Origin of the sequence: Chlorogloeopsis fritschii PCC 6912, assembly GCF_000317285.1 — a bacterium.
In the GTDB taxonomy this organism is placed as follows: Bacteria; Cyanobacteriota; Cyanobacteriia; order Cyanobacteriales; family Nostocaceae; genus Chlorogloeopsis; species Chlorogloeopsis fritschii.
The window spans coordinates 1-55,770 of record NZ_AJLN01000109.1 but is presented as its reverse complement, the minus strand read 5'-3'; the positions used below and the strand labels follow the sequence as shown (position 1 = coordinate 55,770).

The following is a 55,770-nucleotide window of genomic DNA, read 5'->3' as shown; positions in this document are numbered from 1 at the left end:
CGCGAAATCAATCTGTAGACTGATATCTCACTTGAAAAGAGAGGCTAGAAGCTAGGAGCTAAGGAACAGAGTTAGAAGACAAAGTACACACAACTATTTCGCCCTCAAGCTAAAGCTTGGGGCTACACAAGAAACGCTTACTAAATGCAAAACTTCAGCATCTTTATCCGGTTTTTGAACCTGATGAATCAGGTGGTTCTAATGCAACACTTTAGCCTTGTCACACAGGAGCGAACTTGGATGATTCCGCATGATTGAAGGAATTCTCGAAGGTTGCAACATGGAAGGAGCTAGTTTGAGAAATGCTGGTTTGGGTGATAGCACCATCGGTGACACCAACTTGCGGAATGCTAATCTCGAAGGATGTTCTGGAGAGATTTCTATGATTAATGTCGAGCTGACTGGGGCAGTTGGATTTCGTCCAAGTATTGTCTTTGCTGGATACAGAAAGCTGACTCTCCCTGACGGCAGATTCATTGCTGATTGGCAAACTGAGGAGATTTAATTAATTGGCAGTGCGATCGTCGCTCTGCTTATATGACAGCATATATGCTATCATAACATTATGGCGATTAAAATTGTGGTTGATACTGGCGTTTTTATTAGTGCGCTTATTGGCTCGAAGGGGCCGAGTAGAGAACTCATTCGACGTTGCTTGAAAGGCGAATATCAGCCTTTGATGGGAAACGCTTTATTTGCTGAGTATGAATCAGTTATTCAGCGAGAAGAAATTATCATCAAATGCCCTTTACCTAGTGCAGAAATTTCTACTTTACTTGCATCATTTATGAGTGTAAGTCAATGGATTTCCATCTATTATTTATGGCGACCTAATTTAAAAGACGAAGCTGACAACCACTTAATTGAATTGGCAGTAGCTGGTAATGCTCAAATTATTGCCACTAACAATGTCAAAGATTTCCAAAATGCAGAACTACTATTTCCTAAATTATTAATCTTAAAACCCGAAGAAATTATTAGGAGTTAAACAAGAATGGCTACTTTAACTATTCGTTTACCAGATGAAAAACACACTAGATTAAAAGAACTTGCTCAAGCTAGAGGAATAAGTGTTAATAAGCTCATTGAAGAACTTTCTACCATCGCTCTAGCAGAATTTGATGCATATACCAGATTTAAAGCAATGGCTGCAACTAGCAATCCAGAAGAAGGCTTAAAAATACTGGCCAAACTTGATGCTCTCACAGAATCAAAATAAGAGATTTTTCGGCGATAGCACGAAAAAGCTGCTATTTATCGCTTAGAAACGTGCCATAGATCGCCCTCTCTTTTAGCCTGGGTTGAGCAATGCAGACACAAAGCGACTTCGGTGGAGGATAACTCAACAACAGTGTTTAACCTTGCAGTCTTTTCAACTCTTGGATAAGAATTTGATAGCGTTTGCTTGCTTCTCTGGCTTGCTGCATTAGGCTTCTACTTTTTTCACGGTTGGTTTTGCTTGCTTGTGCCGCTTGTTGGCTATACTCGGCTGCTTGCCTGCCTAGTTCTTTAATACGAGTTTTTAAGTCTTCGATTGTTTTCATTCTTCCAATTCCGAAATCAAGATGTCTAGATTTTCTAGCTCTTCATAAATTTTATCGGCTCTGCTAGCAAGTAAGCTTGCATCGTCAAAATCATTGTTTTCTAGTGCTATATCTGCTGCTGCGTATAACTCTGCTGCTATTTGTTGTATTTGTGAATATGCCCGAAATAAGGCAATAAGTGTTTCTTGTTTCATGTCGGGAATACAGAAAGTCTACTTAACTTTAGTCAACTTCGTTGTAGCCAGAGCTGAAGCCTGGCAAGTTTCCCATTTCGTGCAGGATGTAGGCTAGAGATTGAGTGGGTTATTTTTAAATGTATTAGTTTATACAAAAAATAAATTATGAGACGAAAAATGACTGTTGCTGGATACAGAAAGCTGACTCTCCCTGACGGCAGATTCATTGCTGATTGGCAAACTGAGGAGATTTAATTAATTGGCAGTGCGATCGCTTGTTGGTAAGCCTTTGTAGCTTGTTGATGATAGCGTTCACTTTGATCGTGGAGTCTAAGCCAGCCCCAAGTATCAATTAGTAGCACCTTTAACACCACTAATCTTCAAAACATCACTAATAGTGGCACAGTAATTAGGTAATCCAAAGCTAGCGGGATTGATGACACTTTGATATGTAAAATGCCGATAGTTCATGCAAAATCTATCCCAAGCTGCCATGCGGATATTAAATACGGCAATTATTAAATTTGCTAATGATAAAGACAGGGGGATGCGAAAGTAAATTCTTTTGCCTAGATAAGCACAAACTTCTTCCACAGCTTGGTTCACTGTTAATTGTGCTTGTCCTAAAACCAATTTGCGTGGTGCATTTTCTTGGAATGGATTTTCAATTAAATATCGCACTACAGTAGCAATATCTCTGCCGTGAATAAAGTGAAAACTACCGTCTGCTTGCAAAAAGCGAATTATATTTATATATTTTGCGATTTCGGGAATGCCTGAAGTGGAGTGCGAATAGGGTTTATTACTGTCGCCACCCAAAACTAAAGTAGGGAAAACTTCAGTAACTTTAGGTGCGATCGCTAATTTTGATAACCGCATCAAACACTCATACTTGGAACTAATGTAATCTGTTCCGATTTCCCCTGCTTCTTTGAGTGGTTGACTGTTGTAGTCTAAAACGCTAGCGGTGGAAAAATAAATAACTTGTTCGCACCGATCCGGATCTAGATAACTGAGTAACTCTAATGTTTTAGTGACATTAATATCAAATGTAGCTGCACCACCCCAGGCAGTTGCCGTTAGCACAGCAGTATCTATTGTTTTCAACAAGTCGGCAAGCTGCCCAATTTCCTGCATATCACCTTGCAAGACAGTAATACCAGGACGTACTTGAGTGTCAACTTGTAATTTTTGAGGATTTCTAACCAGTAAATATAACTCGTGATTCGTTTCTTGAATCAAAGCTTCACTGATGTAGTGCCCGATACAGCCACTGGCACCAGTGACTAAAATGCGTTTTTGGCTCATAGGTAGTTAGTGGTTAGTGGTTGGTAGAAACGCCCACAGGCTGGAAGCCTGGGGCTAAACAAACAAAGCCCACCTGCGTGGGCTGAAATCTTTACAGGCTGCGGAGGCAGCCTTTGTTAGTATAGCGACACCCTTCTAGGGTGTTGGATTTTGGCTGCCTCCAGCATAGCTGCCGTCTTCCAACAACCAACAACTTATAACTCATCAAACAACTGCGGCATTCAGCCCTTTAGCAGTTTCAAAAAAGAAAGCCACATTTTCTTCTGGAGTTTCTGGGAGAACACCATGTCCGAGGTTGAGAATGTGTCCTCTGTTACCAGCTTTGCGAACTGTATCCAGAATGCGATCGCGAATAAATTCTTTGGAGCCGAATAGTACACCAGGATCGAGATTTCCTTGCACTTTGACGTGTTTGCCCAATCTTGCCCGTGCATCTGCCATATCGACTGTCCAGTCTATAGTAAGCACATCTGCACCGGATTGTGCCATTCTTTCTAGCAAGCCCGCGCTACCGCTAACTAATAAAATTAGGGGTGTATCGGGATGAGTTGCTTTGACTTGCTCAAACACCCGCTTTTGATAAGGTAAAGCAAAAATCTCATAATCTTGAGGACTCAACTGCCCCGCCCAAGAATCAAACATTTGTACAACTTGAGCGCCACAGTCAATTTGGTAGCGGACGTAGGTAGCGATCGCGTCTGCTAGTTTGGTTAACAGTTGATCCAGTATCGCTGGCTGCGAAAACGCCATATTTTTAATTACAGAATAGGTTTTGGAACCTTTTCCTTCTACGGCATAAGCGGCTAAAGTCCACGGCGCACCAACAAATCCCAATACCGTTGATTTGTTGCCCACTTCTTGGCGCAACGCCTGCAAAATGGTTTTGATAAACGGCAAAGACTCTTCTGGTTCAAAGGTACGCAGATTCTCAATTTGTTCCTGCGTGCGGATGGGAGAATAAATTATCGGCCCCTTGCCTTCAGCAATATCCATGTCAATGCCCAAACCAGGCAGTGGCGTAACGATGTCAGAAAATAAAATCACACCGTCTGGTTGAAAAGCTCTCCACGGCTGCAAGGAAACTTCAATCGCGACTTCCGGTATTTCTGAGCGTTCGCGAAAAGAAGGGTATTTCTCCCGTAAATCTCGATAAGCTTTCATATATCGTCCCGCTTGCCGCATCATCCATACAGGCGGACGATCTACAACTTCACCACGAGCTGCCCTCAGGAGTAGGGGATCGTTTGAGGAAATACCCATTTAACAATTCATCCTAAACTCTTTTTTATTTCATTGTTTAGCTTATCATTCCAGCTTTGCCCTTTTTCAGGCAGATGACGAAACTATGCGATCGCACTTGGCTATTGAGGATTGGGAAAGGGAGCTTAGACGCGCTGCTTCGGCTACTTACCCTCCGGGAAAACCTCTGGTGTAAAGAAGCCACTGCATCATACCTCTTGCTCTCACTCTATTTTCAAACAAAACGCCCCAAAAGTAAGTATTCCTATCAGTCTTTTTCAAACCGACTGCGTTCACTAATCACAATCATAGTGCTTTTAGAGTAATAAACAATTTAATATCTAACTATAAATAGTTGACATATAAAAATCTTGGTTCTCTATTCAAAACTCAAACAATTGAAATTTTAGATAGTATATATTTTATATATGTTTCTAGTAATTAAAAATATCACTTTGAATTTGTATTATAATATTAAAATAAATGTCTGTATTTTAAATACAGGTTTTATATTCACAATCATATCTTAAGTAATGCAATCATTTTCTATGTAAAACTTACTCTTAGCTAGCAATATAAAGCTACATCAAGCACAATCTAAAAATTAATTAGAAACCGATATAATCATCTTAGAGAAAATAAATTAATAATAAGCTTTTTACCAAATATGCACAGTATAGAAAATTTTTGAATTAAGTGTAAGTATTATCTAAATAATTTCATGTATAAATGATAATAGAGTAATGCCCATGAGTCAGCGTGCACTGCTATTAGTAAATTCTCAATCTCGTCAAGGGCAAAAGCGTCTACCAGAAGTGATAAGTTGTCTTGTGCAGCAAGGTTTCGAGATCATTGCAGCATCCACAAAAAAACCTGAAGATTTTTCAGAAGTGATTCGCAGATACCAACATCAAGTTGATTTGGTAATTATTGGTGGTGGGGATGGTAGCCTCAATGCGGCAGTAGACACATTGATAGAGACTAATTTACCGTTGGGAATCTTACCTTTAGGAACTGCCAATGATTTGGCAAGAACTTTAGGAATACCAAACTCCTTACCTGAAGCTAGCAAAGTGATAGCTCAGGGTGAGTTACGACACATCGACTTGGGATGGGTAAACGGCAAGCACTTTTTCAATGTTGCTAGTTTGGGACTGAGTGTAAAAATAACTCAGCGACTTACTAAAGAAGTTAAGCGTCGTTGGGGAGTATTTGCTTATGCTTTTACTGCTCTACAAGTAATTTTTGAATCTCGACCTTTTAGTGCAGAGATTCGTCTGAATAACAAATCGATACGCGTGAAAACAGTGCAAATTGCTGTTGGAAACGGTCGCTATTATGGTGGTGGTATGGCAGTAGCTCCCGATGCTACTATCGATGACCAAAGACTGGATTTATACAGTTTAGAGATTAAGCATTGGTGGGAAATTATTCTTTTGTTACCTGCAATGCGACAAGGGCGACACATTCATCAATCTAATGTCCGCGCCCTCCACGGTCAAGAAATTGAAGTTTACACCCGTAAGCCACGTCCTATTAATACCGATGGTGAAATTACAACTTACACGCCTGCCCATTTCCGCGTTATTCCTCAAGCTTTAGCTGTATTTGTCCCCATCAAATCAACAACAGTCAAAAAAGATGGAAACCCAGGGATTTCTGGTGATTATTTTTGAATATTCACTAAAACTTAGCTTGGAATAAATCGCAATCTGATATTTTAATAATCAAATTGAACTTATTTTAGTTATTAACACAGGATATTGTGACCACTAAAATCCCACCACGCCAAATTCATCTGAGATTTTCTCAAGATATCAAGTTACTGCTGCAACGTTTAGCCGATAAACCGTTGAGCATAGGAGATGTTTTGGCAGAAACCTCTGAGCGGGGCTTTAGCTTAGTGATTGCATTATTAGTTTTACCCTTTTTGTTTCCTATGCCACCAGGATTAACAGGCCCTTTTGGTGGCGCTTGCTTGTTACTATCAATGCAAATGATGTTAGGAAGGCGATCGCCTTGGCTACCCAAAAAAATTTCTAGGTATAAATTTCCTCGTACTTTTGCACAAGTTCTGCTGCAAAATCTGCAACGTGTTACCAAAATATTAGAAAAAATTACTCGGCCACGTTTAACGCGCATAGCTAATAATCGCTTTATTTGGCGTTTCAACGGCTTTTGTATTTCTTGGTTAGCAGTGTTGCTAATATCACCAGTTCCTCTTACCAATCCCATCCCTACCATCGGTATTTTACTGTTAGCTGTAGCAACAATAGAATCAGATGGTTTACTAATGTGTTTTGGTTACATCTTTACAATATTAACTACCTTAGTATTTACACTGATTGGTTATTTATTGTGGTATGCTCCTAATTTTTTACCAGCAATATTCCGATAAATTCAGTGTGAAATAACTCTTGCTAGTCTTAGCTTACAGCCTGGAATACAAGCAATATAATGCTTAATTTAAAATGAAGAATTTATTGTGGCTTCTGACTCCTGGCTCCTGTAGACGCGAAGCGGATAGAAGTAGGTACGGCTTCCCGGAGGGTATTCTGTTTGATAAAATTTTTACTTAGTAATTTGAAAACGTATAGAAAAAACCCCCAGCTAAAGACTGAGGGCAGCAATTAGGGTGCATCTACCATTTATGTATCCGCAATGCTGATTTCAGCATCCGGAAAAATTTAATTATGAATCAAAAATTTTCATCTCTACAAAGATAGAGAGTATTAAAATTTTTAATATGTTATAATAAAGCCCCCAGCCAGAGGCTGAAGGCTACAAATTCGGGTGTATCTACCATTTCTTTATCCTTGATTCTAAGCACTGTATCCGGATTAATTTATTCATTGTCATTCCCAATTTTTATGGGAATTTGTACTTATTCTCAGTAATAGAGACAAAATACGATTGGGAAAAATTGCTAATAGCTAATTGCTAATAGTCAGAAGGGTAATTACTTATTAGCAATTAGCTACTAATTTTGTTTATAAATTATTTTAGAATCGCAACATAGCAATATTTATTTCAAGAGTTAAGCTAAAAGTAACTTAGGTTACAATTTTAGGTGGGGTGGGTTATGGGCGATCGCACCATGACTTCGACGATTAGTCTCTCCCAAGAGTTACAGCAAGTCACCGCAGATTTACACCGGGTGAATGCTTGGGCAGGGCTACTACGCTTCAGTGTAATTGGTTTGATATTCCTCAGTTTAGTGACATTAGCTTGGTCAGTATCGAACACAATTTTGTTTGTGAGTCTAACAGCATTGGCTGGAGTTTTCTATGCTTTCTGGTTCATCTGTACCCATGATACGATTCATCGAACCTTGACAGGATGGACGTGGTTTGATTCTGTAATACCTCGGTTGATAACCTGGCCAATGTTTTGGCCTTACAGTCTCTATTCAGAAATACACCGCTTGCATCATGGCTGGAATGGAATTGATCTAAGAGATCCAGAACGAGTTCAGTGGACTTGGCAAGAGTACCAGCAAGCTCATCCTCTGTTGCAATGGTATGTGCAACATCAATGGATCTGCGATATTTTTTTACTGGGCGGATTTGGGATGATTTTTAAAACATTTATTCAAGCTCTACACTTCCAGAAGTTAGTGCCTCGTATACGCCGACAACTGCTGATTGATGTCACAGGTATGCTTCTGATCAACGGTGTTCTGCTGACTATAGTTATTTCTCAAGGAGAATTGCTACGCTACTTGTTATTTTGGTTAATTTTAGAACGCGTCATGGGAGCAATAGGACAGACACGCGATCACTTGGAACACTATGCTCTTTGGGGCAAGTTTACAAGTCATCAACTGACGCAGCTCTATGCTTGTCGCAATCTCAAGACTAGTTCCTTAGCTGGATGGTTGATGGGTGGTTTGAACTATCATGCCGTTCACCATGCTTTTCCGAATATTCCCTTTAACCGACTTCCAGAAGCATTTGAGCGAATTCAAGGCGTGTTGCAAAAGCATAATCTTCCTCTGATGCAAATGGAACCAGGTTACTTTAAGTCTGCTTACTGGTTGAGTTATCACCCCTCATTAATTGGTGAAGTTAACAAATCTGAGCTAACAAATCGTCATCATATGATTCCAGCTTGATGCGATCGCACTCAACACACCAGTTGTCTTCGCACTAAAGTCAGCAAATGGCACTATTTTGGTAGCAACGTAAATCAATAATCGCTAGACAATATGGTTTATCAAGAGCAAATTACGATTTCTACTAAAGGCCATGGTGATATGCACGATCTGACTGATAAAGTCAGTCAAATCATCAAAAAATCTGGTATCAAGGCTGGTATGGTGAATGTATTTAATGTTGGTAGTACAGCAGCAATTGGCACAATTGAATTTGAACCGGGATTACAAAAAGACTTGCCACAACTCCTCAACAAGTTGATTCCTCCCAGCCGGGAATACGGACACGAGCAAACTTGGCACGACGGTAACGGACATTCTCACTTGCAAGCTACCTGGTTAGGGCCAGAAATTACGGTTCCTATTCGTGATAGCAGGTTAATTTCGGGTACTTGGCAGCAAATTTTTCACTTAGAATGCGACATCAAACCCCGTCAACGCCAAATCGTAGTAACTGTATATGGGGATTAGGGACTAGGGAACAGGTGACAGGTGACAGGGAACGGGGGCAAGAACGTGAATCATGATTCCCCGTGTCCCCGCGTCACCTTGTCCCCGCATCTTCTTCCCGCTCCCCAATCCCCGATACCCAGCCCCTTTTACATTATTTAAATTTTTTCTCCATAACACTTGACTTCCGATTACTTATATAGTACATATGTACTGTGATAAATAAATTGACTTTGGCACCAGAAATTACCGCTCCCGATTTTGTAAATAGCACCTCTTTTGCCTACAGGAGAGCAACAGATGAAACTATCCAAGCTGGACTTGAGCAATGTAGTAGCGATCGCTCATACTCAAGGAAATTTACAGTTATTGCTAGATCTAGGTGGTAAAGAGCTAGAGTTTTTAGAGATTTCCTTGCCAGTAGAGACTTTTGAAGGACTGCAATATTTGAATGAAATAGTAGCTCAAGCAAAAGCTAAACCCCCATTCGCAGATTCAATTGCCGTGTTTCCGGTGAAATCACCGATGGTGAATGCACTTAGATATGAGGGCAGTAACAAAATTTTACAAGTTGAGTTTCCCAGTCAGACGGTATCTCAGTACACGGGAGTAGAGAAAAACACGTGTCAAGATTTACAGGAGACTGGTTCAGCTGGTAGATTTTTCAATAAAAAATTTAGAGGTAAATATCAGTATGACCGTATAGATGTTGACCATGACTGTTAATTACCTCTTGTAAGCGTTCCTGGTGCTCTGGCTAATTATTAATGGTGAACAGTCATTAGTAGTTAGCCTTTTCTTTATTTTTACTCAATTATTGCCCATTTGTGAATGCTACCAGCCAAGACATTCTGTGACCTGCTCGGTTAGTAAACGCCATGATGATAGTAAAAATCCCTTCAACGGCGATCGCTGTGCCCGACATCTTTGCTGGATTGAGATTAGCCATGATCCTTTGTGGCAGTGACAATATCCCAATATTGGTACCCACTTAACCAACGAAGCAAGGATCTTAGTACCGCAAAATTAATGCAATGTTTTGATGCTCGGATAGTGCTCCATCATCCACAATTGCAACTTTTCCTCCCTTAGCCAACACGACTTCGATAATTTCATCCACGGTATCATCCATGACCTCTATACCACCAGAGTGATCCACCAACTCCAGCCTGCCGTCTTCAGTAACGATCGCGGGCACATGATAGTTCTTTTCAATCAACAGCAATTTTCCCCGACCTTCCTGTGCCAATTGCCAGGCTTCAGTGATTGCAAAGACGACCTTGTTACCACAACTGGTAGCTCACAACAGCATCTCTGTGTGCAGATCTCTCACTCTACAAATTTCACCAGGCAATTGAGGGCTGCTTCCAGAGTGGTTTCATAGGTCAAGGCAGAAGTTGCAGATGATGGAGGAGGAGAGGATATCTCAGCCTTAGCCTGAGTTTGCTCCTTTCCTCAACAATTTGCTATCTACTGAACTTGCTGATTTATACTTGCGCGCCTACTTCTGCGCCAAAGTCTTCCCGCAGCTTTGCCTCTTGCTCGGTGGATAGGTTTGATTGAATTAATTCGCCTTTTTCTTCTTGGGCGAAAGCCGCTTCCACTTTGTCGAGCGTGACTTGACCTGTTAACAAAAATAGAGCAGATGTTCCTTCTGTTACTTTGCTTTGCAGATCTTTGATGAAACTGTCATTAATGCCGTAGTCAGTTAATCGACCTGAAATTGCGCCCGCTGTAGCACCCACTATTACCCCTAACAAAGGGGCAAAAAAAATCAGACCAAACAATAGTCCCCAGAATGCACCACCCAGTGCGCCTGCTCCCATAGTATTCATTGCTTGATAGGTTTTAGGACGCTGCCGTCCTCGTGGCCAAGATACAATTGCGGCATCCAGAACTTGAATTAATTGCTGTTTTTGCAAGTCTTCTAGCTTATTCAATGCATGATCTGCGCCATCAGCGGTATTGAATTTCCAAACGGTTAATGTTGACATCTTTAAAAATCCTCGTAATTTAATTTTCGTTTTCGGTGCTTTCTAACTAGCGAATCCGGCTACTCAGATTAGAAACTCTCCAGCAGACAACAGGCTTAGGTAGTTAGAACAGAGGAATTGAGTTCAATAGAGTGACTTTCCAACCGCCAAACTTACTCAGACAGGTTAGCTTTGTGCTCAATTGACAGAATTGATTTAGCAGACATGAATAATGCCCCCTTTGTTATTAAGAAGGGAACCTCTTTCATTTGAGTGAGTTTTTAAGCAGCTGCTTGAGTATTATTTCGACCTAAAAATAATCTTTTAAGTCTTATTTGTTACGGTTCTTCTAACACGTCTTTGGCGATCGCTAACGTAGATCTGTGCAGAAGTATAATCATGCTCATGTAGCTTTTATATGGCTTGCTTTAAAAAATTTATCGCCATCCCAACACGATTGATTTTGGATGAATCGTTACAGAATATGGCGGAATATAAAAGTTACTGAGATGATTTGCTCTTTTAGATTAGAACAAGAAAATATGAAACTGATATGAAAAGATATTTTTATCAATTCCAACCTCAAGCGATACTCTTCATACAAGTTTTGCTTTGACGTTCCCACCGCAGCTCTTCTTTAGATGCGATCGCGTCGAATATCCAAGTTATTGTGGGTAGTGAAATGATGGTAAATGGTAAAATTAACTTCTGCGCGATCGGTACTTTGGTTGACATTTTAGCGATTTCTTGATCCAACTCCTTGAGCAATTGCGCCAACTGATTTGCTAATAGTGTTTCCTGGCTCAACGTGCTTTCCAATAACCGTTCAATGGCTTTTGCAACCTTTGAAGCTTTGACATAGCCAAACATTCCTAATCTACCTGCTAGATGGTGTGCTGCTTGACGTGCGGTTTCCTGTTGCTTCAAACTAAAATTGCCTGCTTGAAGCGATTCTCTAATTCTTTGCACCGTCGTGTTCCCCTATCCTGTTCCGGTGCTACCTTTAACCGATATCCCAATCCATAAACTGTTTCAATTAAGTCAGGTTCCATACCAGCAGACTTTAACCGATGTCGCAAGTCTTTGATCAAATTGGTGACAGAACCTTCAACAGGAGTTTGCTCGATCGACCATAGGCGATCAATAATTACTGTACGGCTGAGAAGGCGTTGGGGGTTGCGGAGAAATAATTCTAGCAGATTATATTCTTTCGGACGCAGAGGAATCGCTTTTTGATTATAAGTGACCTGAGCTGAAACTGGATCGAGGCGAAGTTGCCCCCAAGTCAATACTGGAGATAAAGAAATACTTCCACTGCGTCTACGCCGTAACAGCGCTCGCACGCGTGCCAATAATTGGGACAAGTCGCAAGATTTGGCTACATAATCATCAGCGCCAGCATCCAATCCAACAACGACATCCTCGTTTGAGTCTTTCACGGTTAGCATCAAAATTGGAGTTTGGCAGTCTTGAGCGCGGAGGCGACGACAAACTTCAATTCCATTTAACGTTGGCAGCAAAACATCTAATAGGATTAGGTCGTAACTCCATTGAGTTGCTAGATCTAATCCTGCTAATCCATCTGCGATCGCATCGACGACATAAGAATGGGCAGACAGAGTAGTTGAGAGCAATGCGCTAATATTTTGGTCGTCTTCAATCAGAAGAATCTTCATGGTGAAACCCCCTTCTTTACCCAACTTGAAAGTAGAGTCTATGGGGGCTACCTTTGCTATTGTCTTTCATTGCTATTAATTAGGATGGTAACAAATGGTTAACACAGCAAAGTAAGACTAACCCTGGGTAAGCTAGCCTATTAGTTCAGTGAAGCTAAACTTGCAAACTAACAGTAACTAAACGTTTAGTTTGTAAAAGTTAACTTTGTTTGTTGATGTTTTTGATATTAGTAAACTTTACTAAAACAGTAATTTATTCCTGTTTCTAAGCATATAAAAACTGGGGATCGGCAAATATTAAAATTTTATAAAGAAAAGATATGACAATTATTATTTTACTCAAATTTTAATTGAAACTAATACAGTCAACTAAAATTTATAACTTAAGGCATATACTAAGACGAAGCTTATAGTTAATTTTAAAATTAAACTAGTGTATTACAAGCAAATGAAAAATACTTAATCTAAATAGAAGCCAGAAGCCAGAAGCCAGAATCAATTCTTCATTCTGAATTCTGAATTCTGGATTCTTCTTCTTACCAAAGTTTTTGCAACCTAGAAAAGATGATTGTCAATGAACCATTACCCTAGTTGTGCGATCGGCTCCCAATTAATTACATCTTGTAATAAGGCTTGGTAGCCCTGGAAATTAGGATGCAGTCCATCAGAACAAAGATGCGATCGCACCCAGTTTGTACCTCTTGCTAACCAAAGGTCAAAAACATCTAGATAAGGAATCTGGCGTGCTGCACAAGCCAACTTAGTTGCTTCCTTATAGTGGTACTGATCGGCATGATTGTAATAAAAACAGTTCATAAAGGGCATCTTACTTTCATCTACCGGCACCATGCCCACAAACACAACATTACACAACTGCCGTGCCTGATCTAATAAGTTAGCTAGCTGTGCTTGAAACTGCATAAATTCAGTAACTGAACGTCCATCTGAACGTCCTAAGCGAGCTGAGTCATTAACTCCCACAGAAAGAACGATCAAGTCTGGAAAACGATTTCGCAATTCACCCCGTCGGCGAAATTCTTGCTCTAATCGTGCTTGAACCTGAGCCACTCCATTTCCTCGAATGCCCAAATTATAAAGGGCATGACTGGAATGCTCGGCACTCATCCATCGGCGTCGCAGTTGCTCTATCCAACCACCACCAATCGGATCGCCAAAGCCATAAATGAGGCTATCACCAAGAGCAATCACTTTCAGACCAAGGCGAGTTTGTTGAGGAACTGCTAAAGTATTCATCTTCTCTCCTCTGAGCTATTGCAATTTTTCAGAGATTGGGGATCGGGGATTGGGTACTGGTGATTAGGTATTGGTGATTGGGTAATTCAATTTTGGATTTTGGAGAAAACGATTTTGGATTGGAACTTAATCTAAAATCAAAAATCAAAAATTTCTAGTCCCCAGTCCCTTCATTAAGTATGATGAGCGCCGTTAACTTTAAGAACAGTTCCACTTACATAGCTACTAGCTATTGGTGACAGCAAAAATACTACTGCCCAAGCAATTTCCTCAGGCTTGCCAAAGCGACGCAAGGGGATCTCTGCGGTGATTTTTTCTTTGACTTTATCTGGGATTGCTTGAGTCATTTCAGTTTCGATAAATCCGGGTGCTACAGCATTGGCTCGCACTCCATAACGTGCCCCCTCTAAAGCCAGAGATTTAGTCAAACCAATCGCACCTGCTTTTGATGCTGCGTAGTTAACCTGACCAATGTTTCCCCGCTCACCCGAAATCGAACTGATACAGACAACTGAACCTTCTCGTCGCTCGTACATTTTGGGAACGATGGGCTTGAGCGTGTTGTATATTCCCTTCAAGTTAGTTTCTATAACTGTGTCCCAATCATCGATCGCTAATTTGGGAAAAAAGTTATCTCTGGTTATTCCAGCGTTGGCGACAACTCCGTAAATCGGCCCAAGCTTTTGTTCTACTTTGTCTACCACTTCTACCATAGCTGCGGGATCGGTGACATCAGCCGGAATTGCTAAGGCACTACTCTCAATATTGGGATCGCTACGATAGGTGTAAGCTACTTGAGATCCCATCTCTTCTAATAGATTGACGATCGCTGCTCCAATTCCCCGATTGCCGCCAGTCACTAAGACGACTTTATCTTCTAGTCCAAGTCTGAGATAGTTCATATGCTAGAGTGAATTGAGAATGTGTATTACAAAACCAAGAGCAGGTAAATATGTAGGAGATGAAGAAAGATTTCAAGATTTCCTACTTCTGCCTGCTCTGTTACTTCAACCGTTCGATCGCGATCGCAGTACCGCCACCAGTACCATGACAGATTGCTGCCAATCCTAGTTGCCCATCTTCTTGTTCCAAAGCATTGAGCAATGTCACAAGAATTCGCGCTCCAGAAGCGCCAATGGGATGTCCTAAGGCGATCGCTCCTCCGTTAACATTCAACCTCTCCAGAGGTATTCCCAACAGATGATGGAAAAGTAACGAGTTCACCGCGAAAGCCTCGTTATTCTCGAACAAATCAAAATCAGAAATTTTGAGATTAAGTTTGTCTAGTAGCTTTTTCACCGCTAAGACAGGTATTTCCACAAACCGCCAAGTTTCGCCACCTTGCCAACTGCTACCAATCACTTTGGCGATCGGTTTCAATCCATATTTGTCTACTGCTGATTGGCTAGCTAAAATTAACGCTGCCGCTCCATCGCTAATCTGACTGCTATTTCCCGCAGTCAGAACACCATCCTTGTTAAAAGCAGGACGTAGTTTGGCTAAAGCCTCTAGTGATGTATCTGCACGAATTCCCTCATCAGTATCTATTATTTGTGTACCTTTTTTGGTACTTACTTCAATCGGGACAATCTCTTTTTTGAATATTCCTTTCTCGGTTGCTGCTGCTGCACGCTGATGGGAGTTGAGTGCAATCTCATCCAAATCTTTACGGGCAAATCCATGAATTTGTGCGATCCGCTCTGTTTGCTCTCCCATACCTTCGCCTGTTGTTCCATCACTCAAGCCGTCACGGAGCAAGATATCTGTTAACTGTTCTGGTGCGCCTAAGAGAAACTTATAGCCCCACCTAGCTCTATGTGAGAGAGAAAAGCCTGCCTGAGACATGGATTCCATTCCCCCAGCAAGTACGATGTCTGCTTCACCTGAGCGAATTGCTAAGGTTGCATTCATCACGCCGATCATTCCTGACGAACACACCATATCTACTGCATATCCGTTTGCTGTTTCTGGAATTCCAGCCTTAAAAGCTGCTTGCCGGGGCAATAACTGCCCGTGACCAGATCGGAGTACATTGCCAAATACGTACAAGTCTACCAATTCCCCAGATACTCCCGCTGTTTCTAGGGCGGCACGCATAGCTTTGGCACCTAAGTCTATCGGGGAGAAATTTGCAAGAGTTCCTCCGAAGCGACCAAGTGGTGTGCGTACTGCTGAAATTATATAGGCTTGTTCCATACTTTTATGAAAAGTTCTATGTTAACTATTTGCATTTGTTCACTTCCCTTTATACATGAAAAATTCAATTAGAATCTTAGAAAAAGCATTAGAAATAGTGTAAATTTTAATTTATTACATTATTTAATTAAATGATTATTCACATAAATCTTTAGCATAATTGTTTTATGTATGTAACTATTAAGTCAAAGGAGTTGAAAAATGGATTGGTATACGACCTCTGAACAATTCTTGAGACAAATGAATGATTTCCAAAGGGCTTCTTTTGAAAATTGGTCATCTATGTTTCCTGGAACTCAAAGCTTTAGTATGTCAAGTTATCGTGATAATTTCAACAAAGCTTTGAGTTTTCAAGAATCTTTACTGACTAATTCTTTGGAAGTACAGGCTCAATTAAGCCGTATGTATATAGATACCCAGAAGCAATTCTTGCAGGGATATTTCAACGTTTTACGTAACTGGTACAGCTATTAAACGAATAAACTCAGTAGATTTTCTGCTAGAGTATGCTTGTCAAGGAGAGAAAAAATTAAACTGTGCAATCGCTTCCTTTTGAGGATACTCTAAATTTCATCAGCCCCTAAATAAATTTATTTTATTGGGGGCTTTTTAATACCTTCATTTAATACCTTCATAATTATTAAGTAAGTTGGCGAGAAAAAACAAGCTATGTAACGAAAAGCAAAATCTCTATATTTATCTTGTATTGACGCTACTCTGCGAGAAGCCTCTACGCGTCTAGAGCGCTCAAGCGCTACTACAAACTAATTATGATTATTAACACCTACTTAATTAGAGCAAAATCCACATATTCTCTTATCCAAAAATTAGTCACTCAAGAGAATTGAGAAAACGGAAGAATCAATATTTTCATCACTAACTTTGTGGGCAATTGCCCATGAAGCCTAAATTGAAAAAGGTCAAGGACTAAAATAAAAATGGATACGGAGCAACTTTTCCAATATCATATAGATGTCTCAGACTAAGTCTGTATTGGGGTATACAGTTATTACAGCGATTTAGCTGTTTTTTTAGCTTAGTCTTAAGTTTATCTATCTTAAGAATTATATTGAGCTAATCAATTGGTTTTATCCTCTATCTTAAGGAAGAATATACATTCAAGATTATCAACAAAGCTAAGTTAACAAGATTATTAAAGCCTTGGATATTAACCTAAATGCCTATAAAAAAAGGGAATTGAGTGATTACTCAACTGTGATTTAAGTTAAATAGGGACATAAATTGAACTCATCCATATTATCGAACCATAAACTTGGAACATAATTTAGAGTGAGGTACTGTACAAACTAAAGTTAATATACACTATGAAAGGTCGTTGTTTCAGGGACTAGAGCACAAGCTTAATTGATTTGGATGCTAAACCCGATCGCTAAAATTAAATCTTGGTAAATAAAAGATTTGCTATTGATTAAGTTGTATAACCAGGCGGTGATGCGTAGACCAAGAATCACAGTCACTTCGTAATGAATTTAGGTGGCTGAATAATCCCAGATTTTCAGAAAATAAAGCAAATAATTCAGATAATTTAGAAATTAAGCTCTGTAGGTTCATTATTTTTGTTGCTAACTACAAAGTATAAAAATGTTTAATGAAGTCGGAACTTCTTTTCTACAACGCCTAAAAGCTATATTGGGTGCGCTTGTGTTAGTTATCTTGACGACTGCACTCGGCTGGGCATTAATGCTTGTGCAACCTGTCAACGCACAAGAGTTGCGATCGCTCAACATAGATGGAAACAATATCACCGTTTCTGGTTTATCGTCGGGCGCATTTATGGCGGTACAGATGCATACAGCTTTCTCAAACCGCATCCAAGGGGCTGGTGTAGTTGCTGGCGGGCCATTTTACTGCGCTCAGGGCAACCTAACAAAAGCGCTAACCACCTGCATGAAACCGATCCCAATCGCCGCTAACCCTCTCAAGCCGCCGAATGGAAGAGAACTGGCAACTTTGGCACGGAAGTTCTCCAATGAAGGTAAAACCGATCCCGTATCTAACCTAAGTGACGATAGCGTCTATCTTTTCAGCGGTGCGATGGATTTCACTGTCTACACCCCAGTGATGGATGCTACTCAGAAATTCTATAAAGCACTTGGCGTTCGGAATCATAACATCGAATACATTAAGAATATTCCAGCTGGGCATGGCTTCATTACTCCCGATTGGGGGAAGCAGTGCAGCCTTAGCCAGTCGCCATTTATCAACGATTGCGACTATGATCAGGCTGGAAACATCCTTAGACACTTGCTCGGCAACTTAAACCCGCCGGCAAAGACTCTTAGCGGGCAGTTGATTGAGTTTAAGCAAGATAAGTTTGTACAAAATCCACGCGCTCATGGCATGGCTCAAAAAGGTTATGTCTACATCCCTCAAACTTGCGCTAATGGTGAGGCTTGCAGGCTGCATATTGCCCTGCATGGCTGTGAACAGTCCTATGAGGATATTGGTGACGAATATTATGCTCACACTGGTTATAACCAATGGGCTGATAGCAACAACATAGTCGTGCTTTATCCTCAAGCTCACCGAATGAGACTCAAGAATCCAAAAGGTTGCTGGGACTGGTGGGGCTACACTAACGGCGAATATGCTTTCAAGAATAGTATTCAGGCTTCTGCCATCATGAAGATGGTTGATAAGTTAAGTAATGGCTAGGGCGCGATCGCTTAGTGTCATTCATCCTTAAGACAGAGAAAATCACTCTAGGGGATCACTAGATTAGGAGCAGTTAACCATTAACTTAATAACTGGATTGTAGGCACTCAAGCATCACAGCTATCATCAAATCTAATAAATCTTCCCAAGCCAAGTCATAGCAAACCTTTGAGGATTTCTGGAGATATCTCATGCCATCCTCTAACCTACTAGCTGTTTTCAACCCTTCAAATTACTGGCGAGGCGGTCATGTCATTATGCCTTGGCAGCCGATATATCAGCAGTTCCAGATCCCACCAGAAGAACTTGTATTAAGCGATTTGAGCGATCCCGCAAGCACACCCTTATTGGCGCAGATTGACCGGGTTGATCCAGAAGATCCATCTCGCGATACCCTAGTGTTTTCGCTTGCTGAAGCGATTCCATCTGGCTCGGAAGATTACTCGATTACCTCAGCTTTTGTTAAGGTTGACCGTGGTAAGCCCATTCCTCACGACGAATTGGGCAAGCCATCCCTGGAGGTAGTCTACGGAGCGGATGGGCAAGAGCGTGGAGTCAGATTAGTGAACAGCCGATTGATCATCTGGTTTAATCTAGTCCCTGCACCAGAGAATGACGGTCGAAATTGGTTTGCTGGTTCAGCCACCAGCGTCCAGCTTGACCACCAAGAAATCCTCGATCAGTTCCAAGCAGCGATGGGTGAATGGCTAAACCAAGATCCGGAAAAGCGCTGTATGCAGGTAGATCAAATTCAGCTGATGGAACTTCCTTATTCAGAATCGCCTTCCTACCAGGTTAGTTTGTATGATCGCTCCTACCGACTTGTCTCCCACTCTAGCGGGCCAATGCGAGCCAGCATTACCATTGCCTCAGAACCATTCGATTATAATGACTTAGAACCCAATACGGGTAAGGAACGTCATCTAACGTGCCAACTGTATCGTGTCATTAGCCTCTACGCCGATGCAGACTATTTGATAGAAGAACTGTTCGTCAAAGGAAAGCCCAAGGGAGAGCAGGATGGAAATCATGCTGCCACAGATGCCATCAACCTCGAATTTGCAGCTCGCTACTATGCCTACATGGACATGAGCCAGCAGCCGCAAATTTATCAGAATCCTAATGTACCTGATTGGTTTGCCGTGGGTTCCTCTTTTGAACCATATGCTGGATACGGATTTGCAACAGATGTTCATGTGGACTCAGTGACCTATCCTCATGATGTGAATGACAGGCGGTTCTCCTGGCAGTTATTACCTGGTAAATCTGCTAAGTGCTTGCATTTATTTATGCGTTGCCCAGAGAAGAACTTCGATTCGCGGGCAGGTCAATACTGGCATGAGTTCATCTATAAACCACTCAAGGCTGAAATTTACCAAGAATCTCAGAAAAAACTGACTGATATCTGGGATGAATTCCAAAAGCAGTTGAGCGAGTCACAAAAAAAGCTGATTTACACCTGGGTTAATAGCCTTCCTAATGGAAAGAGCCGAGTCAATTTATCTGATACTTTCCAGAAAACTCTCAATTTTCAACGAGAACTGGTGAATACAACTTTCAAAGCTCAAGAGGTAGCAAGCAAATTAGGAGTGGAAACCCAAAAACAATTTTGGGATAACTATTTCAAATTAATGCAGAAGACAGCACGGTAGATATCAAATTTAAAAGTTTGGTTAATAGGTCTAAAAACCTCAGGAGTTTTCTCTCCTGAGGATAATTTGCTGTCGGATCGTCGTCAGGCTATATTGATTTTCATTACCAATTAAATGAATATTCATCAATAAGAATATTTGTCTTTCTGTATATAATTCATTAGTATTTCTCATGAAATTATTTCAGTCATTAAAACTGAATATCTAATTAATAAACATATACAATACTGTTAATTAATGGTAAAAAGAAATTTAAATTTTGTTTAATTTGAATAAGGAAATAATTCATCACAAATCCAGAAAACATAAACTCATAGTAGAAATTTATACATTCTTTTTTTTAGAAACTTATGCCGCAAATTCAATTAACAGAGCATTTGTTTTTTGCTGGCACTGGTTTTTTAATAATGTTTAGGTAAATCTAATGACATTTGTGAAGTGGAATCTAGTGAATCATAGTGATTTGATACTATTGTTGACTTAACATTTTGTAGAAAAATTTTTAGAAAAATGTCGAATAGTCAGGTAAGATTTTGATAACAAAAGTGTGATTAAATATCGATCCTCAGATTACAATAAGGGACGACAATATACCTCGATTCAAAAGGAAGTGGTTATTCTCTCCGCCCCACTTCCTCTTCACCTAACAAACATGGTGAGGAATCTAGCGGTAAAAGTTCTAATGACTACTACTACTAATACTAATTTTTTTACAGATTCCCGGAGACAGTTTAGTGAGTCACAAAAAAAGCTTGCTGAAGTCTGGGAAGAGTCACAAAAACAGTTGAGCGAATCGCAGAAAAAGCTTGTTGAAACATGGATTGACAACCTTCCCACTGGAATGATTCAGGTAAATCTATCTGATACTTTCCAGAAAACTCTCAATTTTCAACGAGAGTTTGTGAATGTTGCCCTCAATACCCAACAAGTGGCAATGCAATTGGCAATGGAAACCCAGAAGCAATTTTGGGATAACTATTTCCAAATGACGCAGAAGACAGCACAGGAGACACCAAGCACAACAACAGCTAGTTGGTAAGCTTGAAAAATAGACTTCAGGAGCGATCGCTTCTGAAGTCTGCAATCACAAATGAACAAATGGCAAGCAGCGATCTACTGACTGGAGTGCCGCGTACATTACTAATTCCTCTGCGAGCCAGAGCCGAGGAACACGCTCGTATAAATGCCCTATTTCGAGATCCTCAAGCACTGGATTGGTTCCAATCTCTGCTGTGGGACGCTGAATTAGAAACTTGGTATGACTGGAGGTACCAAGTCTGCATTAGTGTGCGGACAAAGCTATTGGATAATATTGCCGCACAGCACATTGCCGTCCATCCCAACTCCCTAGTCGTAGAATTGGGAGCGGGTTTGTCTTCGCGTTATTATCGCGTCGGAGAAGGAAAGACCCAGTGGATTGAGCTAGACTTACCACAAGTTATTAACGTTCGCTTGAGTGTTGATAGCCCAACAAGCGAGCATCGATTTTTGGCTGCTTCGGTGCTGGATCGAGATTGGATGGATGAAATTCCAACGATTAAGCATGAGAATATTTTATTTATTGCAGAGGGATTGTTTTACTATTTTGAGGAGTCAGAGGTTAGGCAGTTAGTTGAGCGCCTGCGAGAGCGGTTTGGAAATGCAAAACTAGCTTTGGATGTGGGGGGAATAGTTTTTAAACAGTTCAACGCCAACAAAGCTGCTCGTCTGGGAGCACCAATGAAGTGGTTTGTTGAGGACGAACGGGATGTAGCAGCATTAGGATTATCTGTGGAGAAGGTTTTTCCTTTGTTGGACTGCTATCCAGAACGCTGGGGTTTGGTTCCCTGGATCGGCTGGTGGCTAATATTTTGGCGATCGCCTCTGCGTAATTTTTGCTTGATTTTAGAGACAAAATTAAATCCTGTGAATTAATTATTATGGACGAACGGAAAAAGATAGCGATCGCTTGCCAAGGAGGCGGCAGTCATACTGCTTTCACTGCTGGAGTTCTCAAAAGACTGCTCGAACGAGGCATACACGAGCGTTACAACGTTGTCGGATTAAGCGGCACCTCTGGTGGAGCAATTTGTGCCACCGCTGTTTGGTATGGCTTGTTAAAAAAAGCCCAAGGAGCTACCGAAGAACCTTACCATTGGCTAGTCAACTTTTGGGAGGATAATTCTGCCATACTTCCCTGGGAACAGTATCTTAACTTTCTGACTGTTTGGACAGCTCGCTTACAAAACAAGGGCGTTCTACCTGCTGTAGCGACAGATCCTTATTCAACACAATGGTTTATTAGCTGGTTGGAAGCGCTTTCTCCTCGCAAGGAATATCTAGACTTAAGAATGATCCTAGAAAACCACATTAACTTTCAGGAGTTTGAGCAACTGGTTTTCCCTTTAAGTCCTCGGTTATTACTAGGGGCAGTTGAGGTTCTCTCTGGAGAATTCAAAGCCTTCGACTCCTACAAAGGAGAAATAACAGTAGAAGCTATCATGGCTTCTGCGGGCATTCCTACTATCTTCCAAGCCATCAAAATTGGCGATGGAGTTTATTGGGATGGCTTATTTTCGCAGAATCCTCCCATTAGCGCCTTTGTTAAACAAACTAGAGTTGAAAAGCGACCTGATGAGATCTGGATTATTCAGATTAATCCAAAAACCTGTGACGAAGAACCATCAACAGCCCAAGGTATTGTCGATCGCCGCAATGAATTGACAGGTAACCTCTCGCTCTTTCAAGAAGTCAAGTTTGTAAACACCATCAACACATTGATTGAAAAAGGATATTTAAATCCCGAATACGCAGGGTTGTATAAGATCATTAATATCCGCTGGATTAGCATGGATAACCAATTTGCTAACAGTATTGACTATGCATCCAAGCTAGATCGCTCTCAAGAGTTCATTACAAAACTAATGGAGCATGGAAAAGACCAAACGGATAGATTTTTGGAACTTCTTGAAGAGAAACCTGCTCTTGTTTGCAAACCAACGTAATTTACTCAATTCTCAATGCTGTTGGGCTTGCTATAACCGTTTTCCAGAATAACTTGCAGGGGGATGCCAATTTGAATGTTGTGGCGATCAAAAGCTATTTTGAGCCGACGGCGCAATTCTTGCGCGATTCTCCATTGTTTGAGTGGGGCCGTTTTAATCCAAATCCGGATCGTGATGCCGGTGTAGGAAATTTGATCTACTCCAAACAGCTCGTGAGTATCCAGGATCGTAGATTGCCATTCTGGCTCTTGTGCCATTTGGTCAACAGTTTCTCGAACCACTGCCAAGGCACGGTCAACATTGGTATGATAAGCAACTTCAATCCGAAAATCTGCTCGTGCCCAAATCCGTGACATATTTTCCACTTGAGCAATCAAGCTATTTGGCAAGGTAATTAAATTCCCTGCATCGCTGCGGATTTGAGTAATCCGCAAGTTGAGGTTTTCCACCTTTCCAGAAACATCACCAACTCTAATGTAATCACCAATCCGAAACTGGTCTTCTAGTAAAATCAAAAATCCATTCACCAAATCTTTGAGCAGGCTTTGTGCTACAAACGAAACCGTCAGGGCAAATAATGCTCCCAACGCCAAGATAGATACTGGCACTACATCAAGCCACTGGAGAACCCAGAAGATACCGACTGTATAAATTAGAACCTTTTTTAGCCCTTTAAACGCATTGGCGATTGTGGCAATCCGTTGGAGATTGACTCCAGTCAATAATTGCTCTTGCTCCCAACGCCAGATAAAGCGATCAATGCCAAAATCGGATAACTGATTGATTAACCCCATGAAAAACCAGGCAATCAAAACCACAATTGGAACTATGACGACTTTCTGCGCAAAATGACGCGTTTGGGGAAAGGCATTGAGACTGTAGGCAATTCCAATCACCCAAATAAAGGCAATTGCCCAAAACAGCAACCATCGCACAAACCGGACAATCTGAAATCGTTCTTGTAGCCCAAAATGATATTGCAGTCTTTGAAAAAGCTGCACCCCTGACTCTGCATCCAATGGTTCTAGAGTCGCAAGCTCTTGGGTATGAATAAATGCAGATTCTGCTGCTTGCCGTTGCTCAAGCTGTTGTTTTCTTCGTCCAAAAAACGCCCAGGCTATCCCTAACATCAAAGTCAATAGCGCGGTTGTAACCAGGGCTTTGATTACTGTGGAAATTTGTTGCCGCAATGCTTCGGGTTGGCGTAGTTCGAGTGCCTGTCGAAGTTCCTGCTCTAAAATCTTTTTCCATTTATTTGCCAATCGTTCTTTGCTAACCGAAGCATATTGGGCATCTGCATCTGTCACCGTTAGCAAGACCTTGGCTTCAGCCAGGTTTTTATCTTTAACAAATAAAACTGGCTGTTCGTTCACAGTTTCAATCAAAACCTGCAATGTTTTGGGATCTAGCACTTCCTCGCCCGACAAGCCACCACTGGCAACAACTAACGCAAGATTCGCTTCTATTTGTTTGGCACGAATTTCAACTGGTATCTGCTCACTGGGTTCGCTGCGATTGAGTATAGCTGGAGATGCAATCCTGAAGAGTTCTTGACCATCAAGATGTACCCAAGTAGATTCAAGAGTGCCTCGTCGTTCTACGCCGACAGGTGGTGAGTGTGTATTACTAGGAGTTGTTAAGGATGGCAATTGTCCCAAGACGAGCGATTGGTCTATGGCGGGACTCATCATCACAATCAGTATCGTGATGCTGTAGATGACTAATTGACGTAGCAGATCACTTCTTTTCCAGCCTTGACGCTTAAATATAGGTGCGATCGCCATAGAAATTAAATATGGGACTGGGGATGTGTGCGTTTCATGCTGCTACATTCCGCCGAAGGTGAGATGCACAGAAACAATTGGCTCTATTGATTTTTCCTAATCAGCGAAATCGATAGTACAACAAAGAAATAAGAATTTCATAAGTACTAAATAAGGTTTTGTGCTTGAACAATAGACTTCAGAAGCGATCGCTTCTGAAGTCTGCAATCAGAAATTAACAAAGAGCTTGGATGCAAGTAGCTAGCTGAAGGTGGCTTTGTTTGAGGTAGCTTGTCGTCAGTTTTGATAAACAACTTTACCAAGGAACTCGGCCAATGCGGCGACAAAGAGTTCGGGGCGCTCGACTTGGGGTAAGTGACCGCAGTCGGGTATTAAGGCTAGTTGTCCATGCTGTAGGCGTTTGACGGCATTTTCAGCCTGTTCTTTTGGTAAAACCCGATCGCGATCACCCCACATGACAAGAGTTGGCATCTGCAACTGTGGTAGAGAGTCGAGCAAAATCTTATACTGTCCCAATACATTCAGCTGAGTACGCAGCGAGGATAGGGTAGCCTCAAGAAAACCGGGCATCTTTGCCATCCGTTCCTGCTCTGCCAGCCATACCGCAGGAACCCTGTTGAGGTGAGCGAAAAGTAGCACTGCTCGCGACCAAGCCCGTTGCTTTGCGCCTAAGGGCGTTTTGCTCCAGGCAATAGCAGCCTCTCCGTACCAAAGCAGCGTTAACTGGGACAGAAACGGGTTAACCAACTGACCCAATCCGGAGCTACTTACCAAAACGAGTGCCGCCACTGCTTCAGGATATGACAGTGCAAAGCGCAGGGCAACTTGTCCACCTAGCGAGTTGCCAACTAACACAGCCCGCCTAAGCCCAAGTGCATTGAGAAAATCGCCCGCAAACTGCGTGTAAAACTCTGGCGAATAGACAACATCGGGTTTAGAGCTATCACCGGCACCTGGAAAGTCTGGTGCATAAACACGATGGGTAGCTCCCAGTATGGGAAGTACCCAAGACCAATCAAGAGTGCTTTCGCCATCTCCATGCAGCAGTACTAAAGGTGGATCGTCATCATTACCATTACCTGCTGTAAGGTAGCAGATATTTAGATCCCCTACATTTATTTGCCGCTTTTCAACAGTTGTTTTCACGCTTTGCTCCACTCGCATTTATAAAGTGCAATTAACGCTGTGTGATCTCAAGTTTGCATATTCACATCAAGTAAAAGCCTTCGTAGGGTGCGTTATGGACGGTAGTTCTAACGCACCGAAGATCTAGAATGGTGCATTGCACTACGCGACAACACACTATACAAAACTAGGCAGAGCCACCAAACCCTCGTTACCAGGTTTGACCTGGTAACTAGAACTAGAGCCAGAGGCTCTCTTGCACTAAATTCACAGCTTAAAATCTCAAAAATCACTTACACAATCACTATTTGTTTGGAAATCCTTGGGCTGCCAGCAGCATTAACTCGACTGATCGCGCGATCGCACTTTCAACATCACTCCAGAAGTATAAGCTTTGTGAAGCTATTAATGCTAACCAAACTGAGCTTGCGATCGCACTCCATTTGAAGAGCGGATTCATATCCAACCAATCAAAAAAGCTCGGTATTACCAGGTTGCTAAAATCTCCCTTAACTTTGTCGTGGGCTGGGATCGGCTCATAAAGATTGTTTGGCGCATCTTCGGACTTTGGCTCATTGGTTCGCTGGAGTTGGAAGCTAACGAGCAGCAACAAGTAATCTACGAGTGACGGCGAGATCCGCTGGAGTAAATCTATTGCCCTAGCTGCATCCCCAACGATAAAGTCACGGGTGGGATGAGAAGCTACGTAGAGGATGGCGTCAGCCACCAAGCTGGGTTCGTAGTAGGGTGGTGGCGCTGAGGGTTTGACGCCTAGCTTTGTAAGAGCATTGTTGTAGAAGGGTGTGTTAATCGACGCAGGCATCACATTTGTGACACTGATGGGTATTTTTTCGTGTTGCAGTTCTACACGCAGGGATTCGAGAAAGCCTTCAAGAGCGTGCTTGGCGGTGCAGTAGGGACTTTGCAGTGGAAGCGATCGCCTGCCCAACATTGAAGAAATGTGGATCAGCGCTCCCCGCCCCTCACGCTTAAGATAGGGCAAAGCCGCCATTGCACCGTATACTTGCCCAAGTAGGTTGATATCGATAACGCGCTGAAACTCTTCTGGTTTGATATTATCGACAGTGGCAAAAAGACCGACAGCGGGAGTATGCACCCACGTATCGAGTCGCCCATACTCCTCCACCGCTTTGTCTGCGATCGCTTTAACTTGATCGAATACCGTTACATCGGCAACGATTGCGGTTGCCACACCACCAAAGCGTTTAATCTCATCTACCAAGGACGCCAGCCCCGGTTCACTGCGAGCAGAGACAACCACCCTTGCCCCTCGCTTTGCAAACTGGAGGGCTGCCTGTCGCCCAATGCCGCTGGAAGCCCCAACGACTGCAACCACCTGCTGATCTATTGGCTTCAGTTCCTGCGTCATATCCACTCTCAATCCGAATTAAAGTTTTCATGCATTCGAGCGTTACCTTCGAGAGAGCCGTTAATTAGAGGTTTCGCTGCCTTCTTAGCAAAATACCTGCTACTGTGTTCCCAAACCTCCCACCAGAGGGATAGGTTGATGAATACCTACAAAAAAATACCCCTAAATAGGGGATAGGGGATAGGGGACAGGGAACAGGGGACAGGGAACAGGGGATAGGGAACAGGGGACAGGGAACAGGGGACAGGGAACAGGGGATAGGGGACAGGGGATAGGGGACAGGGAACAGGGGATAGGGGACAGGGAACAGGGGACAGGGGGAAAGAGGATGAGGGGAAAGAGGATGGGGGGACAAGGAGATGAGGGAGTGATGGAAGTAAATTCTTCCCCATCTTCCCTCTGCCTTAATCAGCGCGTACCTTCAACCAATCGGCGATCGCGGGTGGCAAATCTCGCTGCACTTTACCGCTGACATACATCCCGATATGTCCGACAGGGAAAGACCTTACTGTGTAATCATTTGTACCAACATACCTTTCTAAGGCGATAGAAGATGTAGGCGGTACCAAGTGATCCTTTTCAGCATATAGATTCAGTACGGGCATGGAAAGATTACTTAGATTGACTGGCTTGTCTCCAATCATCAGTTCGCCCTTAATGAGTTTATTTGCCTGATAGAAATCCTTGAGGAACTGTCGGTAGGCTTCGCCTGCCTGATCTGGGCTATCAAAGATCCACTTTTCCATACGTAGAAAGTTCAACAGCTTGTCTTCGCTGTGCATGATCTCTGGGAAGTCTAGATATTTTTGAATTCCCAACTGCCGAGGCTTCAACATCAAAAACTCGAAATTGAGAAAATCACCGGGAATATTGCCTAAAGAATTTACCATCAGGTCAATATCTAAAGCCTCCGCTCCCACGGTACAGCCGCCGCGCATATACAAGAGCGCATCCGGGATTTGAAAATCCACCGGTGTAACCATCACGATCAGGTTTTTAACCTTTTCTGGATAGATAGAACTGTAGCAGAGGCTGAATGTTCCGCCCTGACAAATTCCTAGCAGATTAATCTTGTCTAGACTATGCTTTGTTCTAATGAAATCTACACAGTTATTGATATAGTCGTTAATGTAGTCATCTAGGGTGAGCCAGCGATCGGCTCGTGTAGGATAACCCCAATCAATTAAATAAATATCCAAACCCAACTTGAGCAAGTTCGCAACAAGCGATCTGTCTTCTTGTAAATCAACCATAAAAGGACGGTTCACTAAGGCATAGACAATCAGAACAGGAATGTTCAGTCGCTCTTCTACCATTGGTTGAAAGTGGTAGAGAACTAACTTGTCCTCGCGATAGACTACTTCCTTTGGGGTTACTCCAATTTCAATATCTTCTTCTCGCAGGCGACTCAAATTTTCAATGCCTTTGATTACCTTTTTGGTGAGTTCGGTATACTCTTCAGTTGCATCATCAAGACGCATTTGCATCAAAAATGGCAGCATGGCTTTGTGTTTACTCCTTGCAAATGTTGAATCAACTTATACCGTTTCTCTCAAATCTGGCGCTACATCAATCTTTATGTCTTCCTAATCTGGTGAGTCCTCTAACTTCTTTTTTGAGAATTACGTCTAATGTAAATTAGCCGAACTCACCTTGAGTTGTACTGAATCATAGATTGATTGCAAAATCCCATTTTTAGATGATAACGAACACAGATAAACACAGATGCACACAGATGATTTATCTCGTGGTTTATCTGTGTCCATCCGTGGTCGATTTCTAAAATATGATTTTTGCTTGCCATTTTAAGTTACATCAGACGTGAATTAGTATTACCTAATAACTACTGTCCTTCATCTTTTGGCGGAGTTGTTTGCGCTTGAGCTTCATATTTAGCTAAGGCTTTTTTCAGGTTCTTAACCTCTTTGCGCAACTCATAGATACTTTTGTGAACCTCGTCCACTTCGCTGCGTAGGGGCAGATTCATCATTTTCATCCACACCTCCAAAAGCTCTTGCTGATCGAGTCTGTAGTTATTGAGGGCATTTAAGAATCTACCCCGAACTTTGAGATTGTCTTCGGAACAAAATGCCTTCTCAAACACTTCATCGGCAATTCTGCCCCACAGTTCCTGAAATTGTCGCCAGTCTTTAACCTTTTCGCCCTTTTCTGCAAGGGTGATCAACTCTCGCATCAGTTCTTCAAAGGATTGTGCCTGGATCTCGGCTAGTAAAATTTGATAGTCAATACTGGCTCGATAAAGTGTCGTCCAGCCATCAAACGATCGCAGTAATTTACCATTAATTTCACGACTAGGCCCCAACAAGGGAATTTGCATCAAACTGCCAAAGCTTTGCTCGTATAGCAGATTCCAGTAGAGGTTATTTAGCTCAATCCAGGGTTGACTGGTGCCAGTAGTTGCTGCCTGACTTAGCGGATCAACAGTCGCCCCCAGGGCATTCGCCCAAAGTTGGCTAAATTTTTGCGTCTCTTTAAGGTAGAGTTGCCACAACTCTGCTGCATTTTGATTGACTTTGAGAGTTCCCTGAGAAAAGTCCTCAACTTGAGCGCGCAGTTGCTCTGTGTAGTTCTTCAGGGAATGTTGCCAGTCCTCTCCAGATTCAACTTTGGGAAAGAGATCTTGCCAAGTATTAAATGATAATTTGAGTAAGCGGAGCAGCAGTTCCTGATTTTCTGCAAATCGCTGATTAATAGACTCTACTCCTGGTTTGGTATCTGCGATCGGATTGCGAGCTGCTAATGCCATCATGTCAAACCAGCTTTTCCAAGCCTGAGTGCCTACCTCAGTCCAAGTTTTCATGACTTGATCTGCCATTCCACTCCAGGAATTCGTTTCTTTTTGCATTTGTGATTCCTTGATTGAAAATTCGATGAGACTATTCTTGATAAGGGAATTGGGGAAAATAATCCCCCAACAATACACTAGCTAAATTCCTAACTTTTACGGAATCTGGAAAATCTCAAAATGATTCCCTGCCTTTGCACTAGTGTAGGATGGCAGAAGTAAACGAACAACTGACACACATCTTGAAAGCTAGGTTGTTAAGGATACTAAGTGTGATGAGCACCATTGACTCGCAACACTTCACCGGTAACATAGCTGCTGGCAATGGGTGATAGAAGAAATGCTACCGCCCAAGCAATTTCTTCCGGCTTGCCAAAGCGACGGAAAGGAATCTCTGCGGTGATTTTTTCTTTAACTTTATCTGGTATTGCCCTAGTCATTTCTGTATCAATAAATCCTGGTGCTACCGCATTTACCCGTACATTATAACGGGCAGTTTCTCTAGCAAGAGATTTCACTAGACCAATGACAGCAGCTTTGGTGGCAGCGTAGTTTACTTGTCCCACATTGCCCCTTTCTCCTGAAATTGAACTGATGCAGACAACCGAACCTTGTCCCCGTTCGTACATCCCAGAAATAAAAGGTTGAATGGTATGATTCACACCTTTTAAGTTGACGTTAATGACTGCATCCCAGTCTTCTGGAGTCAATTTAGTAAAAAAGTTATCGCGGGTAATCCCAGCATTAGCAACCACCCCATAAACAGGCCCCAATTTCTCTTCTATTTTGGCAGCCGCAGCTTCCATAGATGCCAAGTTAGTTACGTCTGCTTCGACTGCAAAGGCTCCACTTTTGCCTTCGCTGATTTTGATGTCGGTATAAGCAACCTTTGCTCCTAACTCTTGGAGTAAGGCTACAATCGCAGCGCCAATTCCTCGATCGCCGCCTGTAACAACAATGACTTTATCTTCTAGTCCTAAAGATACCATGACCAATTCTCCTTTATATCCTTTAGATTTGTTCGATTGCGATCGCTGTACCGCCGCCAGTACCGTGGCAAAGTGCTGCCATGCCGAGGGATTGTTGTCGCTCCTGTAAAGCATTAATCAGCGTGACGATAATTCTGGCTCCAGAAGCACCAATCGGATGTCCGAGGGCGATCGCTCCGCCATTAACATTCAACTTATCAATAGGTACTCCTAGCATCCGGTGAAAAAGCAAGGAGTTAAGCGCGAAAGCTTCGTTATTCTCGAATAGGTCAAAATCCGAGACTTTCCGATTGAGTTTATCCAACAACTTCTTAGCTGCCCCAACTGGCATTTCTACAAAACGCCAACTCTCGCCGCCTTCCCAACTTCCGCCCAGCACTTTAGCGACAGGCTTCAATCCATACTTGTCCACTGCTGCTTGGCTGGCTAAAATTAACGCTGCTGCTCCATCGCTGATCTGGCTGCTATTTCCTGCTGTCAAAACACCGTTCTTGTTAAAAGCAGGACGTAGTTTTGTTAGAGTTTCCAGTGATGTATCCGGACGAATTCCCTCATCAGTATCGATTATTTGCGTACCTTTTTTAGTAGTAACTTCAATCGAGGCAATCTCATTTTTGAAACTGCCTCGCTCCGTGGCGGCGGCTGCTCGCCAGTGGGAATCAACAGCGATTTCATCTAAATCTTTGCGGCTAAATCCATAATATTCTGCGATCCGCTCCGTTTGCTCTCCCATGCCTTCTCCTCTGGTTGCATCCATCAACCCATCCCGGAGTAATAAATCCGTTAACTGCTCTGGCGCACCTAAGAGAAATTTGTAACCCCACCTCGCTCTGTGAGAGAGGAAAAAGCCTGTTTGGGACATCGACTCCATTCCCCCAGCTAGAACGATGTCTGCTTCCCCAGCACGAATTGCTAGGGTAGCATTAATTACACTCATCATTCCCGACGAACAAACCATATCAACAGAGTATCCATTTACCGCCTCCGGAATCCCAGCCTTGAAAGCTGCTTGCCGGGGTAGTAACTGCCCGTGTCCTGCCCTGAGTACATTGCCCATAATATACAGGTCTAATGCCTCTCCTGTAATTCCTGCCCGTTCTAAAGCAGATCGCATCGCATGGGCACCTAAATCAGTCGGTGAAAAATCTGCCAAAACACCTCCAAATCGACCGAGAGGTGTTCGTACTGCTGAAACAATGTACACGTCACGCATAAATATTTTTACTCACTTCTAATTTTGAATTGCAAAAAGGTGATAATTCTTTGGAGAAGGCAGGGGGCAGGAGGCAGAGGAGGCAGTGCGCCCTTGCGGGTTAAGCGCGTTGTAGCAACTGCCGTGGCAGAAGGTAATTAGGACAAGGAGAGGGGGAGAGGGGGAGACAAGGGGCAAGAACGTGAATCACGATTCTCCGTGTCCCTGTGTCCCCCTGTCGCTGTGTCTTCTTCACCTGTTCCCTATCCCCTGTCCCCTGTCCCCTATCCCCTATCCCCTACTCATCATCCATGCGGGTAAATTCTTCGATTTCTTTATAAGCCTCCTTCATGCGGGCGTAATAAGCTTCTTTGGCAAACTCCTCTAATGCTTGTGCCCCTTCTCTGTAAACACCATTGTTAAACGAAGCTTTATATTCACTCGGAGAGTGAAACTGCTGTGTTTCGGTAGAGGTAGCTAGCGCCGTTGTCGATGATTTACCGCCAGAAATTGCAACTGAAACGGCATCAAAATATCCGGTGCCAACTTCGCGTTGATGGCGTACTGCGGTATATCCATCGGACTCACTTGCAAATTCGGTTTCCTGCAATTCGGCATAAGCGCTCATCCCAGTCTGGTAATAGCTGCGAGCTAGCTCAAACATGCCATGATTCAGACAGTGGAATCCTGCCAAGGTTACAAACTGGAATTTATAACCCATTGCTCCTAGTTCCTTCTGGAAATTGGCAATTGTGTCATCATCTAGATTGGCTTTCCAGTTAAAAGAAGGAGAGCAATTATAAGCCAATAGTTTACCCGGAAACTCCCGATGAATTGCTTCAGCGAATAGGCGAGCTTCTGTAAGATTCGGTTTGGAAGTTTCCCACCACAGCAAGTCTGCATAAGGTGCATAGGCTAACCCACGAGCAATGCAATTTGCAAGTCCCGTACCTGCTCTTAAGCGATAGAATCCTTCAGCAGTCCGCTCTCCGGTAATAAATGGTAAGTCTCGCTCATCAACATCGCTGGTAATTAATTTGGCACTTTCTGCATCAGTACGGGCGACAATTAGTGTTGGAACACCCATCACATCAGCTGCTAGCCGTGCTGCATTCAAATTGCGAACGTGGGCAGATGTTGGAATTAGCACTTTACCACCGAGATGGCCGCATTTCTTTTCTGAAGCTAATTGATCTTCGTAATGCACTGCAGCCGCACCTGCCTCAATGTAGGCTTTCATAATTTCAAAGCTATTTAAAGGGCCACCAAACCCGGCTTCGGCATCGGCAACAATAGGAGCAAACCAGTAGATATCGTCTTTTCCTTCCAAATGCTGAATCTGATCGGCTCGCTGAAATGTCCGGTTAATGCGCCGGCATAATTCTGGGCCGCTATTAGATGGATAAAGGCTTTGATCGGGATACATTGTTCCTGCCAGGTTAGCATCGGCGGCAACTTGCCAACCAGATAGGTAAATTGCCTTCAACCCAGCACGCACCATCTGCATTGCTTGATTACCTGTGACTGCACCAAGGGCATTGATATAGTTTTCGTTGTGCAGCAGTTCCCAAAGTCTGTTAGCGCCCATTTCGGCAAGGGTATAGCGGATTTGCATTGAACCGCGCAGTTTGAGTACATCTTCAGGAGTATATGCACGTTGAATTCCATTAAAGCGACCTTGCGGGGCATTTGGAACTAAGGTTTCAAAAGTAGATTTACTCATACTCATAGTCTCCTTTAATTCATGTAGAAAGTGACAAAACTAAGTGGAAAAATCTCTGGTTGTAGATTATGTGGGTATTTCTGGAAATTTACTTGCACTGATAAGTGTGTAATTTTTGCCTGGAAAACATCTTAAATAGGACTTACGCAGCAGTAACGGAAAAACGAACCACATAGACGCGGCAGCGGCTTCCCGCAGGGTAGAACACAAAGAACACAAAGGACACGTATACTTCGCAGGCTGCTTCCCGCAGGTAGAAATAAGAGTTTGAGAGGGTTTTTGCATAAGTCCTGTTAAAAACTGACAAGATGACGATAGGCTGGCAGTGTCAGGAACTCCTCGAAGTTGTCTGCAATGACAAGCTGGGTAAACAGTTCGATCGCTGTGTCGAAAGTTTTTTGCCAAGAACTGCGATCGGCAATTTCTTGGTGTAATGCCGCGATTTCTTCGTTAAGAAGGGCTTGGAAAAGGGGGCGATCGACGCTACGACTGTCTTCTAGGGTGGCGTTGTGATGGAGCCATTGCCAAATCTGGGCACGACATATTTCCGCCGTTGCTGCATCTTCCATCAAGTTATACAAAGGCACGCAACCAGAACCACTAAGCCAAGCACTCAGGTACAAAATGCCAACCCGAATATTATTCCGCAGCCCGGCTTCAGTAATGCTTCCTGTTGGTACACTGAGCAAATCTGCTGCGGTGATAGTGATGTCGTCTCGTAATACAGACAGCTGATTAGAACCAGGCATTTTGCTGTCAAAGACTTGGCGGGCTATGGGAACAAGGGCGGGGTGTGCAACCCAGGTGCCATCATGCCCATCTCCGGCTTCGCGCTCTTTGTCAGCTTTTACTTTGGCAAGGGCTGTTTCATTAGCAACGGGATCTGTTTTAATCGGGATTTGAGCCGCCATTCCCCCCATTGCTAAGGCACCGCGGCGGTGACACGTCTTGATTGTCAGCAGGCTGTAGGAACGCAGAAAATGAGTCGTCATGGTTACCTGCTGGCGATCGGGTAACACGCAATCAGCGCGATCGCGGAATTTTTTAATAAAGCTAAAAATATAGTCCCAACGCCCGCAATTTAACGCCACAATGTGATCGCGCAAGGCGTAGAGAATCTCATCCATCTCAAAAGCGGCAAGGATGGTTTCGAGCAAGACTGTAACCTTAATCGTGCCAATGGGTAAGCCAAACGCTTCTTGAGCTGCAACAAATACCTCATTCCACAAAGCTGCTTCGTGCCTGTTTTCCAATTTGGGCAAATAGAAATAAGGGCCAGAGCCTTGTTCTAGGAGCTTGCGGGTGTTATGGAAGAAATACAGCCCAAAATCGAATAACGAGCCTGACACGGGGCGATCGTCTACTAGGATATGCTCTTCGAGGAGATGCCAGCCACGAGGGCGAGCAATCAAAACGGCTGTCTTTTCATTGAGTTTGTAGGTTTTGCCAGTTGTAAAATCGCTAAATTCAATGGTGCGATTTACAGCATCGCGCAGATTGATTTGTCCGGATACCATGTTGTCCCAGGTGGGGCTGTTGGCATCTTCAAAATCTGCCATAAATACATTTGCCCCAGAGTTTAGGGCATTGATGACCATTTTGCGATCGCACGGCCCAGTAATTTCAACGCGACGATCTTGCAAATCTTGGGGGATTGGGGCAACTTTCCAGTCTCCATTGCGTATCGCTTCTGTTTCTGATGGAAAGTCGGGTTGCCATCCGGCATTCAGTTGTTGCTGGATCGTTTCTCGCAATTTCAGCAGACGCTCTCGTTCAGCACCAAAGCGGCGTTGTAGCATGGCAATAAACTCTAGCGCCTGTGGAGTCAAAATTTCGGCGTATTCTGCACAAAGTTTGCCGCGAATTTTTATTCCATTTGCGGTCGATTTGTTTGTTTGTACATTGAAGCTGGTAGTCATATCATTTATCGTTTTTTTGGGTACTAAGTAGAAGACAGAGGAAAAGCCTTTCATTCTGCTTACTCATCCCCACTACAGCGGCAGTTTGACTCAACTTTTAGTTAATAAATGACTTTTGGTTAAGTAGAGACTAAACAGAAAAGATGATGGGGAAATTATTGAATAAATTAGTTTTTTATTCACTCAACCAGTCATTTAAGAGCGCCTTTTAACAGTTGCAAAATATAATCCTAAACCGAAAAAAGTTTAGTAAAACACTCTGAACTTCTTTATTAAAGGCAATTTTTTAAGTCTTGTTTGTTCACTTTGCAGTTCTTGTATTTTGCTCAGAATAACAAAAGACTTTTCCAATATCTGTTGACTTTGTTTTGCAGGTAATTACATTTTCAAGTCAATTTCTTTGTCACTAATTCTTATTCTATAAGATTATTTTATTAAAAATTATATGTAAAACAAGATAATAGCAAAATTTACATTTTTTAATTTGTAGAAATTCAAGGTAATGGTTTTACTTTTCAACTATTCATGTTGGTAGCGGTTGTTGCAGATTCTATGCTTTCTAACTTTTATTGTTTATAGTGCTGGAAGTAAAAAATAAGTGTATGACAGTGTAAAGCACTAAAATATGGCTTTGCATAAGCATTCTACAGTGTCATACAGTGTCATCAATATCATAAAATTATTGCTTTGATTCTAATACATCAATTAAATTCAAGTTACAAGAATTTACAGCTAAAAAATATAATTATCAATTTAATTACTGATTTATCCTATTTACCAAGTTCAAACTGGTAACGAGAAATAGAGTAAGGATCTGTCTCAAATTGACAAAAAAAGAAAAGGGTGAGTTAGGTTAACTAACACACCCTAAACAATAGATATTTTGCAAGCGGAAAGGAATAAGCTTGTTATTACCTAAATTTTCTTGTTAATATCAATTGTTCTTGCAGTTAATTTAGCCTTGTTCAAAGGCAGCTATGATTTAACACCGAACCACATATCAGTGAGCTTTTTCATATATGAAAAATAATTGAACCACCAATCTATGTACTCTCGTGTAGGAAGTTCTATCGGTTGAGGGTACTGTATAGGGGGTTCAATATACCTGGAGTACTTTTGGAGCGCTATGTTGATTGGCTCGTTATCAAGGGGTTCATTTAGTACTTGTCTGATTTGTTGATCGTCAAGTTGCTCATTAATATCCAGAGTGTTTGTAGAGCTAGACTCGTGTTGCTCTAAAAATAGAGCGATCGCATCCAAAATTACTTGAGAGCGATTCGGATTTTTTCCTGCTCGACGAGATGGGTATAGTTCCTGCGCCAGTTGATCGATGCGCTCTAGTATCTCAGGCGGAATGCGAACAGATACCAAAGGAGAATTTGCCATTTCTGTTTACTTTGATCTCATGCGTTTGGATATTGTATCTTATCGATTGACTAGGTTGACGGTGGCACCAAAGGAACAACCTATAAGCATTTCATCCATTAGTGCATGACTTATTTCCAACAGTAGCCCTGAAAAACGAAGTGGATTTATGACTATATCAGTCAGTTAGTCAATCAATTTATAACTATTGTAATTATTTTTCACTCTTTGCTTGCCAGCAAGAGTATTTTCGTGAAGTATTGTAGCGGTTCAAAAATCACTTTTAAACTTGGGGAAAGTTCCTCACAACATCCTCAAATTTATTTTCTAAGCTAAAACTAGAGCCTTTCTACTTCCAGTAGATCTAGCTCTACTGATAATTATTTATACATACAGAATAGTAAGCTGAGGGTGCAAAAATTATGACTAAAACCATTTTTAATCTCACACTGCCAACTGTAGCCAGTATAATTGAGGACATTCTTGAAACTTATCCAGATCATCCCTATCAGCAGGCTTTTTCTATTCCAGACTTACGTCAAGAATTAATTGCTCACGTTCTAAGCAGAGTATCAAATTGTTACGTAGTTGTAGAAGAAGGTGAACAACAGTCTATTAATTTCCGAAGTTTAGCTTGTTCTCTTAAGGATAGATCTTGCATTGAAGATTTGATTCACCAGGGTATAGAGAAAATAATGTATCAAAGAGAACGAGAACTGAGTCTGCAAATTCCTGAAACAGAAGATCCTGGTTTAGCGCCTTCTCATTGGTTTGGATGAATTAGTTTTTGCTTGGTTAATCAGACTGGTAATTTTTTCTAGGGCGATCGCTACTCCGCGTTGAGCAACAGGTGATAGGCGATCGCCAAGTTCAAAGTTTTCTCCTGGAACAATTACCCACCAAGTTTGGGGATAATAACTGTAAAGAGTTTGAGTCAGAGCCAATAGTGTTTGGGGATTGCTCAAATGTCCTGCTATATAACTATTGGTGGCAGGTAAGAGTGATTTTACTTGTACTTTAGAGTTTTCACAATTAAAACAAGCATCGACAAAAATTGCCAAATCAACATTTGCCAAATTTGCCGCGAGTTCGGGAGTCAATTGGTGAACAGCAATAGATTTGACGTTGGCTAAATCCTGAGTGGCAATTTTTTCTGCTACTCTTTGCCCGATCGCATCATCACAACGCAAGTCATTGCCATAACCAATTACTAGGACATTATTGCTCATAATTTAATTCCGCCACGCTTCATTGACAACACTCCCGTCTGCTCCCACTAATTGAACGTGCAAAGGCATTTGCCCGACTGCATGGGTGGAACAACTCAGACAAGGATCGAAGGCTCGAATTCCAGCTTCTACACGATTCAACATTCCTTCAGAAATTTCCGAACCATTAACGAAGTGCCGGGCAATTTGAGCAACTGTGCGATTCATTGCCAAGTTGTTTTGCCCTGTGGCAATGAGTAAATTTACTTTTTGAATTAAGCCGTTTTCATCAACTTGATAGTGATGGAACAAAGTGCCGCGCGGTGCTTCACTGACGCCAACAGCTTCTAGTTGATTAATACCAGCATCGGCGCGGAGCCGATTGGATAATAGATCTGGATCGTCGAGCAAAATTTCAATCTGCTCAATCGATGCGAGAATTTCGATCAGCCGAGCGTAGTGATAGAAAAATGAGGAGCTAACTGTGCCTTTGCCTGCGTCTCTAAACTCCCGCAATTCGCGATCAGCTAGAGCTGTGCCAATATGGCTGCAAACATTGAGACGTGCTAAAGGCCCTACTCGATAAATACCACTATCTAAGCGACAATGATCTTCTCGATCGGGATATCCTAAAGGACGGTAATAAGGAAATTTTAGGTAAGTCCAAGGTTCAACTGCTTCGCCGATATATTCTTGATAGCGAGTTGGATCGAGTTTGTCAGCAATGATGTTGCCTACACTATCGACAAAGCGGATGTATCCATCGTAATTTTCCCACAAGCCTTCAGGAGTGACTAACCCCATGAATAAGCTGGGGAAGTTACCAAAGGTTTGCGCTTCTTTTTCGTAATCTTGGAGCAAACGCTTAAACAGATCTAATGCATTTAGGATTGTAGTTCTTACTTCGGGGATGCGAGTTTGAATATGAGTTCTTCCCTGGGCAGATAAGGGTTCCCTCACACCTCCAGGTACAGCCCAGGATGGGTGAATTTTGCGCCCGCCCAGAAGTTCAATAATTTCTTGCCCAAATTGGCGCAACCGAATCCCCCCACGAGCGAGTTCAGGTTCAGCTGCAATTAAGCCAAAGACGTTGCGTTTACTTGGATCGCTATCCATGCCCAGCAAAAAATCAGGCGCACTTAAATGGAAAAAGCTGAGAGCATGGGATTGGATAATTTGCCCCAAGTTCATCAAACGGCGTAGTTTTACTGCTGCGGGAGGAATGGTAACGGCAAGAATGCGATCGCCTGCTTTTGCAGAAGCTAATAAGTGGCTCACCGGACAAATGCCACACACGCGTGCTGTAATTCCGGGCATTTCTGCTAAAGGACGCCCTTCACAAAACTTTTCAAAGCCTCGAAATTCAGTCACATGGAAACGAGCATCGCTGACTTGTCCTGTATCATCAAGGTAAATGGTGATTTTGGCGTGTCCTTCGATGCGGGTAACAGGATCTATGATTACTTTTTTCATAAAAATTTTGCCGCCTAGCTGAGATAGATTTCAAGGTAATATTAGGTTTGAATCTCAAAATCCCTCGCTAAAATCCGCATCAGTGGTTCTTCTAGCCAAGGTGACCAAAAGGCATAACATACGAGCTTTTCAGTATGTTTTTCTGACAGTTTAGTAGCTCGTTCGATGAAAGGATCGTTTAAGTGAACTGTACATTTACTCAGTTCGGCATTCTGGATATTGAACATCTCAACTCCAGCTACGTCTGTAAACACAAGTATCAAATCTTTTTCATCATCAGTTTGAAAATGAACATATAGTGTTCCGTTAACTAAAGATATCTCGCCAATTTGCCCATCAACTAACTGGAAGTTTGTCAATGTTTCAGATGAAATTCTCGGCTCTTTTGAATCTCTTAAATCTTTCGTCATAGTTGTATCTTTCCCCTCCAATTGCTCCTTACTGGTAGGGTGGGCAATGCTTAACTTACAGAAAACCGCTGTAATTTATTGAGGAGCTTACCCACTGCACCAACAGTCATAGATTTCTTTTGCCTCTGGATACTCATCGCAGTATTCTTCAAAGGCTGTTCTATCTATTGTCTCTGCTCGTTGATGAGCGATTTCGGCTTGTAGTTCCTCGATTACATCCCAAGCTGCAGCACATTCTTCGGAACGGATACCTTTTTGAGTACAAACTTCGCGAGCTTTTCTAATTTCGTCTTGGAGTTGTTGCTCAAGCAGAATTGTGCGGGGTTGCTCAAGAAAAGTACTATTTGCCAGAATATCAGCTAATGAAATTATACCTAGCAGTTCGTTTTGAATTACAGGTGCTCTCTGAATATGATGGTCGGCAAATAACCGCGCTACATATTCTAAACCTAAATCGGGGTTAACTACGATACAAGGTTTGGTCATTACCTCGTAAACACGCACTCTATTTGGATCTTTGCCATAGGCAATTACTTTGTAGACAATATCACTCTCACTAATAATGCCGTAGGCATCTTGTTCGTGGCGACGATCCACAATTAGTGCTTTCCAATTTCTAGCCCTCATTAGTCTCACAGCTTCAGCAACTGTTGCCGAACTGCGAATTGTAGCAACATCTTTAGTCATAATGTCTGCGGCTTTAAGCATAGTCAATCTCCCGAACTTTCTAAATTTAGCCAAATTTGATGAATTCACGTCCTTCTAATTGTGGTATTTCTCCATGTAAGAGTGGTTCTAATACTGCTTTAATCCGAGTAGCTGAAGGCGGGCAACCTGGTAAATAAATATCAACTGGTACTACTGCATGAACTGGTGTGACTCGATCTAGTAACTGCGGCACAATACCAGGCTCTTGGGGAATTTGTCCGTGGATATCTGCGGTTTCGATGTAACAGCGCTGGAGAACTGGTTCGGCACTGCCCAAGGGATTGCGTAAAGCAGTAACATTACCTGTGACAGCACAATCGCCAAAGGAAACAAGGAGGCGCGATCGCTCTCTCACTGTTTTAATTGTTTCTAGATGTTCTTCGTTGGCGATCGCTCCCTCTACTAACACCACATCTACTTCTTGTGGGTATTTTTTGATATCGATGAAAGGACTGTAAACTAAATCTACCTGTGCTGCTAAATCAAACAGCCATTCGTCTAAGTCAAGAAAGGACATATGACAGCCAGAACAACCACCGAGCCATACTGTTGCTAATTTCAAACGAGTCATAGGATTTTAGATTTTGGATTTTGGATTAGGAATTTGAAAAAAAACTTTCTTTCCTTATACCTCCTGCCTTTACTTAAAAATTCCATTGCTGTTTTTCCCGTGCGGTAACAAGAAAGTCGAGTTTGGCGTGATCGTGTTTCATTTCGCCGACACTCGCACCTTTAGAGAAAATTGCACCCGTAGGACAAGCATTGACGCATTTACCGCAGGAAGTACAAGTTTGCGAGGTTCCCCAAGGTTGATTTAAGTCGGTAATTACGTGAGAATTTGTACCTCTACCTGCCATATCCCAAGTGTGAGCGCCTTCAATTTCGTCACAAACACGGACGCAACGTGTACAAAGAACACAACGGTTGTGGTCAATGCCAAAGCGATCGTGGGAAACATCGACTTTGCGAGCCGGGGAGTGGTATTCTAAGCGCACATGATCCATACCCATCTCAATTGCCAAGTCTTGCAACTCGCAATTGCCATTTGCCACGCACACCGAGCAAATGTGATTGCCTTCTGCAAACAGCATTTCTACAATGGTGCGACGGTATTTTTGCAGGCGATCGCTTTTAGTCTTAACTTCCATGCCTTCAGCAACTTTTGTGACACAAGCGGGTTGTAATTTATTGCTACCAGCAATTTCGACTAGGCAAAGGCGACAAGCACCAACTTCTGAAACTCCTTCTAAATAGCATAGTGTCGGAATATGAATTCCTGCTTCTCGTGCTGCCTCAAGTAGAGTTTCATCCTCACGAGCGCTGATTAATTGGTCATCAATTGTTAAAGTTTTTACTGTCATTGCTGTTGTTCTACTCAAACTCAACAAAACTCTGCCCGCTCAATCTTGCCACGGAAAAATTCTAAGTAATTGTCTGTGCCAAACCACCAACCCAAGCTTACCTGGGAAGGGATTGTAAATCCTGCAAATGTTTGTTCTTGTTGTACTTCTCCGCCAAAGGGGATGTAAGCGAAACTGCCATCATCGGTGTGTTCCCCCCAACGCAGAAAAGAAATCTTCAAGACTTTGCCGTCAGGATCTATAACTAGTGTGAGCGTTACAGGTTCACCATCAATTTTCAGACTAGCTTGGATAGTTCTCTCATCAATTGCCTGCCAACTTACGCCCTGCTGGGGCAATAAGGCAGAGGGCAGCCAGAGTAATTCTCCAGCGAGTCGTCCAATGCTGGAGCGCTTAACATCAGGATTGTGGGCGTTTACTAACGGAATCAACCCTCCAAGGGAGAATTGCATTCGTCCCGATTTGTTGGCATAATAATCGGCTCCTATAAATTGAAATAAACCACGACCGATCGCTGCTTTCCAAACAAATCCTTTGGCTGAGATAATTTCTGTAGCTCGCATCGGTATCCACGGTTTATCCCGTTCCATCCTAAAACTGCCACTCATTTCCAAGCTTACAGAAGTAGCAATAGGAGTGCCTGGGGCAATGGCATGGAGAAAGTAACGCCTGACGGGAGGGGGTAATTCTGTAACCATGTCTTCGGTGAAACGAGTTTCTGCTGGTGCAGTTGAGAGCGATCGCCAAATTCTGTTAACTTCTTGTTCGTTTTTGACTCGTAAAACTACTAAAACGAGTAAAGCGATCGCTAGCAATAAACCAATACTGAAAAAAACTTTTGCAAACATTCCCCTCACCCCCTTTTATCGTTTGGCGTTATTAAATTTGGATATGAAATGCAAAAATCAACTATTCCCAACTTCTACTCTCTGCGCCTCTGCGAACGCCAGTTGCTTTAAGTCGGCAGAGCCGACGACAGTTGCTACAACGCGGGGAACCCGCGCAACGCACTGTCTCCCCAACGCACTGGCTCCTCTGCGTGCGTCTTATGTTTTCAGTCGTTGGATAAATTAACTAGAGGTTACCTGTTGCCCCAATTTTTGATTGAGCATACTGAGAAGCCAATTCTTTATTCCTCAGCCACCCTCATTGCTGCACAAAAGTACCAGTTGCCCGCTGATGGCTGAACAGTCGAGTAATTCGTGGGCACGAGCAGCTGCTGCTAGTGGCAGGCGATCGGCAATAATGGGTTTAATTTGCTTGTGTACTAGTAAGTCTAATAATTTTGTCAAATCCTCACGAAACCAGTCAGAATGCTGTTTTTTGAATCCAGCAATGTTGTAGAACAAGGCTTTTTTACCATCTGGCAGTAATTGCAACAGCAACAACAAGATAAAACTTGCCCCTAGCTTAAATATTCGATTGCGCTTTCCACTCAAAGCTGAAGAGAAACCGTAATTAATCAATATTCCTTGTTTTCGCAGTGTTTTATAAGAATCGAGTAAGTGGCTGCCTCCGATCGCATCGCAGACAATATCCACGCCATCACCTGTAAGGCTGTAAATCCGTTGGACGAAATCTTCATTTTTGTAATCAATTGGAATTGCTCCTAAACTAGAAACAAGTTCGTGTTTAGATTTAGAGGCTGTTCCATATATCTCTAAGCCTGCTAGCTTGCCTAATTCCAGCAATGCCGTGCCAACTCCTCCGGCTGCACCGTGAATTAAAATGCGATCGCCACTTTTAACTTTCGCAATCCGATGCAAGATTTGGTAGGCTGTGACATACTGCAATACCAAACTCACAGCTTCTAGCGCATCTACTTCCTTGGGTACGGATATTAATTCCGTTGCGGGCAAACATAAATACTCGCTGTAGCCTCCGACAATGGTAAGAGCAACAACCCGTTGTCCTAATTCCAGAGTGGATACTCCTAAACCCAGCTTGTCTACAATGCCAATGATTTCATAGCCTGGTGAAAATGGTGGCTTTGGTATGCCCGGATATAAACCTTCACGAATCAGAACATCTGTAAAGGCTACTCCACTTGCGAGAATTCTCACCCGAACTTCACCTGTTTGAGGTTCAGGTAGTTCATCTTCAAACAATTGTAAAACTTCCGAGCCGCCATGACGAGTAATCAAAATACGCTTGTAACTCATACGTTGAGCTGCTCCTGTGCTTGAGATGTGTTAATCAGTGCCAAGTACTCATCTCGGAAATAACGCAAAGTGCTAAACACCGGATTTGGTGCAGATTGCCCCAAACCGCACAAGCTGGTGTTTTTTACCATGTCACACAGTTCTTCCAAAAGTTCCAAATCGGTGAGTGATGCTTTACCTTCCCGAATTTTGGTTAACAACCGATATAGTTGCACTGTACCTACTCGACAAGGAATGCACTTACCACAAGATTCATCCATGCAAAATTCCATGAAAAACTTGGCAACATCTACCATATTGGTACTTTGATCCATGACAATCATGCCGCCGGAACCCATCATCGAACCTAGTGCAGTCAAGGATTCGTAGTCTACCGATGTATCAAAAGCTGAGGCAGGAATACATCCTCCTGAAGGGCCACCAGTTTGCACTGCTTTGGCTTTTCCGTCATCAGGTACACCACCACCTAGTTCTTCTACAATCAGCCGCAGTGGGGTTCCCATCGGTACTTCTATCAAGCCTGTGTTGCATATTTTACCCGCTAATGCAAAAACTTTTGTACCCTTGCTTTTTTCTGTGCCGATACTGGCAAACCACTCAGCGCCCTTACGAATAATTGGTGAGATATTAGCGAAGGTTTCAACGTTGTTAATGAGGGTGGGATATCCCCACAAACCAGACTCGGCGGGATAGGGCGGGCGGGGGTGAGGTGTACCGCGTTTGCCTTCAATTGATGCCATCAAAGCGGTTTCTTCACCACAAACATAAGCCCCCGCACCAATGCGGATATCAATTTTAAAATCAAAGGGAGACTCAAATATTTGACTGCCCAATAAGCCCAGGCGTTGCGCTTGACGAATTGCAGTTTGCAGGCGGCTAATGGCGATGGGGTATTCTGCTCTGACATAGATATAGCCTTGGGTTGCACCCACCGCATAGGCAGCGATCGCCATTCCTTCTAGTACGCGATGAGGATCGCTTTCTAAAACACTGCGATCCATAAATGCTCCCGGATCGCCCTCATCAGCGTTGCAGATGACAAACTTGCGCTCTCCTTTCGCTTTCGCAACAGTCGCCCATTTCACACCAGTGGGATAACCAGCACCGCCGCGCCCCCGCAAACCACTACGTGTAATAGCATCCACCACCTCAGCCGGAGTCATCTCCCGCAGCACGTGGTAAAGTGCTTGATAGCCTCCAGCAGCAATATAAGATTCGATGCGATCGGGATTGACTTTGCCGCTGTTTTCTAAGACTATCGGCAATTGTTTCGTAAAAAATGGATGTGTCAAATCTCCTTGTTGAACTTTTGTCTGTTCTCCATTGAGAGCAGCGATAATTGCAGGTGCATCCTCTGGGGTAACTTTTTGGTAGAGTGTGCCCAAGCTTTCTGGTTCGTTTTGTGTTGCAACATGAACTAAAGATCCCTGACAACACAAGCGCATACAACCCACACCGCTAACTTGTACCTGGTTCTCTAAACCAGATGCTTTGACTGCTTCCTCAAGCCGCTTTTTCACTGCTTCGGAATTAGCAGACAGACAACCAGCAGCAACACAACAGCGAATCTGCACTGGTTTTTGAGACTTGCGCTCTTGCTCTGCTATCTCCTGTAGCTCAGTCAAATCCATCTTCCACCTGCCTCCTCTGCCATAACTGCTCTGGCTCCATCTTTGAAGTTAGGGGAAAATCTTGAGGAACTTGTGAGGAAATGTATTTGATACACAAAAGTGCTTCGACAACTATCTATCAAATTTGTTATTTTTTCGATATACGTCCTATAAAATCCCCGACTTATTAGATAAGTCGGAATAAGCATTAAAATTTATTTATATAAAAGTGATTTTGATTTATACTCTTTACTCAAGATTTTTACTAAATTTCCTTTGTGGCTAGTGAGTTGAAGCTTTTGAAGTAAAAAATTGCATCAAGTTTGCATCTACATTTACAATCAAAAATTTTTTTGAAAAACTAAATTACAGAGCATCACTCTTTAAGGTAACTAATATATAAATTTGAGTGTTTTAGCTAGTGGTTTTTTCCTTACTTCCATTAGCTATTTGATAAAATAGCACTTACAAGCCAAAATAATTCTCAATTAGTATTTAATATTGCATCAAAGTTGTATACAGGTTGACAAGCGTATCTTTGTCTGAAATTATTGATGTCAGAAAATCTTTATAAATTCTCTATGATTATTTTTTATACTTCATATTTTTTCACAAAAACTAGAGTTTTCCATCTGTTGTAGTTATTTTTGCTTCTCAATGATAAAAATGCTACAAATAAATTACAGCCTTCTTCAGGGAAATCAAGCTTTACATTAATTTAAAATTAGAGTTCAACTACCATTATGTTGCAAACAATTATTTATTACTTAGCTATCATATTTTACTTAGGAATGACTTACTGTTTCTTTACTGTGTGGTTAGATTTCTTTATGGAAGATGAAGAAATGAATTCAGTACAGCGTTCTTTTTCTGGTTTAATTCTGGTGATAGGTAGTATTCTGTGGCCACTAATAGTTCCTTTTGCTTATTTGGAGCTATTAAATTTTAATAAACAACACAAAAAAACTATTGATATGTTAATTAAGAAGTCTAATTCCAACATTTGCGATCGCTAATACCGATATAGCTATAGTAGTGATGCCATCGCCAACAAAAAATCTTCTGGATTTTTTACCTCGCCGAAGCCACCAAAGCGATCGCTAACTTAATCAACCGGAATTTCTGCAATTATTCAGTACAAACGTTGCACAAAAGTTGTATATAACTTTACAATCAGCTATTTTTCCGGAATCATTAATTATGCAGGATCTCGGCGCGATCCTGTGTTGTTCCAAGATACTATTCGCCAGTGGTATATCACCACTGGCTTTCTTTCATTGCATAAAACTATATGAATTGCGAGGGGTAAAACAAACCCGATCAACTTAATCAAGAACGAGTATCTTAAATTTTTTAACCTACTATAATTCATAGTTGTATTTAAATCGACTTTAATGACAAAGCACTACTATATCTAGTAATTATTGCTTATCTTTTTTCAATACTCTCATTTAGTATTGAAATTAAAACCTTTATAGATTCATTTTTTTATCTAGAATTTTTGAGATAATTGTTACGTCTTTCAACATAATTTTTAACCATCCTTGTCTCAAGCGAAGTAGAGGATTTCCAATTCTGTCATAAAATGTATAATTTTTTTTGCACAACTACTTATTGATTTACATTTATTACCTCACTTTTTTACATTTTGGCGTTTTCTAAAGAAAGTAAATTAAATATTAAGAATGAGGCGATCGCTCTACTCCTCTAGCAATTTTTGTAGGGTGGCACTGCCTAACTTTCCTCAAATCCTTATTTTTAGGTTATGGATAATGCCGACTCTAAGGTTATTGAGAATAGTGCAAGATTTTAGATTTACAATTATGCTTCTTGTCAAGACTAACTTGGGTTTAATTATGTGGCTATTTGCTGCGATCGCCAGAAGACTTGCTCCACCCAATCGCTCTATGCGGGCAAGTTACCCGTAGTATTAAGGCGTCTGATGAATATCCCCCTTGCTAAACGCAAGTTCGACAGGTTGAAAAGCGTAAATTCTTCCCAGTAACCAATCCCCTTTACCGATCAGGCATGAGATATTTCTGCCCCCTTTAACCATTCTCGAATCTTTTCTTGAACCGATTCCGCAGTTTGATAGCCACACACCGCCCCATCAAAAACCACAGCAGGTGCAAGACTACAAGCACCCAAACACCGTGCTGTTAAAAGTGAAACTTGTCCATCTGGTGTCGTTTCTCCAGCGCGAATGCGAGCCGATTTTTCTAGATTTGCGAGAATTTCTGGTGCACCTTTGACATAACAAGCTGTACCCGTACACACCACACAGGTATGCTTGCCTTTTGGCGCAAGTGAAAACAAATGATAGAAGGTAGCTACACCATAAACCCGGCTGGGTGGTAGTTTAAGACTTTGAGCAATGTAAAGTAATAAATCGTTCTCTAAGTAGCCAAATAGTTCTTGTGCCTTATGGAGAATTTCAATCAGAGCATCTTGCTGATATTGATGGCGCTTCATTGTTGCATCCAGCATCTTAAAGCGCTTATCACCACTGGGATGAGGGAGTGGGAGAGGGCGAGATGATTTCATTTTTTGTACGCTACTATTTACGCAAATCTGTACTTATACCAATTTATGAAAGTTAGCTTAGTTAGCCTGCGTAGGCAGGCTTAGTTTGTATAGCCGCACCCTTCTAGGGTGTCGGAATATTAAGCGCATTGTTACAAAGAATTGGTATTAGCTGGAGGTAGAAGCGCTTGTAGTTTCTTCTACCGCCTTAGCTTCTTTGGCACTAACGGCAAGATGCACAACATGAACTGAACAAGGAGTATGGTGGAGAACGTAGTTACTTACGCTACCAAGAAATAGTTCCGCCATCCCAGAATGTCCTCGACGCCCGATGACAATTAGATCAGCACCCCAACTACTAGCTAGATCGCAGATAACTCGCCCAGGGCTGCCAAGTTTTTGTGTAAATTCAGTATTTACGCCTGCTGTATTTGCTTGAGCGCTGAAGTGTTGCAACATCTCAATACCTTGATTTTTCCACTTCTCCCACTGCTGTTGCTGAAACTCGAAGGCTTGCTCTGTCATTCCTGAATAGTAGTCAAAACTAGAAGCGATTGGTACATAAGGAATGCCCTCTTCCTCTACAGATAAAACGTGCAGCAACATTAAGCTAGCTCCACTCATCTTTGCTAAAGCTAATCCTTGTGCAAAAACTTGTTTGCCCATTTCAGAGCGATCTAATGCAACTAAAATCTTTTTAAACATATAAACCTCTCATACTTAAGCGAAGCGAACTTTACGCACTCTTTATCCTTCAATTAGATTTATAGGGCAATAATTTGAGGAAATTGTGAGGAACAGTACTACCCCAGGTAATGCGATCGCTCATAAACTCTTCCCCATTCTGGTTTGTAAGTTTGTAGTGCTCGCATATACTGAGCGCGTTCAAAGGCACTGGGATTGGGACAATTTTTTTGGCTCATGCTTCCCTGAAGCAACTGTACAGATTCGTATTCATGTTTTTCCATCCATTCGCGCATTTCCTTCTCAATACACCGAATGTGAGTGATTCCCTCCCGTAGCAACACGGAACAAAGCATAGTAATACTTGCTCCTGCCATCAGCACTTTTAGCACGTCTCGTGCATTGTGAATGCCGCTAGTAGCAGCTAGACTGGCATTAATACGACCATAAAGAATGGCAATCCAACGCAAGGGCAAACGCATCGCTTGTGCGGTGCTTAAAAGTACATTGGGTTCTACATCCAGGGTTTCGAGGTTGATATCTGGTTGGTAGAAACGGTTAAATAGCACCAATGCATCAGCCCCCGCATTATCCAAACGCTTGGCCATATTTGCCATACTGGTGAAATAAGGGCTGAGTTTGACTGCTACAGGAATGGTTATTTCAGCTTTAACTGCCTGGAGAATGTGAATATAGTTTTGCTCTATCTGTTCACTGGTGAGTTCCATATCAGTAGGAACATAGTAAATATTCAATTCCAGTGCCGAGGCTCCTGCTTGTTGAATCAATCTGGCATAGTCAATCCATCCACCCACTGAAGAACCATTGAGGCTGGCAATCACAGGAATTTGAACTTGTTCGGTTGCTTTACGAATATGGTTAAGATATTCTTCTGGGCCAATTTGAAAACCGTTTGGTTCAGGAAAATATGTCAGAGCTTCAGGGAAGCTTTCAGTGCCATAGGTGAGGTGATGGTGCAATTCGTAGCGTTCTAAGGTAATCTGTTCTTCAAACAGCGAATGCATTACTACTGCCCCTGCACCCTCATCTTCCATGCGTTTGATATTATCAATGTCTTTTGATAAAGGAGATGCCGAAGGCACAAGGGGCGATCGCAATTTCATCCCCATATAAGTTGTAGTTAAGTCCATCTTCTTGTTCCAAAACTGTGAATGGCTAATAGCTAATGGTTAATGGCAACTAACAAGCTTTACTGGGATACCAATTGTTTGAGATCGCCTGTAATTTTGGTGTCACTGCTATGTCCGTTGAGTTTTTCCATATGCCGCGCTGCCAAATATTGGTACATTGAAAAGCGAACGTTCACATCATGTTGTGCTTCCAAGAGTAGCCGCTTCGCCTCTTCTGGGTTACTCTTGGTGAGCATCTTAAAGCGGTTCTCTAGATACATCGATTGTTCGACTGGAATTTTTGGTGTTCGTGAGTCGAGTTGCAGTGGGTTTTCGCCCAACTTAATGCGATCGGGATTGAATCGATACAACAACCACCGACCTGAGTCTACAGCAGCTTTTTGATTTTGCATTGCTGTACTCATGTTGATACCGTGTGCTATACAATGGCTGTAAGCGATAATCAGTGATGGGCCGTCATAAGCTTCTGCTTCTAGAAATGCCTTGAGCGTGTGTTCATCCCGTGCGCCCATTGCGACGCTGGCAACATAGACGTTGCCATAGGTCATTGCCATTAAACCCAAGTCTTTTTTAGCAGCAGGTTTACCACCGGCAGCAAATTTCGCCACGGCTGCTTTTGGTGTAGCTTTGGACATCTGTCCACCAGTGTTGGAATATACTTCTGTATCAAGGACGAGGATATTCACGTTGCGTCCAGAGGCTAAGACGTGATCTAGCCCGCCGAAGCCGATATCATATGCCCAACCGTCTCCGCCAATCATCCAAACACTCTTTTTAACTAGATAATCAGCAAGAGATTTGAGATTTTGGAGTTTTGATTTTTGAGTTTTGAGTTCAATACCTATCTTTATATCCAGCAGTTCATCTATCCGTCGCTTCAGTAATTCTACTCGCTCGCGTTGTTCCCAAATATCTGCTTCGTCTTTTTGCTGGGCATTGAGGATACTATTTGCCAGTTCTTCACCTATTTCGGTTGCTAATTGTTGGAGTAATTGGGCAGCGATTTCTGCTTGTTTGTCAATCGAAATCCGGAATCCTAAGCCAAATTCGGCGTTATCTTCAAATAGGGAATTTGACCATGCCGGGCCTTTTCCTTCGGCATTTTGCGTCCAGGGAGTTGTCGGCAAGTTGCCGCCGTAAATAGAAGAACAGCCAGTGGCGTTGGCAACAATCATGCGATCGCCAAATAACTGCGTAGCTAACTTAATGTACGGTGTCTCGCCACAACCAGCGCAAGCTCCAGAAAATTCAAATAGCGGTTCTTGCATTTGCTGCTGGTTAATATGGTTTAGCTTCAGCTGGCGGCGATCGGGATTGGGAATATTCAAGAAGAAATCCCAATTTTCTCGCTCTTGTGCCCGTAATGGCAGTTGCGGTTCCATATTGATTGCTTTGCGGCGAGGTTCTGCTTTATTCTTTGCTGGGCAAACATCTACGCAAATCCCACATCCCGTACAATCTTCTGCTGCGACTTGAATCGTGAATTTCAAATCCTTCCAATCGTGGTCTTTAGCATCGCTACTCTTGAAGGTAGATGGTGCATTTTCTAACATTTGCGGTTCGTAAACCTTACTGCGGATCACGCTATGGGGACATACCATCACACATTTACCGCACTGAACGCAGACATCTGGTTCCCAAACGGGTATTTCTTGGGTAATGTTGCGTTTTTCCCATTTCGCCGTGCCAGTGGGATAAGTACCATCTACAGGCAAACTACTGACTGGTAGTTCGTCGCCACACTTAGCAATCATTTTACCCAAGACATCTCGTACAAACGCGGGTGCGGTGTCGGGTACTGCTGGGCGCTGTTCAATCGTGCTATCAACGCGACGCTCTCCTTGAACCTCATAGAGATTGTCTAGTGTTCGATCTACAGCATTCAGGTTCATTTGCACAATTTCGTTGCCTTTCTTGCCGTAGGTTTTGCGGATGGATTTCTTAATTTGGGCGATCGCTTCCTCTCGTGGCAATACTCCAGATACGGCAAAGAAACAAACTTGCATAACTGTGTTAATTCGTCCACCCATCCCTGCTTCGCGGGCGACTTTGTAGGCATTAATGACGTAAAACTTCAGTTGCTTTTGAATTATTTGCTCCTGTACCAATCGCGGCAAGCGGTTCCATACTTCCTCTGCTGGGTAGGGGCTATTGAGCAAGAAAGTACCACCGGGGACAATGTGTGCGAGCATATCCAACTGTTCCAAAAATCCCCACTGGTGAGTGGCAACAAAGTTAGCTTGATTCACCAAGTAGGTAGAACGAATCGGTTGGGGGCCAAAGCGCAGGTGAGAAACTGTAATAGAACCCGATTTTTTCGAGTCGTAGACAAAGTAACCTTGGGCGTAATTGTTTGTTTCTTCCCCAATAATCTTAATTGAGTTTTTGTTAGCTCCCACAGTACCATCAGAACCCAAGCCGTAAAAAATAGCTCGAACTACGCTGTCTGGTTCGATGTTGAAGTTGGGATCGTAATCTAAACTTGTGTGGGTGACATCATCATTAATGCCGATGGTGAAATGATTTTTCGGTTCACTAGCAGCAAGATTGTCGAAAACACCTTTAATCATCGCTGGAGTGAATTCTTTAGATGATAAACCGTAACGGCCACCAACGATTTTGGGCATTGGGCATTGGGCTTTAGACATTGGGTGTTCTGTGAGGGCAGTTACCACATCCAAATACAGTGGTTCACCTGCTGCGCCTGGTTCTTTAGTGCGATCGAGAACAGCGATCGCTTTTGTTGTTTCTGGTAAAGCGGCGACAAAGCGCTTACTATCAAACGGACGATACAACCGCACTTTCACCACACCGACTTTTTCACCTTGGGCATTGAGGTAATCTACTGTTTCATGCACTGCCTCGCAACCGGAACCCATAATGGCAATTACTCGTTCTGCAGCAGCATCACCGTAGTATTCAAAGAGTTTGTACTGCCGCCCAGTCATAGCCGCAAATTCATCCATGACTTTTTGAGTAATGTCTGGGCAAGCTAAATAGTAAGGATTAACAGTTTCTCTTGCTTGGAAGTAAACATCGGGGTTTTGTGCCGTGCCGCGTAAGACGGGTTTGTCAGGAGTGAGGGCGCGCTGCCGATGAGCCAGTACTAACTCATCTGGAATAAAGCTGCGTAAATCTTCTTCAGTTAACAGTTCAAGTTTGTTAATTTCGTGGGAAGTGCGGAAGCCATCAAAAAAGTGTACAAAAGGCACTCTTGATTCTAAAGTTGCCCGTGTAGAGATTAAAGCAAAATCATGGGCTTCCTGTGGTGAGGTGGCACACAGCATGGCAAAGCCAGTGGCGCGGGTTGCCATTACATCGCTATGATCGCCAAAAATGGAGAGAGCTTGGGCTGCAAGCGATCGCGCGGCGACATGAAAAACCGTAGGTGTTAGTTCCCCGGCAATTTTGTACATATTTGGGATCATCAGCAACAATCCCTGCGATGCTGTAAATGTGGTTGTCAGCGAGCCTGTTTGCAGGGCACCATGTACCGCACCTGCGACACCACCTTCACTTTGCATCTGCACCACCGTCGGAACATTTCCCCAAATATTGGCTTTGCCTTCACAAGCCCAAGCATCTGCCCACTCAGCCATAGGTGAAGAGGGAGTAATCGGATAAATTGCAATTACTTCGTTGAGTTTGTACACAACTTGGGCAGCCGCTTCATTACCATCTATAGTTGCAAAAGTTTTAGTTTTCATTTTCCTCAGCCTTTTGACTCTGGCGAGAATAAGATTTAGTAAAATAACTAACAGAACTTACGCAAAATACCTCTCTAACTCTTATTCCTCCGTGTCCTCTGTGCCTGGAGTGGTTTTATTCTTCCGTGACTCGTGCGTAAGTTCTAAACTAAGCCAGATTCATCACTTTTGTGGCTTTGACATTGCATATTTCAAATGACAACTTTATTTGTACCAACCTACTTTGAAGGTTAAGAGCAAAACTTGAGGAAGTTGTGAGGAATCAGACGAGCGTCAGAAATCTTAGTACCCCTTTCAAAGTATCTGGAATCAAGCGAGTATTAAGTGTATCTTCCTCTGATCCAGCCTGTAGAGATTATTAGCCATGTCAATGAATATAAACTTCTTCAGAGTAGAAGTTGTTCCCCACGATCCAAATTGGCGAGAAGTATTTACAACTGAGTCGAAGCAGATTGCACTTGCATTGAGCGAAAATCTGGTTGCGGTACATCACATTGGCAGCACAGCCATTCCCCAAATTCATGCCAAACCGATTATCGATATTTTGGTTGAGGTTAAAGATATTACAAAAGTTGATGAACAGAGTTCCGCCATAGAGGCATTAGGTTATGAAGCAATGGGTGAGTATGGTATATCAGGACGTCGTTATTTCCGCAAGCATAATCAAGCAGGTATAAGAACACACCACATTCACACGTTTGAAGTTGGTTCACAGCAGATAGAGCGTCACTTAGCCTTTCGAGATTACATGATTGCCCATCCCGAAGACGCGCAGAAATACAGCGAACTCAAACGCGAACTTGCAAAGAAATATCCTGATAATATTGAGAGCTACATGGATGGAAAAGATGGGTTTATCAAAGAGATGGATATAAAAGCAGCACAATGGCGAGCATTGCAAATAGGTAGGTAATAGCAACCTAAGAATGCGTTGGAGCGGATATAAGACTGATTGAGTAATTAGATACTAGCTTGTTGTTCGCACTTAATCCGAAAGAGCGATCGCCCTGGTTGGTGGTATTAACAGCTGTTTGAGAGGATAAGATAGGGTACGAAGTAGACAAAATCATGCCCAGGAAAATTCGGGAGTTGAAAGCTCAGATTGTGCGTGAAGGGTTTGTTTATCTCCCCAAGCGCGGCAAAGGTAGCCATGAACGTTGGCGACATCCTTTGCTTAGAAAAACAGTGACGTACCCAAC

At 42.5% G+C, this 55,770-nt stretch carries 53 protein-coding genes; 18 read left to right on the top strand and 35 right to left on the bottom strand.

Translation table 11 applies throughout. The features are described from left to right. The first annotated feature begins 250 nt into the window (after window positions 1–250). The 3 genes from UYC_RS0123320 to UYC_RS0123310 are packed head-to-tail and all read left to right on the top strand — an operon-like array spanning window position 251 to window position 1,219. On the top strand, window positions 251–505 hold the full coding sequence (locus UYC_RS0123320) for a pentapeptide repeat-containing protein (RefSeq protein WP_016874888.1): 255 nt from the start codon (window positions 251–253) through the stop codon (window positions 503–505). Between the two features lie 60 nt (window positions 506–565). Further along, window positions 566–988 (top strand): putative toxin-antitoxin system toxin component, PIN family, encoded by a 423-nt coding sequence (locus UYC_RS0123315; protein WP_016874889.1) that lies wholly within the window; start codon window positions 566–568, stop codon window positions 986–988. A 6-nt stretch (window positions 989–994) separates the two neighbouring features. Continuing rightward, the gene (locus UYC_RS0123310) at window positions 995–1,219 is read left to right on the top strand and encodes a toxin-antitoxin system HicB family antitoxin (protein WP_016874890.1); all 225 of its coding nucleotides are present in this window, start codon (window positions 995–997) and stop codon (window positions 1,217–1,219) included. 136 nt (window positions 1,220–1,355) lie between these two features. Here UYC_RS0123310 and UYC_RS0123305 read toward each other — a convergent pair whose 3' ends face one another. The 4 genes from UYC_RS0123305 to hemE form a co-directional block, all read right to left on the bottom strand. Beyond that, window positions 1,356–1,544, bottom strand: a complete 189-nt coding sequence (locus UYC_RS0123305; RefSeq protein WP_016874891.1) for a hypothetical protein — start codon at window positions 1,542–1,544, stop codon at window positions 1,356–1,358. Then, window positions 1,541–1,738 carry a hypothetical protein gene (locus tag UYC_RS0123300; RefSeq protein WP_016874892.1) on the bottom strand — a complete coding sequence of 66 codons (198 nt, stop codon included), beginning with the start codon at window positions 1,736–1,738 and terminating at the stop codon, window positions 1,541–1,543. The genes UYC_RS0123305 and UYC_RS0123300 overlap by 4 nt, the downstream gene beginning before the upstream one ends. Window positions 1,739–2,068: 330 nt before the next feature. Then, window positions 2,069–3,028, bottom strand: a complete 960-nt coding sequence (locus UYC_RS0123290; RefSeq protein ID WP_016874894.1) for an NAD-dependent epimerase/dehydratase family protein — start codon at window positions 3,026–3,028, stop codon at window positions 2,069–2,071. A 204-nt stretch (window positions 3,029–3,232) separates the two neighbouring features. Next, entirely contained in the window at window positions 3,233–4,288 is a 1,056-nt protein-coding gene (hemE, locus tag UYC_RS0123285; RefSeq protein ID WP_016874895.1) for a uroporphyrinogen decarboxylase, read from the bottom strand. A 728-nt stretch (window positions 4,289–5,016) separates the two neighbouring features. On the opposite strand from hemE, the gene UYC_RS0123280 reads away from it, so the two are divergent. The 5 genes from UYC_RS0123280 (at window position 5,017) to UYC_RS0123260 (ending at window position 9,596) form a co-directional block, all read left to right on the top strand. Further along, window positions 5,017–5,943: a lipid kinase gene (locus tag UYC_RS0123280; RefSeq protein WP_016874896.1), complete on the top strand. Its 927-nt coding sequence runs from the start codon at window positions 5,017–5,019 to the stop codon at window positions 5,941–5,943. 89 nt (window positions 5,944–6,032) lie between these two features. Further along, the gene (locus UYC_RS0123275; RefSeq protein WP_016874897.1) at window positions 6,033–6,665 is read left to right on the top strand and encodes an exopolysaccharide biosynthesis protein; all 633 of its coding nucleotides are present in this window, start codon (window positions 6,033–6,035) and stop codon (window positions 6,663–6,665) included. A 672-nt stretch (window positions 6,666–7,337) separates the two neighbouring features. Then, window positions 7,338–8,381 carry a fatty acid desaturase family protein gene (locus tag UYC_RS0123270; RefSeq protein ID WP_235082955.1) on the top strand — a complete coding sequence of 348 codons (1,044 nt, stop codon included), beginning with the start codon at window positions 7,338–7,340 and terminating at the stop codon, window positions 8,379–8,381. A 93-nt stretch (window positions 8,382–8,474) separates the two neighbouring features. Next, complete coding sequence (locus tag UYC_RS0123265; RefSeq protein WP_016874899.1) at window positions 8,475–8,891, top strand: secondary thiamine-phosphate synthase enzyme YjbQ; 417 nt, start codon at window positions 8,475–8,477, stop codon at window positions 8,889–8,891. A 279-nt stretch (window positions 8,892–9,170) separates the two neighbouring features. After that, the gene (locus UYC_RS0123260) at window positions 9,171–9,596 is read left to right on the top strand and encodes a KTSC domain-containing protein (RefSeq protein ID WP_016874900.1); all 426 of its coding nucleotides are present in this window, start codon (window positions 9,171–9,173) and stop codon (window positions 9,594–9,596) included. Window positions 9,597–9,684: 88 nt separating this feature from the next. On the opposite strand, the gene UYC_RS39985 is transcribed toward UYC_RS0123260, so the two are convergent. The 8 genes from UYC_RS39985 to phaA (UYC_RS0123220) all read right to left on the bottom strand — a co-directional run bounded on the left by UYC_RS39985 (window position 9,685) and on the right by phaA (UYC_RS0123220) (window position 15,969). Continuing rightward, on the bottom strand, window positions 9,685–9,819 hold the full coding sequence (locus tag UYC_RS39985; RefSeq protein ID WP_268743995.1) for a hypothetical protein: 135 nt from the start codon (window positions 9,817–9,819) through the stop codon (window positions 9,685–9,687). Window positions 9,820–9,882: 63 nt separating this feature from the next. Continuing rightward, the gene (locus tag UYC_RS0123250) at window positions 9,883–10,119 is read right to left on the bottom strand and encodes a hypothetical protein (protein WP_016874901.1); all 237 of its coding nucleotides are present in this window, start codon (window positions 10,117–10,119) and stop codon (window positions 9,883–9,885) included. 238 nt (window positions 10,120–10,357) lie between these two features. Beyond that, window positions 10,358–10,864, bottom strand: a complete 507-nt coding sequence (locus UYC_RS0123245) for a DUF1269 domain-containing protein (protein WP_016874902.1) — start codon at window positions 10,862–10,864, stop codon at window positions 10,358–10,360. Between the two features lie 561 nt (window positions 10,865–11,425). Then, entirely contained in the window at window positions 11,426–11,812 is a 387-nt protein-coding gene (locus UYC_RS0123240; protein WP_235181630.1) for an Hpt domain-containing protein, read from the bottom strand. Next, the gene (locus UYC_RS0123235; RefSeq protein WP_016874904.1) at window positions 11,767–12,519 is read right to left on the bottom strand and encodes a response regulator transcription factor; all 753 of its coding nucleotides are present in this window, start codon (window positions 12,517–12,519) and stop codon (window positions 11,767–11,769) included. Before UYC_RS0123235 ends, UYC_RS0123240 begins: the two co-directional genes overlap by 46 nt. 582 nt (window positions 12,520–13,101) lie before the next feature. Next, entirely contained in the window at window positions 13,102–13,773 is a 672-nt protein-coding gene (locus UYC_RS0123230) for a GDSL-type esterase/lipase family protein (RefSeq protein WP_016874905.1), read from the bottom strand. Window positions 13,774–13,946: 173 nt separating this feature from the next. Further along, window positions 13,947–14,675 (bottom strand): acetoacetyl-CoA reductase PhaB, encoded by a 729-nt coding sequence (phaB, locus tag UYC_RS0123225; protein WP_016874906.1) that lies wholly within the window; start codon window positions 14,673–14,675, stop codon window positions 13,947–13,949. 100 nt (window positions 14,676–14,775) lie between these two features. Continuing rightward, window positions 14,776–15,969 (bottom strand): acetyl-CoA acetyltransferase PhaA, encoded by a 1,194-nt coding sequence (gene phaA / locus UYC_RS0123220; protein WP_016874907.1) that lies wholly within the window; start codon window positions 15,967–15,969, stop codon window positions 14,776–14,778. 201 nt (window positions 15,970–16,170) lie between these two features. Here phaA (UYC_RS0123220) and UYC_RS0123215 point away from each other — a divergent pair, with 201 nt between their 5' ends. From UYC_RS0123215 to UYC_RS0123190, 6 genes are all read left to right on the top strand, one after another. Next, complete coding sequence (locus UYC_RS0123215) at window positions 16,171–16,443, top strand: hypothetical protein (RefSeq protein ID WP_016874908.1); 273 nt, start codon at window positions 16,171–16,173, stop codon at window positions 16,441–16,443. A 1,128-nt stretch (window positions 16,444–17,571) separates the two neighbouring features. Next, on the top strand, window positions 17,572–18,645 hold the full coding sequence (locus tag UYC_RS0123210) for an extracellular catalytic domain type 2 short-chain-length polyhydroxyalkanoate depolymerase (protein ID WP_016874909.1): 1,074 nt from the start codon (window positions 17,572–17,574) through the stop codon (window positions 18,643–18,645). A gap of 191 nt (window positions 18,646–18,836) precedes the next feature. Continuing rightward, complete coding sequence (locus UYC_RS0123205) at window positions 18,837–20,297, top strand: hypothetical protein (RefSeq protein WP_016874910.1); 1,461 nt, start codon at window positions 18,837–18,839, stop codon at window positions 20,295–20,297. Between the two features lie 682 nt (window positions 20,298–20,979). After that, the gene (locus tag UYC_RS35725; RefSeq protein ID WP_100227219.1) at window positions 20,980–21,336 is read left to right on the top strand and encodes a hypothetical protein; all 357 of its coding nucleotides are present in this window, start codon (window positions 20,980–20,982) and stop codon (window positions 21,334–21,336) included. 2 nt (window positions 21,337–21,338) lie between these two features. Then, complete coding sequence (locus UYC_RS0123195; protein WP_235082956.1) at window positions 21,339–22,211, top strand: class I SAM-dependent methyltransferase; 873 nt, start codon at window positions 21,339–21,341, stop codon at window positions 22,209–22,211. A 5-nt stretch (window positions 22,212–22,216) separates the two neighbouring features. After that, the gene (locus UYC_RS0123190) at window positions 22,217–23,281 is read left to right on the top strand and encodes a patatin-like phospholipase family protein (protein ID WP_016874913.1); all 1,065 of its coding nucleotides are present in this window, start codon (window positions 22,217–22,219) and stop codon (window positions 23,279–23,281) included. A gap of 5 nt (window positions 23,282–23,286) precedes the next feature. On the opposite strand, the gene UYC_RS0123185 is transcribed toward UYC_RS0123190, so the two are convergent. The 10 genes from UYC_RS0123185 to UYC_RS0123140 all read right to left on the bottom strand — a co-directional run bounded on the left by UYC_RS0123185 (window position 23,287) and on the right by UYC_RS0123140 (window position 37,595). Continuing rightward, on the bottom strand, window positions 23,287–25,065 hold the full coding sequence (locus tag UYC_RS0123185) for a mechanosensitive ion channel family protein (RefSeq protein ID WP_016874914.1): 1,779 nt from the start codon (window positions 25,063–25,065) through the stop codon (window positions 23,287–23,289). A 276-nt stretch (window positions 25,066–25,341) separates the two neighbouring features. Then, on the bottom strand, window positions 25,342–26,211 hold the full coding sequence (locus UYC_RS0123180) for an alpha/beta hydrolase (protein WP_235082957.1): 870 nt from the start codon (window positions 26,209–26,211) through the stop codon (window positions 25,342–25,344). Window positions 26,212–26,494: 283 nt separating this feature from the next. Beyond that, window positions 26,495–27,580 (bottom strand): SDR family oxidoreductase, encoded by a 1,086-nt coding sequence (locus UYC_RS0123175; RefSeq protein ID WP_016874916.1) that lies wholly within the window; start codon window positions 27,578–27,580, stop codon window positions 26,495–26,497. 404 nt (window positions 27,581–27,984) lie between these two features. Then, a complete protein-coding gene (gene phaC, locus UYC_RS0123170) occupies window positions 27,985–29,082 on the bottom strand; it encodes a class III poly(R)-hydroxyalkanoic acid synthase subunit PhaC (RefSeq protein ID WP_016874917.1) in 1,098 nt (365 codons plus the stop codon). Between the two features lie 341 nt (window positions 29,083–29,423). Beyond that, the gene (gene phaE / locus UYC_RS0123165) at window positions 29,424–30,446 is read right to left on the bottom strand and encodes a class III poly(R)-hydroxyalkanoic acid synthase subunit PhaE (RefSeq protein WP_016874918.1); all 1,023 of its coding nucleotides are present in this window, start codon (window positions 30,444–30,446) and stop codon (window positions 29,424–29,426) included. 206 nt (window positions 30,447–30,652) lie between these two features. After that, window positions 30,653–31,375: an acetoacetyl-CoA reductase PhaB gene (phaB, locus tag UYC_RS0123160; protein ID WP_016874919.1), complete on the bottom strand. Its 723-nt coding sequence runs from the start codon at window positions 31,373–31,375 to the stop codon at window positions 30,653–30,655. Between the two features lie 22 nt (window positions 31,376–31,397). Then, window positions 31,398–32,588 (bottom strand): acetyl-CoA acetyltransferase PhaA, encoded by a 1,191-nt coding sequence (phaA, locus tag UYC_RS0123155; protein ID WP_016874920.1) that lies wholly within the window; start codon window positions 32,586–32,588, stop codon window positions 31,398–31,400. Between the two features lie 277 nt (window positions 32,589–32,865). Then, window positions 32,866–34,290, bottom strand: a complete 1,425-nt coding sequence (gene aceA / locus UYC_RS0123150) for an isocitrate lyase (RefSeq protein WP_016874921.1) — start codon at window positions 34,288–34,290, stop codon at window positions 32,866–32,868. Between the two features lie 293 nt (window positions 34,291–34,583). Beyond that, the gene (aceB, locus tag UYC_RS0123145) at window positions 34,584–36,209 is read right to left on the bottom strand and encodes a malate synthase A (protein ID WP_235082959.1); all 1,626 of its coding nucleotides are present in this window, start codon (window positions 36,207–36,209) and stop codon (window positions 34,584–34,586) included. 975 nt (window positions 36,210–37,184) lie between these two features. Further along, window positions 37,185–37,595, bottom strand: coding sequence for a ribbon-helix-helix domain-containing protein (locus UYC_RS0123140; protein WP_016874923.1), 411 nt, complete (start codon window positions 37,593–37,595; stop codon window positions 37,185–37,187). A 401-nt stretch (window positions 37,596–37,996) separates the two neighbouring features. Here UYC_RS0123140 and UYC_RS0123135 point away from each other — a divergent pair, with 401 nt between their 5' ends. Further along, window positions 37,997–38,353, top strand: a complete 357-nt coding sequence (locus UYC_RS0123135) for a hypothetical protein (RefSeq protein WP_016874924.1) — start codon at window positions 37,997–37,999, stop codon at window positions 38,351–38,353. Here the strand turns inward: UYC_RS0123135 and UYC_RS0123130 are convergent. The 9 genes from UYC_RS0123130 to nuoF all read right to left on the bottom strand — a co-directional run bounded on the left by UYC_RS0123130 (window position 38,327) and on the right by nuoF (window position 46,527). Next, window positions 38,327–38,803, bottom strand: coding sequence for a hydrogenase maturation protease (locus UYC_RS0123130; RefSeq protein WP_016874925.1), 477 nt, complete (start codon window positions 38,801–38,803; stop codon window positions 38,327–38,329). The two genes, UYC_RS0123135 and UYC_RS0123130, sit on opposite strands and share 27 nt — an antisense overlap. A gap of 3 nt (window positions 38,804–38,806) precedes the next feature. Continuing rightward, the gene (locus tag UYC_RS0123125; protein ID WP_016874926.1) at window positions 38,807–40,255 is read right to left on the bottom strand and encodes a Ni/Fe hydrogenase subunit alpha; all 1,449 of its coding nucleotides are present in this window, start codon (window positions 40,253–40,255) and stop codon (window positions 38,807–38,809) included. Between the two features lie 41 nt (window positions 40,256–40,296). Further along, entirely contained in the window at window positions 40,297–40,665 is a 369-nt protein-coding gene (locus UYC_RS0123120; protein WP_016874927.1) for a hypothetical protein, read from the bottom strand. An 87-nt stretch (window positions 40,666–40,752) separates the two neighbouring features. Beyond that, a complete protein-coding gene (locus UYC_RS0123115) occupies window positions 40,753–41,373 on the bottom strand; it encodes a CBS domain-containing protein (RefSeq protein ID WP_016874928.1) in 621 nt (206 codons plus the stop codon). Window positions 41,374–41,398: 25 nt separating this feature from the next. Then, on the bottom strand, window positions 41,399–41,944 hold the full coding sequence (locus UYC_RS0123110) for an NADH-quinone oxidoreductase subunit B family protein (protein ID WP_016874929.1): 546 nt from the start codon (window positions 41,942–41,944) through the stop codon (window positions 41,399–41,401). Between the two features lie 73 nt (window positions 41,945–42,017). Then, complete coding sequence (gene hoxU, locus UYC_RS0123100) at window positions 42,018–42,734, bottom strand: bidirectional hydrogenase complex protein HoxU (protein WP_016874931.1); 717 nt, start codon at window positions 42,732–42,734, stop codon at window positions 42,018–42,020. Window positions 42,735–42,754: 20 nt separating this feature from the next. After that, entirely contained in the window at window positions 42,755–43,582 is an 828-nt protein-coding gene (locus tag UYC_RS0123095; RefSeq protein WP_016874932.1) for a DUF6920 family protein, read from the bottom strand. A gap of 288 nt (window positions 43,583–43,870) precedes the next feature. Beyond that, window positions 43,871–44,896 carry a medium chain dehydrogenase/reductase family protein gene (locus tag UYC_RS0123090; protein ID WP_016874933.1) on the bottom strand — a complete coding sequence of 342 codons (1,026 nt, stop codon included), beginning with the start codon at window positions 44,894–44,896 and terminating at the stop codon, window positions 43,871–43,873. Then, window positions 44,893–46,527 carry an NADH-quinone oxidoreductase subunit NuoF gene (gene nuoF, locus UYC_RS0123085; protein ID WP_016874934.1) on the bottom strand — a complete coding sequence of 545 codons (1,635 nt, stop codon included), beginning with the start codon at window positions 46,525–46,527 and terminating at the stop codon, window positions 44,893–44,895. Before nuoF ends, UYC_RS0123090 begins: the two co-directional genes overlap by 4 nt. Before the next feature lie 770 nt (window positions 46,528–47,297). Here nuoF and UYC_RS0123080 point away from each other — a divergent pair. Beyond that, window positions 47,298–47,522 (top strand): hypothetical protein, encoded by a 225-nt coding sequence (locus UYC_RS0123080; protein ID WP_392435659.1) that lies wholly within the window; start codon window positions 47,298–47,300, stop codon window positions 47,520–47,522. Window positions 47,523–48,528: 1,006 nt separating this feature from the next. On the opposite strand, the gene hoxE is transcribed toward UYC_RS0123080, so the two are convergent. The 4 genes from hoxE to nifJ form a co-directional block, all read right to left on the bottom strand. Then, complete coding sequence (hoxE, locus tag UYC_RS0123075; protein ID WP_016874936.1) at window positions 48,529–49,050, bottom strand: bidirectional hydrogenase complex protein HoxE; 522 nt, start codon at window positions 49,048–49,050, stop codon at window positions 48,529–48,531. A gap of 147 nt (window positions 49,051–49,197) precedes the next feature. Continuing rightward, window positions 49,198–49,734, bottom strand: coding sequence for a universal stress protein (locus UYC_RS0123070; protein WP_016874937.1), 537 nt, complete (start codon window positions 49,732–49,734; stop codon window positions 49,198–49,200). A gap of 98 nt (window positions 49,735–49,832) precedes the next feature. Then, entirely contained in the window at window positions 49,833–50,864 is a 1,032-nt protein-coding gene (locus tag UYC_RS0123065; RefSeq protein WP_016874938.1) for a dihydroorotate dehydrogenase-like protein, read from the bottom strand. 59 nt (window positions 50,865–50,923) lie between these two features. Further along, complete coding sequence (gene nifJ / locus UYC_RS0123060) at window positions 50,924–54,571, bottom strand: pyruvate:ferredoxin (flavodoxin) oxidoreductase (RefSeq protein ID WP_016874939.1); 3,648 nt, start codon at window positions 54,569–54,571, stop codon at window positions 50,924–50,926. A gap of 364 nt (window positions 54,572–54,935) precedes the next feature. Here nifJ and UYC_RS0123055 point away from each other — a divergent pair, with 364 nt between their 5' ends. Both UYC_RS0123055 and UYC_RS40410 read left to right on the top strand, forming a co-directional pair. Beyond that, complete coding sequence (locus tag UYC_RS0123055) at window positions 54,936–55,484, top strand: GrpB family protein (protein WP_235082960.1); 549 nt, start codon at window positions 54,936–54,938, stop codon at window positions 55,482–55,484. A 155-nt stretch (window positions 55,485–55,639) separates the two neighbouring features. Further along, a partial coding sequence (locus UYC_RS40410; protein ID WP_016879682.1) for a type II toxin-antitoxin system HicA family toxin occupies window positions 55,640–55,770 on the top strand: 131 nt, incomplete at its 3' end.

Bases quoted from the DNA above. Each gene is read 5' to 3' on its own strand.
- phaE (WP_016874918.1), bottom strand. From the start codon at position 30,446: ATGCAAAAAGAAACGAATTCCTGGAGTGGAATGGCAGATCAAGTCATG.
- aceB (WP_235082959.1), bottom strand. From the start codon at position 36,209: ATGACTACCAGCTTCAATGTACAAACAAACAAATCGACCGCAAATGGA.
- phaB (WP_016874919.1), bottom strand. From the start codon at position 31,375: ATGGTATCTTTAGGACTAGAAGATAAAGTCATTGTTGTTACAGGCGGC.
- UYC_RS0123190 (WP_016874913.1), top strand. From the start codon at position 22,217: ATGGACGAACGGAAAAAGATAGCGATCGCTTGCCAAGGAGGCGGCAGT.
- phaA (WP_016874920.1), bottom strand. From the start codon at position 32,588: ATGCGTGACGTGTACATTGTTTCAGCAGTACGAACACCTCTCGGTCGA.
- UYC_RS39985 (WP_268743995.1), bottom strand. From the start codon at position 9,819: ATGGCTAATCTCAATCCAGCAAAGATGTCGGGCACAGCGATCGCCGTT.
- UYC_RS35725 (WP_100227219.1), top strand. From the start codon at position 20,980: ATGACTACTACTACTAATACTAATTTTTTTACAGATTCCCGGAGACAG.
- phaA (WP_016874907.1), bottom strand. From the start codon at position 15,969: ATGGAACAAGCCTATATAATTTCAGCAGTACGCACACCACTTGGTCGC.
- UYC_RS0123265 (WP_016874899.1), top strand. From the start codon at position 8,475: ATGGTTTATCAAGAGCAAATTACGATTTCTACTAAAGGCCATGGTGAT.
- UYC_RS0123315 (WP_016874889.1), top strand. From the start codon at position 566: ATGGCGATTAAAATTGTGGTTGATACTGGCGTTTTTATTAGTGCGCTT.
- UYC_RS0123290 (WP_016874894.1), bottom strand. From the start codon at position 3,028: ATGAGCCAAAAACGCATTTTAGTCACTGGTGCCAGTGGCTGTATCGGG.
- phaC (WP_016874917.1), bottom strand. From the start codon at position 29,082: ATGCTGCCATTTTTGATGCAAATGCGTCTTGATGATGCAACTGAAGAG.
- UYC_RS0123115 (WP_016874928.1), bottom strand. From the start codon at position 41,373: ATGCTTAAAGCCGCAGACATTATGACTAAAGATGTTGCTACAATTCGC.
- UYC_RS0123185 (WP_016874914.1), bottom strand. From the start codon at position 25,065: ATGGCGATCGCACCTATATTTAAGCGTCAAGGCTGGAAAAGAAGTGAT.
- UYC_RS0123310 (WP_016874890.1), top strand. From the start codon at position 995: ATGGCTACTTTAACTATTCGTTTACCAGATGAAAAACACACTAGATTA.
- UYC_RS0123205 (WP_016874910.1), top strand. From the start codon at position 18,837: ATGCCATCCTCTAACCTACTAGCTGTTTTCAACCCTTCAAATTACTGG.
- UYC_RS0123095 (WP_016874932.1), bottom strand. From the start codon at position 43,582: ATGTTTGCAAAAGTTTTTTTCAGTATTGGTTTATTGCTAGCGATCGCT.
- UYC_RS0123120 (WP_016874927.1), bottom strand. From the start codon at position 40,665: ATGACGAAAGATTTAAGAGATTCAAAAGAGCCGAGAATTTCATCTGAA.
- phaB (WP_016874906.1), bottom strand. From the start codon at position 14,675: ATGAACTATCTCAGACTTGGACTAGAAGATAAAGTCGTCTTAGTGACT.
- UYC_RS0123260 (WP_016874900.1), top strand. From the start codon at position 9,171: ATGAAACTATCCAAGCTGGACTTGAGCAATGTAGTAGCGATCGCTCAT.
- UYC_RS0123215 (WP_016874908.1), top strand. From the start codon at position 16,171: ATGGATTGGTATACGACCTCTGAACAATTCTTGAGACAAATGAATGAT.
- UYC_RS0123210 (WP_016874909.1), top strand. From the start codon at position 17,572: ATGTTTAATGAAGTCGGAACTTCTTTTCTACAACGCCTAAAAGCTATA.
- hoxU (WP_016874931.1), bottom strand. From the start codon at position 42,734: ATGACAGTAAAAACTTTAACAATTGATGACCAATTAATCAGCGCTCGT.
- hoxE (WP_016874936.1), bottom strand. From the start codon at position 49,050: ATGAAATCATCTCGCCCTCTCCCACTCCCTCATCCCAGTGGTGATAAG.
- UYC_RS0123125 (WP_016874926.1), bottom strand. From the start codon at position 40,255: ATGAAAAAAGTAATCATAGATCCTGTTACCCGCATCGAAGGACACGCC.
- hemE (WP_016874895.1), bottom strand. From the start codon at position 4,288: ATGGGTATTTCCTCAAACGATCCCCTACTCCTGAGGGCAGCTCGTGGT.
- UYC_RS0123140 (WP_016874923.1), bottom strand. From the start codon at position 37,595: ATGGCAAATTCTCCTTTGGTATCTGTTCGCATTCCGCCTGAGATACTA.
- UYC_RS0123130 (WP_016874925.1), bottom strand. From the start codon at position 38,803: ATGAGCAATAATGTCCTAGTAATTGGTTATGGCAATGACTTGCGTTGT.
- UYC_RS0123070 (WP_016874937.1), bottom strand. From the start codon at position 49,734: ATGTTTAAAAAGATTTTAGTTGCATTAGATCGCTCTGAAATGGGCAAA.
- UYC_RS0123235 (WP_016874904.1), bottom strand. From the start codon at position 12,519: ATGAAGATTCTTCTGATTGAAGACGACCAAAATATTAGCGCATTGCTC.
- UYC_RS0123080 (WP_392435659.1), top strand. From the start codon at position 47,298: ATGACTTACTGTTTCTTTACTGTGTGGTTAGATTTCTTTATGGAAGAT.
- UYC_RS0123320 (WP_016874888.1), top strand. From the start codon at position 251: ATGATTGAAGGAATTCTCGAAGGTTGCAACATGGAAGGAGCTAGTTTG.
- UYC_RS0123300 (WP_016874892.1), bottom strand. From the start codon at position 1,738: ATGAAACAAGAAACACTTATTGCCTTATTTCGGGCATATTCACAAATA.
- nifJ (WP_016874939.1), bottom strand. From the start codon at position 54,571: ATGAAAACTAAAACTTTTGCAACTATAGATGGTAATGAAGCGGCTGCC.
- UYC_RS0123305 (WP_016874891.1), bottom strand. From the start codon at position 1,544: ATGAAAACAATCGAAGACTTAAAAACTCGTATTAAAGAACTAGGCAGG.
- UYC_RS0123230 (WP_016874905.1), bottom strand. From the start codon at position 13,773: ATGAATACTTTAGCAGTTCCTCAACAAACTCGCCTTGGTCTGAAAGTG.
- UYC_RS0123055 (WP_235082960.1), top strand. From the start codon at position 54,936: ATGTCAATGAATATAAACTTCTTCAGAGTAGAAGTTGTTCCCCACGAT.
- UYC_RS0123280 (WP_016874896.1), top strand. From the start codon at position 5,017: ATGAGTCAGCGTGCACTGCTATTAGTAAATTCTCAATCTCGTCAAGGG.
- UYC_RS0123245 (WP_016874902.1), bottom strand. From the start codon at position 10,864: ATGTCAACATTAACCGTTTGGAAATTCAATACCGCTGATGGCGCAGAT.
- UYC_RS0123065 (WP_016874938.1), bottom strand. From the start codon at position 50,864: ATGGACTTAACTACAACTTATATGGGGATGAAATTGCGATCGCCCCTT.
- UYC_RS0123135 (WP_016874924.1), top strand. From the start codon at position 37,997: ATGACTAAAACCATTTTTAATCTCACACTGCCAACTGTAGCCAGTATA.
- aceA (WP_016874921.1), bottom strand. From the start codon at position 34,290: ATGAGTAAATCTACTTTTGAAACCTTAGTTCCAAATGCCCCGCAAGGT.
- nuoF (WP_016874934.1), bottom strand. From the start codon at position 46,527: ATGGATTTGACTGAGCTACAGGAGATAGCAGAGCAAGAGCGCAAGTCT.
- UYC_RS0123110 (WP_016874929.1), bottom strand. From the start codon at position 41,944: ATGACTCGTTTGAAATTAGCAACAGTATGGCTCGGTGGTTGTTCTGGC.
- UYC_RS0123090 (WP_016874933.1), bottom strand. From the start codon at position 44,896: ATGAGTTACAAGCGTATTTTGATTACTCGTCATGGCGGCTCGGAAGTT.
- UYC_RS0123175 (WP_016874916.1), bottom strand. From the start codon at position 27,580: ATGACGCAGGAACTGAAGCCAATAGATCAGCAGGTGGTTGCAGTCGTT.